Below are 46,366 nucleotides of genomic sequence, written 5' to 3' on the forward strand. Positions count from 1 at the left end.
TTAGTTTACCCGAATGTAGAAAATATAAAACCTATACCCTTGTTGCTCATTGAAACTCTATTCATATAAATGTTTCAATGGTTTAATGGTTTATAAATTTAAAAAGGCATAAATACCGCACATGAAACTTTCTATTAATACGTCATTCCAAGCGAATGCGTCCAGCCAATATTTGTTGATATTAGTAGATTCTGAGCACGTTACAAATGCAGCTACTTCATATCAAATCAATGATTTAGATAATTTAATTGAAGCAACTCAATTTAAAGCAGCACTTAATGAAAGCCTGCCTTTGGTGGCGAACATTGCCGCTTGTCGCAATAGCGCTCTTTTAGGCCTCGGCAAAGTTGCTGAATTACAAGTCAATAAATTTGCAAAAATTGCACAAACTATTATTAAAGCGTCACAAAAAAAATTCAAACAGATCAGTGTCGATATCTCTGCCCTACCACAAGAACAACATTATTTATTTGCACTTAGCCTGACCCAAGCGGCTTATGCATTTGATGAATACAAATCAAAGAAAAATGAATTTGTTTTGGAGCAGATCCATTTAATCGCTGCTGAAAGTCCATTAACCACTGCACAGCTTGACTTAATTTCTGCAGTGCAATCAGGTCAAAGTTTTACTCGTGACTTAGGTAACCGTCCGGGCAATATCTGTTTCCCTGAATATTTAGCTGAACAAGCTCAAGCACTTGCAGCTGAATTCCCAGATCAACTCAAAGTGACTGTACTCGATGAACAGCAAATGGCTGATCTCGGTATGGGTGCTTTCCTTGCTGTGAGCAAAGGTTCTGACCGTCCAGGCCGTATTATTACCATCGAATACCTTTCAAATCGTGAAGAAGCCCCTGTAGTGCTTGTTGGTAAAGGCGTGACTTTTGATACTGGTGGTATCTCACTTAAACCAGGTGCGGGCATGGACGAAATGAAATTCGACATGTGCGGTTCTGCATCAGTTTTGGGTACCATCCGTGCGCTGTGTGAAGCGAAATTACCAATTCATGTTGTCGGCGCAATTGCTGCTGCAGAAAACATGCCGTCTGGTCATGCCACTCGCCCGGGTGACATCGTGACAACCATGAGCGGTCAAACCGTTGAAATTTTAAATACCGATGCCGAAGGTCGTTTGGTTCTGTGCGATACCTTGACCTATGTAAAACGCTTTAATCCTGCACTGGTGATTGATATTGCAACCCTCACTGGTGCATGTGTCGTAGCACTGGGTTCAGTCCTTACTGGTATGTTCACTCCGGATGATGAACTTGCGGCTGAATTGACTGCTGCGGGTCAACACAGCTTTGACCGCGTATGGCGTATGCCCGTGATTGAAGATTATCAAGAACAACTTGATTCTCCATTTGCAGATATTGCCAACATTGGTGGTCCAAAAGCAGGCTCTGTGACCGCTGCATGTTTCCTTCAACGCTTTACGCGTGAATACCGTTGGGCGCATTTAGACATTGCGGGTACTGCATGGAACTCAGGTGCCAATAAAGGCGCAACAGGTCGTCCTGTACCATTATTAATGCAATTTTTAGCGAATCGTGTTCAAGCGAATGGCTAAAGTTAGCTTTTATTTATTTGAAAAAAGTCCTGAACGGCAAGTCGAAAGCACTTGTCGTTTATGCCGTAAGATCCTGCGTCAGCCTGTACGTATTTGGCTACATTGTGCTGACCCAGACTTACAGCAACAACTTGATGAACGCCTGTGGAGTTTCGATCACACAGGTTTCATTCCCCATGGTATCGATCAACCCGAGGCAACGGTCTGTATTTCTGCCCAATTGCCTGAGCAAGCCGACTGGATTGTGTTTAATTTTAACGATCAAGCACTTGAACAGTTCGCAAGTTTTAGTCACATTATCGAAATTATTGAAAATAACGAACCCGCTAAAATTATCGGGCGTGAAAAATATAAACAATATCGACGTTTGGGCGTTCAACCGCAGACCCATAAACTTTAACGTGATATTGGTTTTACCCTATTTGCAAGGAGGTGTACCATGGCATTGAATGTCGGTCCAGACTTTAAACAGCGCTGGTTAAAAGTACCTGAAGCTATTCGTCAGACCTTTATTGATGACCTTGGTCGCGTTTGCGATGTCCTCAATCCAAGCACAGACATTCAACAATGGCTAGTCAATGACCAACAGCAACAGCAAGTGTCTTTTGACAAAATTGAGTCTGCCTATGCAGATTTAAAAGCACAGTTGATAGAAGATGCTCGTATTCGCAAACAGTTGGCTTTAGAAAAAGCCTTAGAAGAAAAACGTGAAGCTGAACAGGCCTATGCAGAACAACTGAAACGTGACGAAGAGTTACGCTTTGCTGCACAAACGCAAGCGCTCACCATGATGCAGCATAATCTAGATCGCGAAGTACAACACTATGCCGCTCGCTATCATAAAAACCCTGAAACAGGTTTAGCGGGATTAAGCCAAAGCTTATCGGTCAGCGAAGGACAGATGTTGTCAGAACTTGAAAGTGTACGCGTGCGTTTGGAACTTGAGGCAGAAACGCAAATCGAGATGGCCGTCAGTGATTTCCGTGCAAAATTGAAAGCTGCTGCACAAGAAGAAATTGACTATATCTTAGAAAACTCCAATTTTTCGACAGAATCTACATCGTCCCAAGCATCTTAAGCTGTCGATCGAAATCTGGTCACTGTCATTAAACTGACATGTATTTGCAACATGATGTTCATATGGCTGAAGCATTGTCCCTCAAAACACAATGCTTCAGGCATCCTAAAAATATAATCATGCATCCAGATGGGAATTCAATATGGACATCATTCACCAGATTACCCAGAAAATATCCTCTCTATCTGCTGGAGAACAATGGGACATTCGTACCAAAGATCTTTGGCTGAGTCATTCAGACTTTCACAGTATTTCGGTGTATCTCAGCCGAGAATCAGAAAAAGGTGGTTTTAGCATTCAGCAACCGCCCCACAGCTCGATTTTTCAAACCCTTGATGTGGTGACCGTTACAAAACACTAAGTTGTCATCGACTCCATAAAAAAAGCCCACAACTGTGGGCTTTTTTTATGTCTAAGTTTAGCTTAGACCAAATCTGCAACTGCAGAAACAGTATGTCCTAGGAAATAACCAATACCAAGTAATAATCCAATCCAGATGAAACCACCTAGCACATTATAAAACATAAATGTACCGAGGCTCATGCGCGCAGACCCAGCGGCAAAAGGCGCAAAAGAACGTACAAAAGGTACAAAGCGTGCGACTAAAATCGTTTTACCGCCATGCTTCATAAAATATTTATTGGTTTTGACCATATATTCGGGCTTAAAGTAACGTGTGTGCTTATTAAAGTACTTAATGCCTAGCACGCTGCCCGTATAGTAATTGACGCAGTAGCCCAAGACCGATGCGACAAATAACATCAGCCCCATGGTGTGTAAATGCACCACTTCCGTCGTTGAACATAATGCGCCGATGGCAAGCAACAGGCTGTCTCCCGGCAGGAAGAACATAAATACTGAACCCGTTTCTGAAAATATCACCAGAAATAAAATGGCATAAATCCACACACCATAATTTTCCAATAACATGGGTAACCACTGTTCCAGATTCAGTAAGAAATCAATCATTATCACCTGTCTGATTATTCATCATATATGTCATTCCGCGACGCATTATCACCAAAAATAAAAAAACAGTCTAATTTTTCAATCAGACTGTTTGGTTTTCTTCGGTATCAACTTATTTCAAGAAGCCATTTTCAGCGAGAAAATCTAAGCTAATTTTAGATTGCGCTGTGGTCTCAGCGGCTTTATCTCCGAGCAATAAACGCTCAATATAACGTGCTAAAACATCCACTTCCAAGTTCACTTTAGCCCCAGCTTTCCACGTACCGATATTGGTTCGTTCAGCCGTGTGCGGAATTAAATTTAAGCTCAGCACATTGCCACGTAAATGGTTAATCGTCAGGCTAATACCATCCACGGTCACAGAGCCTTTTTCTGCTAAATAGCGTGCAATTTCTTTCGGTGCAGTCACTTCAAAATAAATTGAACGTGCATCTGAACGAACTTGAGTGATTTCACCCACTGCATCGACATGACCACTGACAATATGTCCACCAAAACGCGTGGTCGGCAACATAGCTTTTTCCACATTTACTGCCTGCCCTGCTTTCCAGTGTTCCAAAGTGGTCCGATTTAAACTTTCACGTGATACATCAGCTGCATACCAATTGCTACCAAAGTCAATCACGGTTAAGCAAATGCCATTGGTGGCAATAGAATCTCCCAAATGCACATCCGACATGTCTAAATCTGTCTGGATACGCAAGCGGACATCGCCACCCACGTTTTGAATGCTTTCAACTTTACCTAGACTTTCAATAATGCCTGTAAACATGTTCAATCCCTGAAAAATATGGGGCGATGATTTTTACCACAAATCAAGTTGCGTACTCACACCAGAGGTATCGACACCACCTAATTCTGCAAAATGGTGCAATTGACTCAACAACTGACGGATCGGTGGACCTGATTTGGCATGCGTATCCGTGATGACAATAAACTCTAGTACGCGCGCACGTTCAGACTGACGCTGCTTGCTCACACGGTAACGTGGCACATCTTGCGTCAATAAGCTTACTCGACCACGTTTTAAATTGGCTTGTAACAAATCTGTGGCGCTGATATTACCATCGGTTGAATAGCTCGTCAGGATGTAACGTGCATTGATGGTTTCTAATAATTTTTCATAAGCTTCTTTCGCATGCTTCGAAGAATTATATGGACTTGGACGCTCTTTTCGCCATGCACGATCGATTCCGCTCTTAAAACCCTTGGTGTCTGGTGTTGGTAAATCCACCTGATCCCATAACGTTAAGGCATTCAACACATGGTAGTTACTGCTATAAGCATGTTGGTTATATGGTGGATCGAGATAAGCCACATCTACTTCAAAGCCGCTCATTTGATTGGCCAAATGCTGTGCGTCGACACACCACATTTCAGCAGCGGTTTTTTTCGGATCACCAATTTCACAAAAACGACTTGGGGTCAGCCATAACAATGAACCGATACGATCTAAGGCTGCTTGGGTTTTACCACCCCAACCATGATGAAAGCTTTTAAATACACCGCTGGTATTGCTGACAAAACTTGCTGAATACAATAACGGTGCCAACAAAGCACTCATTTCCACATCATCAATCGCGCCTTGAGCCTGCCAAGTTGCAATTTGCTGACGAATCGCATCGATACGCATACCATTACGACGTTTAAAGAATAAACGGTCACGTGCCGGATCGTAGATTTCATCATTACGTGGACACAAGTTATGGGTCACCCAACCTTTAACTTCTGGCAAACGGTTCAGATAATCAATCGCTTTCTGATAGCCACCCAACTCTTTAAAAGCAGGTGCTTCAACGCAAGAGAGAATCGCGCTGTTCAAGGCATGGCTGTAGGGTTCCCAGTCATTGGCAATAACACGATAGCCGTTTTGACGAGCCAACCGTGATACCACACCCGAACCTGCAAAAAAGTCTGCAAATATCGGCGCACGACCATCTTCGCGTTTTAAGGTTCCCGTTTGCTCAAGTGCTTCTAAAATCAGATGTAATAGGCGGCGTTTGTTTCCCAAATAAGGAACCAACTGATGGAAAAGATATTCGTCTGTGGTACGAGCCGCATGACGACGTTTGTGATAAACCGTAGACTCTGAATTCATAGCGTCTCTTGAGAAGGGATTAACCTTAAGCGGATGTCATCACCCAATTGAGTGACATCTTTCAGCTTAAATCGAAGCTGCTCTGCCATGCGGTCAAATTCCGCATTAAACATCGCACGTGCTGACTGACCCAACAAGGTCGGTGCAACATAACTGATCATTTCATCGATCAAATGTTCTTGTAAGAAAGCGGTCGAAAGTGTCGCACCAGCTTCCACAAGTACATCATAAATTTGAAACTGTTGAACGCATGCTGCTAACAGATCGGCCAAAGGCTGAATTTCAAATTGTACCACGCCCAAGTCAGCAAGTTCCTGACGATATGGCCCCATGACCATCACGGTTTCAGGTTGCTGCAATATTTTTGCGCTTAATGGCAAGCGGCCTTGACGATCTAGCACGATACGTTTCGGCTGAACCACGTTACGCATGTCAACAGCGTCATCGAGCTGACGTACGTTGAGTAAGCAATCATCGGCTAATACTGTTTCAATCCCAGTAATCACAGCACCTGATATCGCACGCCAATGCTGTACATCTTGTCGCGCCATTGCACCCGTAATCCACTTAGACTCACCTGAAGCCATGGCTGTTCGCCCATCAAGGCTCGATGCGACTTTGAGGCGGACATAAGGCATGCCCCTCGCCATGGCTTTTAAAAAACCCAAGTTCAATTGATGCGCTTCTGCTTCACAAATACCCGTAATCACTTCAATGCCAGCATCACGTAGGATTTGTACACCTTTACCCGCAACCAATGGATTCGGATCGGGACAGGCCACAACGACTTGAGCAACACCTGCTTCTACCAAGCCTTTGGCACAAGGTGGCGTACGTCCATAGTGTGCGCATGGCTCTAAAGTCACATAAGCGGTTGCGCCACGTGCGGCCTCACCTGCATCACGCATTGCAAAGACTTCTGCATGCGGCTGACCCGCTTTTGGATGAAAGCCTTCACCAACCAATTGACCGTCTTTGACAATCACACAGCCTACATTGGGGTTAGGACGCGTGCTGTATTGCCCCTGCTGTGCCAATGCAATTGCACGCCGCATCCACTGTTGATGCTGCTGCAACGTCACTTGATCTAACTCAGACATGTAATCACTCATGATAAAAATGGAAGCAGATGTGCATTAGTGCTCACGCTGCTGCATTTGTTCAATTTGACGACGAAAAGCTTCTACATCTTGGAAGTCTTGATACACAGAAGCAAAACGTACATAAGCCACATGATCTAAAGCGAACAATGACTGCATGACAATTTCACCAATGGTGCGTGATTTCACATCACGTTCACCCAAACGGCGAATTTGCAATTGAATATCACTGAGTACCGTTTCAATTTGCTCTTGCGTTACTGGACGCTTTTGCAAGGCATGCATGAGCGAGCGGCGGAGCTTGGCTTCATCAAAAGGTTCGCTCTTTGAGTCAGACTTGATGACACGCGGCATCACCACTTCATAGCTTTCAAAAGTTGTAAAACGTTCACCGCAACTAATACATTCACGGCGGCGGCGTATCTGACAGCCTTCAGCAGCAAGACGTGAGTCAATCACTTTACTGTCTTCAGCGTTGCAAAATGGACAATGCATAGCGGTTAAATTGAACAAATCCGAATGGATTTAGAGTGTAGCAAAAATTTTGAAATTTGTAGAGCTTTACGCTAGATATGGAAAAAAAACAGCCCTTTCGGGCTGTTTTACACAATATATTGATTTACTGTGATCTTATTATTCTACACGTTCGCCATGTTGACTTAAGTCTAGACCCATACGTTCGTCATCAGCTTCAACACGGATGCCAATCACTAGATCAATCACTTTCAAGATAATGAATGTCATCACAGCTGAGTAAGCAATTGTCGCTAGTACACCTTCGACTTGAACCCATAATTGATGCATTAAGTTGCTCGGTGCTTTATCACCCATGATGAATTCGCTGGCAAAGAATGCTGTAAGGATCGCACCCACGATACCACCTACACCATGTAGACCAAACGCATCCAAAGAGTCATCCGCTTTCAACGCACGTTTCAGCGCAGTAATCCCCCAGAAGCAAACCACACCACCGATCAGACCCATCGCTAAAGCGCCGCCAACGGTTACGAAACCTGCCGCAGGTGTAATCACCACAAGACCTGCTACCGCACCAGAAGCACCGCCCAAGACAGACGCTTTACCACGAACCACTTTTTCAGTAATTAACCATGCCACTGCTGCTGCCGCTGCTGCAACTTGTGTTACCACCAATGCATAACCAGCGGAACCATTTGCACCCAGTGCAGAACCACCGTTGAAACCGAACCAACCTACCCATACAAGGCTTGCACCGATGACAGTTAGCGTTAGGTTATGTGGTGCCATAGATTCACGGCCAAGCCCCATACGTTTACCAAGCATGTACGCTGCAACGAGACCCGCAACACCTGAGTTGATGTGAACAACCGTACCACCCGCAAAATCAAGCGCACCGTCGTTACCTAACCAACCACCGCCCCATACCCAGTGGGTAATTGGTGCATAAACCACGACACTCCAAATTGCGATGAACGCAACGAAAGCACCGAATTTCATACGTTCTGCAATCGAACCGCTAATAATGGCAACGGTAATGATGGCAAATGTCATTTGGAAAATAACAAAAAGAATCTCTGGAATCGTACCGGACAAGGCTTCTGTGGTGATGCCCGACAACATAAATTTGTCTAAGCTACCGATAAAGGCATTGCCTTCACCAAATGCTAAGGTATAACCCACAATCACCCACGTTAAACTCACGACACCCGCAGCAACAAAACTGTGTGCCATGGTGCTGAGTACATTTTTCTTACGGACCATACCGCCGTAAAACAATGCTAAACCGGGAATTGTCATGAGTAAAACAAGTGCAGTGGATACTAAAATCCATGCTGTATCACCTGTATCGAGCTTAGGTTCTTCTTCTGTAGGTGCTGGTTCTGCAGGTGCTGGCGCTGCTTCAACTGGAACTGCAGCTTCTGTTGTATTTAGCGTTGTTGTATTTGCAGTATCAACTACTGTGACTTCTTCTGTAGGTGCTGTTGCGCTTTCTTCAGCCCACGCAACAGAACCACCTAAAAGTGCACTGGACAAGCCGAGTGCAATTAGCATCTTTTTCATTCGTATCCCCCGACCTGATTTTCTGAGTTATTAGCTACTCAGCAAACTTCATGCCAATTTTTTAAACGGCATCTGCACCTGTTTCACCAGTACGGATACGGATGACTTGTTCCAGATTGCTTACAAAAATTTTACCGTCGCCAATTTTTCCTGTGCTTGCAACACGAGTAATTGATTCAATTACGGTATCGACCATTTCATCACTGATTGCGATTTCGATTTTTACTTTTGGTAAGAAATCAACCACATATTCAGCACCACGATAAAGTTCAGTGTGACCTTTCTGGCGACCGAAGCCTTTAACTTCAGTGACAGTGATCCCTTGAACACCATTTTCAGAGAGTGCTTCACGCACGTCATCTAATTTAAAAGGTTTTACAATTGCAGTTACGAGCTTCATGTTTTGTTTTCCTTCGGCTTATTTCACCTGTAAGGTTTTATGTTCAATTTTCATGCCAATATGACTACAGTCGGGGGAAAATAGTCAGCCCAGCATGAGATTTCTTTATAACCTATTTTATACGGATAATCTTGCGTATGCTTATAAAAATAGACGTTTTTACTAGAAGAATTACGATTTTACTGATCGATTAAACGCATATTTGAATGAAAGCACTATGGTCATGAATGTGGCGATGTTAAACTGCTGCCACCAAATCACTGAGGATGGTCTAAACAATGATTGAAACCTTATTACAAGCGATATTAGAACAAATCGATCAGCCGAAAAAAGACGTCGAACATAATCTTCGCAGCTTACTCAATGAAGCTGTGAGCAAAATGGATCTCGTGTCGAAAGAAGAAATCGAACGCCAACGTACTGCACTGAATAATGCCAATTTACGTTTAAATGAATTATTGAAACACGTCGAAGAACTCGAACAAAAAATTCAGAACAAAAAATAAGCACCTTTTTAGTGCAACAAAAGACGCATAACGATTAAAAATAATGCACCATAACGGAACAATAATATGTCTTTTGCCAAAATCTATACTCGGGGTTTGCTCGGCTTAAATGCACCCCAAATTGAAGTTGAAGTCCATGTCAGCCAAGGTCTGCCTTCATTGACCATTGTTGGCCTACCTGAGGCCGCCGTCCGTGAAAGTAAAGACCGTGTCCGCTCTGCGATTATTAATAGCGGCTTTCAGTTTCCGACCAAACGTCTGACCATTAATCTAGCACCCGCAGATTTACCCAAAGATGGTTCACGTTTAGATCTCGCCATTGCTTTAGGGATTCTGATCGCGTCGGGACAACTTCCTGAAAATGCAGCAGATGGTTTTGAATTTATTGGAGAATTGGCACTTGATGGTTATTTACGACCTGTCAGTGGCATCTTAAGTATAGCCATTGCCTGTCAGCATATCGGGCATCATCTGATTCTACCGGCACTCAATGCCGATGAAGCGGCGCAACTGCCGGAGTTCCAAGTCTTTCCTGCGCAGCATTTTAAGGATGTATGTGAACATTTGAGTCGTTCAGCCTTAATCAGCAGCCACCCCTCGACATCGTCAGCCAATCAACACAGTTACCCTTTTGATTTATCTGATGTGAAAGGTCAACTGAGACCACGTCGTGCTTTAGAAATTGCGGCGGCTGGCGGTCATTCCCTGCTATTTCGTGGCCCTCCAGGCACAGGTAAAACTCTACTCGCCTCGCGTTTAGCCAGCATTCTTCCGCCCTTAGATATGCAAGAAAATTTGCAAGTCGCGAGTATTTATTCCATTGCAGGTGCAAATCATCATTTTGGGCAGCGTCCATTTCGTGCGCCGCACCATACCGCATCTGCGATTGCCCTCGTCGGAGGCGGATCAAATCCTAAACCGGGTGAAATCACCTTGGCACATTTAGGAGTTTTATTTTTAGATGAGCTGCCTGAATTTGATCGAAAGGTGTTGGAGGTGTTACGGCAACCACTCGAATCCAAGGAAATTGTGATTTCACGGGCTTCTCGTCAAATCACCTTCCCTGCAAATTTTCAATTGATCGCAGCAATGAATCCTTGCCCATGTGGCTATGCCTTCAACCAAGACAGCCGCTGTCAATGTAGTGCTGAAAGTATTAAACGCTATCAAAACCGTATTTCAGGTCCATTATTAGATCGTATTGATTTACATATAGATGTCCCGCCACTAGCAGCACATGAATTACAAAGTTCGCAAGAGGTTGAAAGCTCAAGTACAGTTAGGCATCGTGTCATTCAAGCTTATGAGTTACAAATAGAGCGTCAGCAAAAATCCAATATGGCACTGACGCCGACGCAATTGGAGCAACAAGCAGTTTTGGATGCTACTGCACAGAATATTTTACACTTAGCCCAGCAGAGAATGAATTTATCTGCGCGTGCTTATCATCGCGTATTACGTGTTGCCAGAACCATTGCTGACTTGGCTCAAAGTGAACACATTCAAGCTCAACACGTTTCTGAAGCACTGTCCTATCGAAGCCAGCTCAATACTTAAAAAAATGGCGACCTAAGGTCGCCATTTTTAATGCTTTTTAAAATTAGAATTCGTATTTCAAACCAAATACGACTTTATTCTTTTGTTTTTCATCCGCACGGTCATAACCACCAACTGTGTAATTCATGCTTGCGGTAACACCTGTATCTGCTAAAGGCTTGCTTAGACCAATATCAAAGTGACGGAAACCAAAGCTTTCTGTTGTTCCTAAATCTTCTTCAAAATCACCTGAATCTTGATATGCATATAAACCAAGCGCGGTATCTAGACTGAAGTCTTTAGGAAGTGCATAGCTATATGATGCTTTGATATAAGTATCACCTGCATTACCCCATGAAACATCTTCAAGCAAAGTTTGCGCTGTTAAGCCAAAATCTTTATAGCTTAGCCCAAGCATTGTTTCTAAACCGTTTGCATCACTTGTATCAATATCATAGTAATAGTAGTAAGTTAGGCCTGCTGTGTAACCAAGATCATCATTAATTGAACCGTTATAGCCCGCATAAAAATCATTTTCAAAACCATTCGGTAGGTCATCACCATAGTTTAATGTTGAACCCCACCAACCTGCATAGAAGCCTGATGCATGGCTATAATCCAAACCACCTTGGATTGTCGCATCTTTATTTTCAGGCACATTGGTAATACCACGTAAATTATAGCTAGACAGTATGCCGATATTTCCAGATACAGAATGCTCTGAAGCAGGTACTTCAGCAAATGTAAACGTCGATGCTGCTCCTAGTACAGCGATTGATAAAGCTTTAAGTGCAAATTTCATGGTTTGTTCCCCCACATCGTGCGACGACGTATTTTTTGGTTATTTCGTTGAACTCAATGAGGTATTAGCAAGCGCTGTGCCATGTTTAAAAATAAGCGCATATTTTTTTTATAATAGCCACCATTTTGGTTTATCAAAAACCAATATATTACTGTTTTTATTTATTATTTTTTAATTATCCTATTTGACCTTTTTTCTCTTTAATTTATTTTAGAATGCAGATTTTCATCTATTTAGATTATTTAAATCTTCGGGTTGATAGTTGTAATAGGATTTTAAAAATGCGCTTTTTTGAGTATATTTTTTCAACACCGATCTCAAAAATGCATAAAAAAAGTGCACAATCACCATTGTGCACTTTCAAAAATATGACCGAATACGATCAACTCGTTAATGTTAGAAAGAATAGGTCAATCCAACCACAACGTTATCGTCTAATTCCTCGCCTTCACGATCTTTACCGCCCCATACATAGTCAGCAGCAATTTCAAATCCAGTATCTGCAATCGGTTTACTTAAGCCCAAACGTGCTTCAGTGAATACTACATCTTCTGTGGTTGTTAATAGGCTGTCATCGTGACTGTCATTAAAAACAGAAACGCCGAGCGATGAATTTAATGAAACATCATACGGTAATGCATAGCTATAAGCAGCATTCAGATATACATCACCTGCGTTGCCATAATTAACATCAGACAACAATACAGCCATGCTTGCAGTTAAATCTTTATAACTAATGTCCTGAATAAATTCGACGCCTGTCGTGCGACGCTTTTCAGATCGGTCGTCATTATAAACTGAACCGCCACCTTGATAGACATAGGCCATCACTTGTGACTTATAGCTCCAATCTTCATTGAGTTCACGTCCATATCCGACATAGAAATCATGTTCAAAACCATGCGACTGACTGTCGTCCGTAGGATCATAGTTGAGTGTAGAACCCCAATAGCCCGCGAACAGCCCACTGTTGTGTGCATATTCAAGTCCGGCTTGTAATGCCGCTTGATCATTTTCTTCACTCGCACGGTACACATATTTGTTTACCACGCCCAGACTTCCAGACCAATTCCCTTGTGCTGTTGTGGCTTGTTCAGTTTGTTCTGCAAATGCAGGGACTGTACCTAGGGTCACTAAAATACTTAAAATTGCTTTTTTATAAAATTGAATCATGTTTAGTCCCCACATCGGATCGATCGTGGATTGGGTTGAGTAAAATTTAGCGCCGATTTTAATCGATTTTACCGCACTGTATAGCCCCTTTTTTCTTATTTTGATAAATTAAATCATTTAAAAACAAAGCTAAGATTATATAAAACAGTAAAAACTAAGCTTTTGATTCATAAAATATCTTTTATCGTGTTCCAGTCTTTAACAATGATTTAATGCATTCATTTATATGTATTTATCACGATTATTATCATCTTTTATTGAACTGTTTTTTTAAGGAAAAATTTCTTACGACTTCGCTAAAAGTCATTCTCTATTTACAAAAAACACGCCAACAGTGCTTACTTTGCCTGAACATAGATGCCATGCACCTCAACCATTGATATACTTTTTGATCAAAATACGAATTTAGATTCAGCACAATTTGTCGCGAAGAGTGATGATAAATCAGCAAGTTAAATGAAAGTTTTTACCATTTTTTATATTTTTTTATGATAAGCAATGAATAAACTTCTCTTTAGCTTAATATATATTCAATTTAAATAAACTATTTGTTAAACAACAATAACATACGAAAAATTTGCTTATTACAGATTGACCAATGATCTGGCCATTTTCTAACTTTAGTGTAATAAGCGCATTAAAAATAGTGATTTTTTTAAGAAAAAATATACAATCGCACTACATATTAACTAAATTTGCATGAGGCTCTCTCCCAATGCTTAAAGCTCAACAACTGACACTTGCAGTATTAGTAAACACTGCTCTTATTTCTACTGCTTTTGCTAGCGAACAAAGTGAATCTAAAGGCTTTGTGGAAGATGCCGAAGGCTCTGTATTGTTTCGTACAGGTTACATCAAACGCGATAAACAAGATGTAAATCGCGGTGACGATACAAGTTCTTTTGCACAATCAGCAATTGTGAAATTAGAGTCAGGCTTCACTCAAGGTGTTGTTGGCTTTGGTGCCAATGTTGTCGGCGATGGTTCTTTTAAAATCGGTGAAAATAAACATGCTGATAATGGCATGATTCCACAACATAACGACGGCTCAGCGTATGATCACTGGGCACGTGGTGGCGCAAGTGTTAAAGCTCGAGTATCAAATACTACTGTTGAATACGGTACCCAAGTTCTTGATATTCCAGTGCTTGCATCTAATACAGCACGTATGGTACCTGAATACTTCACAGGCGTTTTAGCGACAAGCCATGAAGTTGAAAATCTAGAAGTTATTGCTGGTAAATTCACTAAAAACCAATATTCAGACCAAATTAATTCTGACGGTAACGATCTAGATCGTGCTGTGGTTTGGGGTGCAAAATATAAGTTTAACGACCAACTTAATGCATCTTACTATGGCTTAGATAGCAAAAATGCGTTGGATCGTCATTACATTAATGCTAATTACACTATTCCGTTAGCTGAAAAACGCTCTTTAAATTTAGACTTTAGTGGTTATCACACAGAATGGGACAAAGCCGCTTCAACCTCTTCTTCATCACTTGGTGCTACAAATGTAGATGGCCGAAGCAATAATCTATGGTCATTGGCAGGTACATTAAATCAAGGCGCTCACTCAGTCATGCTGGCTTACCAACAAAACACTGGTAACACAGGTTATGACTATGGTAGCAATGCTGACGGTGCGCAATCTATTTATGTAGCCAACTCTTACCTTTCTGACTTTATTGGTAACCATGAGAAATCGGCACAAGTTCAATACAACTTAAACTTTGCTGATTACGGCGTGCCAGGTTTAAATTGGACGACTGCTTATGTATACGGTTGGGATATCAAAACTATTAAAGATGGTGTAGAGACATCAGACGATGCTAAAGAAAGCGAATTCTTTAACCAAGTGAAATATACTGTTCAATCAGGTTTTGCTAAAGATGCTAGCCTTCGTTTACGTTATTCACACTACCGTGCAGACCAAGCATACAATGACGTATATATGGCTGACACCAATGAATTACGTGTATTCTTAGACATCCCTGTGAAATTATTTTAATTTCGCAGCTAGTCTAAGATAGCGAAAAAAAACCTGCACACTGTGCAGGTTTTTTTATGAGCATCGTTTTCATATAAAAGCGATGCTCAGCTTAAAACAATATTATTTGTTCGCAGCTTGGTAAGCTTCAATTGAGCTCAGTACTTCTTGTTTCGCAACATCAGCACCTTCCCAACCACTTAACTTAACCCATTTACCAGGCTCTAAGTCTTTGTAGTGTTGGAAGAAATGCTCAATTTGATTGATCAACAATGCAGGAAGATCGGTATATTCTTGAACATCTTTATAAAGCGGAGTCAATTTGTCGTGTGGAACAGCAACAAGTTTTGCGTCAACACCACCGTCATCTTCCATGTTCAATTTACCAACAGGACGGCAACGAATTACAGAACCTGGCTCTACTGGATGTGGAGTTACCACAAGTACGTCTAATGGGTCACCATCCAAAGATAATGTATTTGGAACATAACCATAGTTCGCTGGGTAGAACATTGCAGTACCCATGAAACGGTCTACAAATAACGCATCAGAATCTTTATCGATTTCGTATTTGATTGGTGCTGCATTTGCAGGAATTTCAATAATGACATAGATGTCGTTTGGTGCATCTTTACCCGCTGGGATATTGCTGTAGCTCATAGCATCACTCTTTAAACAAAGTTAAATCTTTTAATCCGGCACAATTATAACGGTTTTATCGCTTTTTTTGTGATTTTAGCGATCATGCTGATAATTTAATCATCAAGCAGAACATTTAGCTTAATTTAATGACCAATAACATCAGGCAAATCGGGCATAACATCGACAAGGTCCAAATGATTGAACGTAAAGTTGCCCAATTGGCTAAATAACATAGCCCATAAATAACGCGTAAAACGAGATAGGCTATCCCAAAGGTCATGATGTATTGTTGATGAATCACCATGTATTCGGCCATTAGAATAGCCGCAATAAATAAAGGTAAACTTTCAAAACTATTTTGCTGCACTGCATGTGCGCGGCTCGCCAACCCTGTAGAGCGCGCTAAAACTTCACGTGGATTTTGATTATCACTCGACTTAAAACCTGCAGCTCGCTTCGCAATAAATGTAAATACATATGGCAGTAAACAAGCGGCCAAAATGAGATAGATGATCCCACTGATGCTGTGCATGTGTTTTTTCTCAGGAAGATTTTATGGCTGCTATAATACCATGGCATTTCGTGAATAATTTTTGTTAAATATAGTGTTTTTATAATCGGCAGATGAAAGGATCCTCTATGAGCACTTCTGATCAAGATCAATTATTTGAAGTTCTTGAAGAGCAAAAACGCCATCAGCTTCGCGTCGATCGTGCCTTAAAAATCGTCATCCCTGTGACTGCATTTTTACTTGCTGTGATCTGCGCCAACTTAAATGTCTGGTCGACTGTTTTCAGCTTTGTCATCATGTGGGTTGCATTCTATGCAGTTTCCATCAAGCAACTTCCCCTTTGGCATTGGGTCATTGTCATTGCACTGTATTGTTTAGTCGACAATATTTTAACCTATGGCAGCTATAACCAATCCGGCTTTAGTCGTCAGTTCGGTGCGATGTTTATTTTCTTAGGTGTTTTTGGAGTAGGACGTCGCTACTTTGATCGCTGGTCGATGAATAAAGGCAAGCTTTAATGAGCTAAATTTAAAGCGATAAAAAAAGCGCCCGAAGGCGCTTTTTTTATGCATCGTATTATGCGGTTTTACGCAAATCTTTACGTAGAATTTTACCAACGTTTGATTTTGGTAATTCATCCATAAATTCAACATAACGTGGGCGTTTATAGCCAGTTAAGTTTTCTTTTGCGAATGCCAAAACTTCTTCAGTCGTTAAAGATGGATCTTTTTTCACAACGAATAATTTAGGTACTTCACCTGATTTTTCATCAGGAACACCAATCGCAGCAACTTCTAGCACTTTTGGATGTTTTGCAACAACTTCTTCAATTTCAGAAGGATAAACGTTGAAGCCAGACACCAAAATCATGTCTTTTTTACGGTCTACAATCTTCACATAACCGCGTGGATCCATGACACCAATGTCACCTGTACGGAAGAAACCGTCCGCCGTCATTACTTTGGCAGTTTCATCTGGACGGTTCCAATAGCCTTTCATGACTTGAGGACCACGAATCGAAATTTCACCTTGCTCACCTTGAGCAACTTCATTGCCATCATCATCTAAAATAGCAACTTCAGTCAGTGGCAATGGAATACCAATCGTACCGCTGAATTCCATTGATGCTGGAGGGTTTGCGGTTGCAACAGGTGAAGTTTCTGATAAACCATAACCTTCGATAATATTGGTACCTGTAACTTTCTTCCACGCTTCTGCAGTCGAAGGAAGCACTGCCATACCACCACCCATCGCCATTTTTAGCTTACTGTGGTCAAGTTGCTTGAACTCTTCATTGTTCACCAAAGCATTGAACAATGTGTTCACTGCTGGGAAGAATGAAGGTTGGTATTTACGTAATTCTTTCATTACCGCAGGTAGGTCACGCGGGTTAGGAATCAATACGTTTGCCTGACCTTTGTACATACCGTAAAGTGCACACACCATAAATGCAAAGATGTGATACAGCGGTAATGCACAGAAGATACGATCATCTGGCTGACCATCTTTCTGACCAAATTTACTTTGGAAAATACCATCACACTGCAACATATTTGACACAAGGTTACGATGGGTCAATTCTGCGCCTTTAGATACGCCAGTTGTACCACCGGTATACTGAAGTACAGCAGTATCACTTAAAGTTAAGTTTGGACGTTTGTAATTGTTTGCACTCACTTTAGACATTGCTGCATTAAAGCGAATATGACCTGGAATGTTCCAAGCTGGAATTTGTTTACGTACTGAACGTAATACAAAGTTAACCAATGTGCCTTTCAGCGTACCAAGCATGTCACCCACAGATGCCACGATCACGTGTTTTACTGGGGTTTTACCAATAATAGCTTGGTAAACAGATGCAAAGTTTTCAATAATAACAAGAGCTTCTGTACCAGAGTCATTCAATTGATGTTCAAGTTCACGAGAGGTATACAGTGGATTCACGTTGACCAATACCAGGCCAGCACGGAATACACCCAATGCGACAACAGGATATTGAAGAACGTTCGGCATCATGACTGCAACGCGTGAACCTTTAGCTAAACCTAAACTTTGCAAATAAGTTGCAAATTTACGGCTAGCGTCATCAAGTTCTTTAAAAGTTAAGACTTTATCCATAAAGATAAAGGCATCTCTTGAGCCAAACTTCTGGAAATTACGCTCAAAAATATCGACCAATGAGGTATTTTCTGCGGGTAATTCTACAGTTTCTGGAATCCCTGTCTTTTGGTATTCAGCGAACCAAATCTTTTCCATAACGCCCAATTCTCCTGTCGTAATCCTTAATAATCCAACTGTTTTTTTTCAATATTAAGCGGTCATTATTTAACTTGTTTGTGCTTAATATTGCATCCATTTCACGAATAACAGCATATATAACGTATTTCGTTCCATGGATGCTAGTATTATCTTTGAATGAACAGTTTATTTGCTTTTTGATATCCACGTGGTAACAACACGCCTTTCGATGCACGTTTGCCCACATATTTTTGCAGATCGTCGGCTTTAAGCTTTAATTGTTGATTACCTGCAAGCACTTGAATTATTTCATCTAAATTCAAAGTTGTCATGGATACAATTTGATCTTTTGCCTCAAGTTGTATCAATTTATTACCTTTACCCTTATTCAGGACTGGTAATTCATCAAGCTCAACCAACAGCAAACGCCCCGCAGAACTGAGGAGTGCAAGATGTGTTGCATTCTCAATTGCCGTTAAATTCATAACCGCCGCCCCTTCAGACAAGCTAAGGAAGGCTTTACCCGCTTTGGCATTGGTATCGAGATTTTTCGCTTGGGTTTTAAAGCCATAGCCTTTACTGCTCATTGCCAAGACTTCTGTTTCATCTTCAGCAATAAACACTTGTTTAAAGCCAACACCACTTGCAGGTGCAAGCTTAGAACTCAGAGGCTCACCTAAACCACGCGCAGATGGCAAGGTATTGATGCCCAAAGCATAGCTACGACCGGCATCATCTAATACATAAACACGTTGATTCGATTTACCTTGCGCATGGCTGAGATATTGGTCACCTGCACGGAAATTTAAGTTCTCAGCATCGACTTCATGACCTTTCGCCGAGCGAATCCAACCCGCTTCAGACAACACCACAGTCACAGGATCTGCAGGAAGCATATCTTGTTCATTAATCGCATGGGCTTCTGCACGTTTCACAATTGGAGAACGGCGGTCATCACCAAATTTCTTCGCATCTTCTTTAAGTTCATTAATGATCAAGGCTTTTAATGATTCAGGATTCGCCAATTGTTCACGAATAATGGCAGCTTTGGCTTCCAATTCTTCTTGTTCACGGCGCATTTCCATTTCTTCAAGTTTTGCCAAATGACGTAACTTGAGTTCTAAAATCGCTTCGGCTTGAATTTCATCGATATTAAAATGCGTCATTAACACCGGTTTAGGCTGATCTTCTTCGCGAATAATACGAATCACTTCATCAATATTCAGATAGGCAATGATCAAGCCTGCAAGTATATGTAACCGTTTTTCAATTTTATTCAGATGATAAGTCAAACGACGTGTCACGGTATTTTTACGGATTTCGATCCATTCCAACAAAATACGGCGGATCGATTTCACTTGCGGACGACCGTCAGCGCCAATCATGTTCATATTGACACGATAGCTCGACTCTAAGTCAGTGGTTGCAAATAAATGACTCATCACCGATTCAGCATCAATACGATTCGAGCGCAGGACAATCACTAAACGTGTTGGGTTTTTATGATCTGACTCATCACGTAAGTCCGTGACCAATGGCAACTTCTTCGCCTGCATTTGATCTGCAATCTGCGTGATCACTTTTGAGCCTGAAACCTGATACGGCAGCTCCGTAATCACGATTTCATTTTTCTCAATGCTGTACACTGCACGAGTTCGATAACTACCGCGACCCGTGGTTTGAATTTTGAGTAATTCTTCTGGAGAAGTAATAATTTCCGCACGTGTCGGCAAATCAGGCGCAGGAATATATTCTGCGACTTTCTCATCGGTTAAATTTGGATTGCGAATTAAGGCGATGGTACCCTTCACCACTTCACGTAAGTTATGCGGTGGGATATCGGTTGCCATACCCACAGCAATGCCCGTTGTGCCGTTGAGTAAAATATTCGGTACACGTGCAGGTAAATTCACGGGCTCTTTCATCGAACCATCAAAGTTATCCTGCCAATCACAAGTCCCTTGCCCTAACTCTGACAGTAATAAATCACTATACGCAGACAGTTTTGCTTCGGTATAACGCATCGCTGCAAAGGATTTCGGATCATCTGGTGAACCCCAGTTTCCCTGACCTTCAATAAATGGATAGCGATAACTAAACGGCTGCGCCATAAGCACCATGGCTTCATAACAAGCAGAGTCACCGTGAGGATGGTATTTACCCAGTACATCACCAACCGTACGTGCAGATTTTTTTGGCTTACCCGTTGGCTTTAGCCCGAGTTCGCTCATCGCATAGACGATACGACGCTGAACGGGTTTTAAACCATCACTGATATGTGGCAATGCACGATCCATAATCACGTACATGGCGTAGTTGAGATATGCTTGTTCGGTAAATTCTGCTACGGAACAGTTTTCTGTCGCATGATGCGCAAGGCTTGTCATAACAACCTGTAATCCTAAATTGTTCGTTCTTTATTGGGTTCTTATGCTATGTCGCAGGTGTCCCCTATACAAGGGGATGATCTAACACTCTGCGACAAATTGTGTCTTATGGCGTAAAAATATCCATTTTATTCACCATGATCAACTAAAAATTCAACAGTCTTTATAGACCGATGGATTCTAAAGTTTTGCCCTTGGTTTCTTCACCTAAAACCAGAATCACCACGGCAACGGCAATTAAGACTGCAGTAAACATCATAAAGACATAGCTAAAACCATGATCCATATCCATCATATGTGTCACAGCAAAAGGCGCGGCAATGCCCCCGATCCGACCAATGGCACCCGCCCAGCCCGAACCAAAGGCACGAATATTGGCCGGATATTGTTCTGGTGTATAGGTATAAAGTACGCCCCATGCACCGAGATTAAAGAAGGACATTAAACAGCCCCAGATCACGATCTCTGTCACACTGCCAGACTGTCCGAAGAAATATGCCGAAATGGCACACATCCCAATGAAGCCCGCCAAAGTAGCTTTACGACCCAATTTTTCGACCAACCATGCCGCTGCAATATAACCTGGCAATTGTGCCAAAATCATGACCAAAACATATTCAAAGGATTGAACAATGGTGTAGCCTTCTTTGACCAATAAGCTTGGTAACCATGTAAAAATACCATAATAAGAAAAGACGATACCGAACCAAATGAGCCACAGCATTAAAGTACGACGTGCAAAAATGCCTGACCAAAGCTGTGAAAAACTGATGTTGTGCTTTTCTGCAACTGGTTTGACTTCAAAGATTTCAACAACTTCTACACCACATTTGGCTTCAATCTTTTTCACCAATGCATGTGCTTCATCAAAACGTCCACGGTTAATTAAATAAGGCACCGATTCGGGCACCATTTTCCAAATCACGATCGCATATAACGCAGGAATACCGCCAATCAGGAACGCTGCATGCCAGCCAAAATCAGGAATAATAAAGCGTGAGACCAATGCAGCAACCAACCAGCCCAGTCCCCAAAAACTTTCCAGTAAGACAATAAAACGTCCACGTACATGCGCTGGAATATATTCACTGACTAAAGTCACCGCGACAGGGAGTTGCCCCCCTAAACCTAAGCCGACAATAAAACGAAATACCAACAACCAAGTTAGATTAGGTGCAAACGCACATGCAGCGGTGGCTAAGCTATAAATCACCAATGTCCATGCAAACACTGTTTTTCGGCCGAAGCGGTCTGCTAGTCCACCAGAAAACACCGCACCAATCGCCATCCCAACAAAACCAATCGAGACCACCCAACTTTTATCATTTGGCGTCATAGCCCAATCTTCAGCCATTTTCGCTAAGATAAAGGAAATGAGTCCCGTATCCATGGCATCAAACATCCAGCCAAGGCCAATAACCCAAAGTAAAGTGTAGTGAAACTTACCGATGGGTAAGCGTTGTATACGTGAGACTAAGTCCATAACAAGATCTCTGAACTGGTGGAAGGATGAACACTGCTTTCCCAACAGGATGTATGATTTTGCGTTTTTTAGTATAGATCCATGCAAAAGACCGACCATTGATCCGTCTTTTCAGCATTTTAATGTGATGTTATAGCAACGCGGCTATGACAAATCTTTTGAAGATACCGACTGATCATCATCATCTTTATAAATAAATTTAGGCATTTCTAAGCCAAAGTAAATGGCGATCAGACGTAAGGTGAAACCGAAAATGAGCGTCGCAATGACGGTCAATTCTAGCGATAAGCCAATCTCAATGCAGAGCCAATAACAAATCACGGACACAAAAGAAATACTGGCATAAAGTTCACGACGGAACACCAGCGGGACATCGTTACAAAGGATGTCTCGTAAAATACCGCCAGAGACGCCCGTTAGTACCCCTGCTACCGCAGAAACCACAAAACCATGTCCCATTTCTAAAGCGATTTGACAGCCAATAATGGTAAAGCCAATGAGACCAAGGGCATCGAGAACTAAGAAGATATTACGAAGATGACGCATCCACTTTGCAATCAGGATGGTGACAAATGCAGCAAAGCAGGTCAGCATGAGGTATTCGGGATGCTTAACCCATGTCAGTGGATAGTGCCCAAGTAGCACATCACGAACCGAACCGCCCCCCAGTGCCGTGACACAGGCAATCAATGTTACCCCAAACCAGTCCATACTCCGCCGACCCGCAGACAATGCACCTGTCATTGCTTCTGCCGTGATTGCGATAATATAAATAACGGTAAGTAACATCGCCCTTCTTCCACTGAGGGTTGAGATGCGCGCTATTCTAAGCTAAATCTGCTCAAATGTTATAAAAATTGCGCACAACATTGTTTAAATTTTCGTCCAGAACCACAAATACAGGGCTGCTTCATGGTGATTTGCATCTCTGTGGTCGGATCAAGGAAATACCAGCGCTGCTCGAACTTCACAAAGTGTGAAATTTCATGATGTACCTGCGCTTGCTGCCCATCGTGATAATGGGCTTTAAATTCAACTTGAGCATGGTTTTTATCGAGTTTTTCTTGAGCCTGTACCACCTCAAGTTTTAACCACTGATTGGCCTGACTCCACGCTGCAATGGCACTGACATCCAAGGCTTGCTGCTGTCCAAACGCAGTTGTTTGTACAATATAATCAATCTTATGCAGTGCAAAAGCACTATAACGTGAACGCATCAACTGCTCTGCAGTCTGTGCATTTTCACGCCCCGTATGTAAGGGCTGACAACAGCTACCATATTCACCTTTGCCACACGGACACTGGACTTGTGACATGTTTGTTTCCATAAAAAAATAGCCTGACAATGCAGGCTATTTTAACGGATCTTTCCACACAATTTTCATCAGTAGATCCGTATCGATTCAAATAAAAGAATGATACACGGTAAGGTCATCCGCAAGTGTTTGAGACAGGACTACTTCTAATCAAAAATGTTTTTGCAATGCTTTGAATAATTTGACGGTAGTGAACGAGTTTTGCGGATGACAATGGTTTTGGGTACTTTTGCCGAAACAAAAGTACCTCCAGCCGAAGGCTAATCCCTTTATTTAAACCCTAGATGTAAGACTCCGTCGAATAGACTTAAAAATCATTTTAAAAATGCGTAATTACTTTTACGTGCGTAACATCAGTGATCTATATAGATTACCCCCCGATACGCAACTTAATCTTCAGTTGGCATGGGAATGACATGCACTTTTTCGATCTTATGACCATCCATTGTGACCACTTCAAAGATGTGTTCATCCGCTTTGAATTTTTCACCATTGGCTGGTAAACGGCCCAAATGAAATAAGATATATCCGGACAATGTCGAATACTGTTCAGCATCATCCACCAAGTCACGACCCAACAATAAAGACACATGACGAATGTCAGTTGAGCCATCGAGTAACAATGAACCATCATCGAGACTTTCTGCTGCTGTCTCCGGTTCATCTTCATCGGGAAACTCACCAGCAATCGCTTCTAAGACATCAATTGGTGTTGCAATCCCTTCAATTGAACCGTATTCGTTCAACACCAAGGCCATTTGCAACGGCGCTTGACGCAGTTGTTCCATCACCATCAAGACTTGTGCATTTTCATGCACCACTACAGGCTCACGGAGATGCTTTTCAAAATCAAGTACGCCTGTTTCAATATAGTCATTCATGACTTTATGAGTCAGTACCGCACCCGCGATATTGTCTAACTCGCCGTGTGCCACAATCAAACGTGAATGCGTGGTACTGAGTAATTGAGCACGAATCGCCTCAGGCGCTTCATCCAAGTCAATCCATTCTAGTTCAGGACGAGGTGTCATCACTGACTTCACTGGACGTTCAGATAAACCCAGTACCCCTTGTACCATGACACTGTGGTAAACCCCGTTGTCTTCATCAAAGACTTCATCGGCAAAGGCACGTGTTGCAAGCACATCTTCATTTTCATTTTGATTGTCTGCAACATTTCTCCCACCAAGCATACGCATCACCGCTGAGGCTGTGCGATAACGTAAGTCTGTGGTTGTCACCATTTTTTCCTGATTATGACGCATGGTTTGGTTCAAAAACTCAATCAGTACGGAGAAACCAATGGCTGCATATAAGTAGCCTTTTGGAATATGGAAACCAAAGCCTTCGACTAAGAGCGAGAAACCGATCATCATCAAGAAACACAGGCACAGAATCACTACCGTTGGATGACGGTTCACGAAGTTCATCAGAGGCTTAGATGCCCACAGCATGATGCCGACAGCAATAATGACCGCAATCATCATGACTGACAGGTGTTTCACCATCCCGACAGCGGTAATCACGCTGTCGAGCGAGAACACAGCATCGAGCACCACAATCTGCACAATCACCATCCAAAACGTCGCATGCACAGGATTTTCTTCCTTGAGCATCGGCTTGTTTTCAAGACGTTCACGCAGTTCCATGGTGCCTTTAAATAGCAAGAACACCCCACCAAACAGTAAGATTAGGTCTCGACCGGAGAATGGATGGTCGAAAATATGGAACAGTGGATTGGTTAGAGTCACCACCCATGCAATTGAGGCCAGTAAGACCAATCGCATACACAGTGCAAGCAATAAGCCGACAATCCGTGCGGTATTACGCTGTTCTGGCGGTAATTTTTCCGCAAGAATCGCAATAAAAACCAGGTTATCGATACCTAAAACAATCTCAAGCACCACCAGTGTTAATAAACCCACCCATGCAGAAGGATCGGACATCCATTCAAAGATCATGGTTGTATCTCCTGAATGTTATTCACACGTAGATCATGCTGATTTGAAGATGAAATGCATTGGACATGCGCAAACGCTTTTAATGGCGTTCTTTCTAATATTTTGATGTGTGCTGAGTGACAACAACCACTACCCATGACGGTTCTTTAGCTTGAAATGAAGTTTTAAGTATAGCAAGTTAAGGTAAAAATTCACCCTTTTTTACCAAAGTACAATCTCAGTATGGAAGAATTTAAACCCAGTGATGACATTAAATTGTCATATTTAGCTGCCAATGTAGTGTCATAAAAAATAACATGCTAAGGTAAAATTAAAACGTAATGAATAGCGGATTAAAAATGACAGAAAAACGTGGTAATCCTTCTCCTGCTACAACACAACCTTTAATCGCACTGTATTGCGGCTCCCGCTCTGGGAACAATCCAATTTATCAAGAAAAAGCCATCGCGTTGGCGCAAGGCTTGGCTGAACATGGTTTTGGTCTGGTCTATGGTGGCGCCAGTATTGGCCTGATGGGTCAAGTCGCTGACGCTGTGGTCGAACATGGCGGCGAAGCCGTTGGCGTGATTCCTGAGTTTATGTTGGATTATGAAATTGCACATAATCATTTGACTGAACTACACGTCGTGCGCAGTATGCATGAGCGTAAAGCCATGATGGCAGAACGTGCAAGTGCCTTTGTTGCCCTGCCCGGTGGTCTCGGTACATTCGAAGAAATTCTAGAAATCGCCACTTGGGGACAGTTGAATCAACACCAAAAGCCGATGATGCTTTATAACGTCAATGGCTTCTATGATGCACTGATTGCACAATTAGACCATGCGGTCGCTGAAGGTTTCTTGCCGCCGCAGCATCGTGCCAAACTGATCGTATGTAATTCTTCGAAGCAGATCTTTAGTGCACTGAAAAATTTAGATTGCCCGAAAAATTTCGTGGTCTAACTGTATTTTGGATGTCAAAAAGGGGAATAAATCATTCCCCTTTTTTATTACTCGATGTCCTACTTCAAATCTATATCGTGCCGACTTAACCCGACACCACACGATAGAACCATGGCAAGGTTGTCGCTAAGAAAATACTCATCAATAAACCAAGCATCAATTTCATCGCATCTTTGCTGACATTTCGTGAAGTTCGATATTTATTCACTTCATGTAAATGCATGGACATGGCAAATTCACGTCCTGCAAGTAAGCCCAAGAACACCCAAGTGGTACTCATTGGAATATTACTCCACTCTTTGAACACCAATAAAATCAAGGCATACATAAAGTCGATAATGGTTGCCGAGCGGATATCAGCCACACCCGTTTTGGTGTCGATAATGCCCTGAATCGCCCCACCACGTTGGTACAAAATGATCCCAAGCAGTACGATAAACACCACAATTGCAAAAATCAGGAACTCCAGCGGCACCTGACGAGGGACGTAGACAAAAATATTGGCCAAATCCTGAATCAGCCACTGACTCCATAAAAATGCCGTCGAAACCCACTGTAGTCCCACCCAAATATTCGAGGGTGTTTCATCACGTGTTTTACTGAAATAAACCGAGATGCCTTTAATCACAAAACGATAAACAATAATCGCGACAACAAAAGCTACCGCATAACCCATCATGGACTTGGTTAACATCGAGCCAAGACTACTCGGAGAGAAAATCGTTAACACTAAGAATGTGGTGCTGACCGGGATTCCGTAGCGAGTCAAAATGATCAGTAAGATCGGTGGCACAATATAGAGCCACGTGACCCCTTCTGCGGGAAATGGAATCGTTTCTAAACGACCATAAGATGCATCCCCCACGCCAGAACTGTACCAACCATAAACCAATACAATGGCTAGAATACTGCTGACATAGATCCACAACAGCCACCAAGGGCGATGCGCATTGGATGAAATAAAGGTTCCCAATGTCTGTGGCACATCATTACCGACAATAGAATAGGCCGCGAGACAGAAGCCTATGACCATCAGAATTTCGATTGTCATAAAAACAAAACACCTTTGCCATAAAGAAAAAGCCCTCCAATAAATGAAGGACTTGAGCGCATTATGACAGTTTATCTGGCGTTCATACAATTTCGTGCCGTGCTTTTCTCGACACTAAAATAAAAACCTCAAATAAAACAATTGCTTTAAACTTTAATTATTTCAATTTAATCTGATAAACCGCCGTGCTACCGCTCACTTCATTTCCAACCACCAACAAAGGTTGAGCATTAGGTGAATCTTTGGCCGCAATAAAAATCAGACCTTCGGGCCCTAAATCGCCCTGCTTAGTTATATCGGTTTGCGCAATATCCCGTGTATTAAAATACTGAATAAATTTCGCCTGTTGCGGCAGTGTGATGTCATACACCATGATCCCACTGGCCCGCTCTAGCCCGATAAAGGCATAGGTTTTTTGACCAATTTTACCCAGTGTGATGCCTTCAGGTTCAGGGCCTTTATTGTCACTGCGGTCATCAAATTTAAAGGCTTCATGATTACTATTAAATTGGGCTGGAAACAATTCAGCAATTTTGCGTTCAAACTCACTGCCCGAATCCCAAACAATTTTTCGACTGATGGGATCGACAATACTGAACGAGCGCCCACCATAGGTATACAATTTGTCATAAACCAACTTACCGTCTTCCAATACAGGTTTTCCGGCAGTATCACGTTTAAAACCTTGCGTCCAACTGATGGTTAAACGGCCAATCTGTGCATCTTTGATCAAGTTATCCGCACAAATTTCTGTCGGCGCTGTGGTGGTACAAGCTTTAAAGACGCTCGGATCGAGTTTTGCACCAACGACACCAGGCACCAAATGACGTAAATGGGCTGCATAATCCCCTTTTGCATCAAAACCGGCTTTTTTAAACAGATGCTTAACTCGAATTTCTTCGGTATAGCCTTGGCTTAAATCATCGCCCGTAAAATACTGCGTTTCGTCTTTTAACCACTCTCGGGCATCGCCTTCATTGGCAGTGACCAAATAACTTTTTCCATCCGCTTGATAATGTGCAATGGCATCAGGCATATACATACCATACAGCTCAGGCCATGCCTGAATATTGATCATCCCTGCATCTTTTGCACAGCTCTCGACCTGACGGCCTACGCTGTCCGTCGCACCAACCACACAATCACGATCACTGCCATCGAGTGCATTTTCAGGCAAGCTGTGATCTTTATAGCCCATCGGAAAGATATCAATAAATTCCGCTTTCACTAGATCGAGCACGGCAATCGCATTGTTCTCTTGTAAGCTCACCCATGCCGTTTGACCATCTTGGCTCACCGCAATGTACTCAGGTTCTAGGTCTTGAGCCACACTCGTGGTTTGTACACCTTGCGTCTTCACATCGGCATATTGTGCGGTGTCGGGTCCAAAAATGCGAACGCCAGCATCAATTAGCTCTTGTTTACGAGCATTCCACGCACGGAAATCCACCAATTTCGCCGTTGGCTTTTCAATCTGAGTTAGATCAATAATACTGACTGAACCTTCAGGGTCGACTGCATAACCTTCATTTGGTTCGCCTTCATTAGCGACCAATACTTTTTTGCCATCTGGGCTAAAGGTCAGCATGTCTGGCAAAGCCCCAACTTCGACCTGACTGATAAAACTTAAATCTTGTGCTTTAAAAAAGGCCACGATGCCCGGCTGCGTTTTATCGGCCGCTTGCACCGCGAGTGCCACGATGCCATTGTGTACAGCAACGCTATTCACTTCAGAATCGGCCAAATATTTTTTAGCATCTAAAGATTGTAAATATGTAGGCTGTGCTGGTTGTTTTAAATCCAGTACATCAACCACACCAGCTTTGGCATTGACCACAAATACGCGCTGACTTTGAGCATCATAAGCAGGAATTTCTGCTGCACTCGCGCCAAAAATACCCGATTCATAACGCCCAATCTGTTCCAACACGATAGTGTTTGGCGTGACTTCTTCGACCACTGGAGGAGGTGTTTGCACTTGCGCATCATCATTGCTGTCATTACACGCCACTAGCCCCACAGACAACATGGCACACATCAGCGCCGAAATTTGTAGTTTCATGTTTTCATTCGTCTTTTATTAAAATATGACCAATTTATAAACATTAGGTTGCATAGAGATGAAACTTTCATTGCATTTTTCTTGCAATTTTTTGGCTCAATTATGCAAAGCTTTTACTACATCCGAATGGCAATATTCATTTAAACTGTTTAAAAATCTCAGCTTTATTGACTTATGAATAGCACGCCAACGCATCAGGCTTTACAACCCGAATTTAGACTTCTTGTGCTATTGGTCTCTATTGGCTTTTTTATGCAAGGGCTGGATACGACCATCGTCAATACAGCAATCCCAGCGATGGCAAGAAGTTTGGGCGAAGACCCGCTACAAATGCATAGTGTGGTCGTGGCCTATGTCTTGTCCGTTGCGGCGTGTATTCCTTTAAGTGGTTGGTTGGCCGATCGTTTTGGTGTACGAAATACGTATTTCACAGCCATTATTATTTTTACGTTAGCATCGCTAGGCTGCGGCATGGCCAATAGCCTGAATGAGCTGCTGGTTTATCGGGTAATTCAAGGTATAGGTGGCGCATTACTGCTGCCTGTTGGGCGTTTGGCGATGCTCAAAGTGATTCCTCGGACACAGTTTTTATCGGCTATGAGTCTGATGAGCCTTGCTGGTTTAATGGGCCCCTTAATTGGTCCTACCCTTGGCGGTTGGATGGTGGAAGTCGCAACATGGCATTGGATCTTTTTAATAAACATTCCAATGGGACTGTTAGGAGTACTTATTACCTTTAAAGCCATGCCCAATGTGACCGAACCGAGCGTACAACGCTTCGACTTTATGGGTTTTTTCTTATTGGTCATCGCCATGGTGGGTTTATCGTTAGGCATTGAAAACTTTGCTAGCCCGCATCTGCCGCTATGGTGGAGCCTGCTATTAGTCGCTGCGGGGATCATCGCCAGTTTGATCTATGCCTTTCATGCACATACCCACGCCAATGCGCTGTTTCGCAGTAAATTATTTCAAAATCGGATCTATGCCATCGGCATTATCGGCAACTTCTTTGCCCGCCTTGGCGGCAATGCCATGCCATTTTTGATTCCCTTAATGCTACAAGTGGCTTTTGGCTTTGAGCCATTTATCACAGGGTTATTGATGATACCGACTGTACTCGGCTCATTGGCATCTAAACCGATTATTCGTCAAATTATTCAACGCTTTGGCTATCGCAAAGTGTTATTGGTAAATACCTTCTTGGTCGGCGCTTGTATTTGCAGTTTTGCGCTCTCTACGGCTGAGACCCCCACGTGGTTACGTGCCTTACACTTTTTTATTTTTGGTATTTTAAATTCGCTGCAATTCGTTTCGATGAATACCTTAACCCTCAAAGATTTACCCCAACAAGATGCCAGCAGTGGCAACAGTTTCTTGTCGATGATTATGATGGTGTCGATGAGTATCGGTGTGGCTTTGGCTGGGACTTTAGTCAACATGTTTACGGCCTATTATGGTGCTGCACAAATCGAAACAGCATTCCATAGCACCTTGATTTTACTCGGCTGCATTAACCTGATTACCGCAGCGATTTTTTGGCAGATTCCTAAACATGTGGATGTCTAAATCCGTGTCATCGGGCAAATCTATGACAGATCAGCCATTAAAGGGTTATGATAAAAGAGATACTTGGATACATTTTCATGCCTAAAAAAGCCAAATCACGTACCACAAAAAGTTCACTCAAAAAATACAGCCCGATTATTGCACTCAGCGCTATCAGCGGCGTCTTGGTGGTGGCAGGACTGGGTTATTTAGCCGTTATGCCGCATCGCCCTGCATCTGCAGAAGAATATCCAGTCAAAGGTTTTGATGTTTCCCATCATCAAAAAGATATTCAATGGTCAAAAATTTCACCTAAAAAATACCAATTCGTTTATCTCAAAGCCACAGAAGGTGGTGATTTTAAAGATCGGAAATTTCAAGATAACTGGCTGCAAGCGCGGGAAAACGGCTTTTTAGTTGGGGCCTATCATTTTTACCGTCTGTGCCGTGATGGCAGGATTCAGGCAGAAAATTTTATTGCTTCCGTGCCGAAAAAAGCCGATGCCCTTCCCCCAGTGATTGATTTGGAATATGACACCAACTGCATTAACACCTACAGCAAAGAGCAGTTACTCAAAGAAATCACTTATATGCATGATCGCTTGCACCACCATTATGGCAAACAACCGATTTTTTATACCTCGAAGTCTTTTTATAATATTGTCTTAGCTGGCGAGTTTAAACAGACGCCGCTGTGGGTCCGTGAATATAAAGGCCCACCCGATCTAAAAAACAATCCGAAATGGCTGATTTGGCAACATACCAATCAAGGACAAATTCAAGGTATCTCGACCACTGTCGATTTAAATGTATTTTCAGGTGATGCCAAGGCATGGACTGATTTTTTAGACAAAAATGGCGTTTCCCCGATCAAACCCCGTTGATTTATTCTCCGACTCAGGACAACATCGAAGCAAATAATCCATGAAAACTGAGTCGCAGGATGCGTATTTTAAAAACTTTTCTTATTATATTTTCAGTCTTTATGATCCTCGCCATCGGGATATTGGCTTATTTGATCCAACCTTCAGGGACCTTGGCAGCGTTTAAAACGTGGCATTATCAACATCCCGCACAAAGCACTACAGATACTCACTCAGCGGCGCCCTATCACGTAAAGTTCTTTGGCGTTTCGACCTTACTGTTTGACGATGGCCAAGAGCAAGTCCTCATCGATGGCTTTTTTAGTCGGCCATCGCTCAGTCAGACCATATTCACTCAGATTCAAAGTGATCAGCCTTTATTACACAACTATATCGACCAATACGACTTAAAACGCACTCGTGCTATTTTCGTGACTCATTCACATTATGATCATGCGCTCGATATTCCAATGTTGGCCCACCAGCTCCCCAAGGCCATGATTGTCGGCTCTAAAAGCACCTTAAATATCGCACGGGCAATGCCAATCGCTGAATCACAATTGCACGAAGTTCAAGCTTGGCAGCCGATGCAAATCGGTAAATTCACCATTACTGCGATCCCCTCGCAACATACTCCGCCAACAGCCGTTAATGATGATTTGGGGGAACAAATTTCGCAGCCACTACAACTCCCTGCACATTTTAGTCAGTTTAAAGAAGGTGGATCATATGACTATCTCATCCAACATGGGCCGCATTACAGTTTAGTCAAAGCCAGTACGGGTGCTGTGCCCAAACAGTTGCAAGAACTAAAAGTCGATACCTTATTTTTAGGCATCGCCCAGCTTTCCAAGCAAACGCCAGCGTTTCAACAGCAATATTTCAAAGAAACCTTAGCGACCCTTCAACCCAGCACCGTGATTCCAATTCATTGGGATAATTTTTTCAAACCACTGAATCCAGAGCTCGAATTTTTACCTCGCTTTGCCGATGACACTCCTCAAAGCCTAAATCTATTGATACAGTCGGCAGCAGCTCAAAACACCAAGGTGGTTTTACTCAGTCAACCTGTGTCGTTCGAGTTAAAAAATTGAGGAAAGCGCTGGATTGACTGTGCGATACTGAAATTCAATTTTTAGGCACTGATTTATCTAGGCATGAGGAAAATCATACATATCGACATGGATGCATTCTTTGCATCAGTAGAGCTGCGGGAACGCCCAGAACTCAAACAGCTTCCTGTTGTTGTGTCTTCACATCACCCTCGTGCGGTCATCTGTGCCGCGTCCTATCCTGCACGTGAATTTGGTTTACGTTCTGCGATGTCGATGGCACAGGCCCGTAAACTCTGCCCACAAGTCGTGGTGATCGAACCTAATTTTGAAAAATATCGTGCCGTTTCGGCGCAAATTCATGCCATTTTTCAACGCTATACCTCGCTGATTGAACCACTATCTTTAGACGAAGCTTATTTGGATGTCACAGAAAATTTACAACACATTCCGAGTGCCACTGAAGTCGCTATGCGAATTCAGGCAGAGATTTTACAAAGCACTGGTTTAACTGCCTCTGCAGGTGTCGCGCCCAATAAATTTTTGGCTAAAGTCGCTTCTGATTGGAACAAACCCAATGGCATTTGTATTATCAAACCATCACAAGTTCTGCATTTCATCCATGACTTGGCACTGAAAAAAATTCCTGGTGTGGGAAAAGTGACTCAAGAAAAATTAAAAGCCATGCAACTCAATACATTAGGTGATTTACAACAAATTGAAGAAGCCGTTCTGATTCATCATTTCGGTAAATATGGACGACAACTCTATCTGTATGCACAAGGCATTGATGAACGACCGGTCCAATCTAGCCGTGAACGTCAACAGATTTCCAAAGAAACCACTTTTGATGATGATCTCACATTGAGCCAATGTCAGCCCTATTGGCCCAAACTGATTGACCAAGTCTGGTCTAGTTTAGAAAAAAAGCAGTTAAGCGCGCGCGGTGTATCGGCCAAATTAAAACTCAAAAATTTCCAAGTGCTACAGCACAGTAAGAGTTTTAAAACATCGCTGAATAATCGTGAAGACCTTGCGCAGGTGTTACAGCAATTACTGCATGAAATGCATATTTCTGAGGAAGATCAATTTCGCCTGATTGGCATAGGGGTCTATCAATTAAGTGCGCAAAACCAAGAAGCACAACTTTCGCTGCTCTAAAAACTTCAAGAAGATCGTATTTGCTTAAGATTTAGGCAGAAGAACAAAATTAAAGCAATTTGCTATTCACAAAGCCTAAAATTAGAGTACTCTATCAGCGCACTACATTATCCGTGTATGCGCTGAGATGCTGAAAATCACCTTTACTTTCAGCATGCTGTCCTGTGATTGGCGTGACGATCAAATCCGAATATTACAGGGCAACTCTGTTGTCAATCATGGAATACCCCCCCTGCTACATCTTCTAGATCTCCCTTGATCCTGTTCAATAAATAAAATTCAAAGTTCACCGAAATTTCACTCAATTCAGTCGCCTCTACATTTTAATTTCAGTACACTCAAGGTCAAACCCGTGCTATGAATTAGAAAAATACATGCCAATCCATTCCAAAAAAAAATTCGGGGCTGTACTAGATTAGCACTATGTTAATCGATGAAAATGAAGCTAACTAACTGTAAATTAAATAAGAAAACTCAATTAAAACTACTAGAGTTTTTCGTGCTAGGAGTGACTGCAAGAGCTGCTGCTGATTTATTAAAAATTCATCATAATTCAGCAGCACTTTTCTTTACTAAGATTCGTAAAATTATTTCTTATCATTTAGAAGTTGAAGCCTTTGAAATATTCGATGGTGAGATTGAATTAGATGAAAGCTATTTCGGCGGAACCCGTAAAGGGAAACGAGGACGTGGAGCTGCTGACAAAGTTATCGTATTTGGTCTATTGAAGCGAAATGGTAAAGTTTATACTGTTGTTGTTCCTGATACTAAGTCTGGTACTTTAATGCCTGTAATTTCTAAGAAAATCACACCAGATAGCATTATTTATACAGATCAATAGCGTAGCTACAATGCTTTGGATGTTGCAGGTTTTTGCCACCATAGAGTTAACCATTCAACTCATTTCGCAAATGGGAAAAATCATATCAATGGAATTGAGAATTTTTGGAATCAAGCGAAAAGAATATTGAGAAAATATAATGGTATTCCTAAAGAATCTTTTCCCTTGTTTCTAAAGGAATGTGAGTTTAGATTTAATTATGGCAGTCCAAGTCAACAGTTAAAAACTTTGCGAGTTTGGACTGGAATTTAAATCTTATCTAGTACAGCCCCAAAAATTCTATGCGTTGAAGATGATGCCGCCATTCTCATGCCTTTACGTTATGCACTTGAGCGTGAAGATTGGCAGGTCACATGGGCCAATACGGGACTGCAGGCCATTGAAACGATACGACAGCAAGATTTTGATTTTATTATTTTAGATGTAGGTTTACCTGACTTAAATGGATTTGATTTATGTCAAAAAATTCGCCAATTCAATCAAACTCCCTTACTGTTTTTAACCGCCCGAGCAGATGAAATCGACCGAATTGTTGGTTTGGAAATTGGTGCTGATGATTACTGCACAAAACCGTTTAGCTCTCGGGAAATTGTTTCTCGGATCAACGCCATTTGGCGCAGAATGAAAATTCAGAATCAGCTGCAGCCACCGCAAGCAGCAGAGACTAAACTAAGCCCTACTCAAACTTGGTTTTGCCACGATGAATCTTTGCAAATTCAATATTTCAATACGACCTTGCAACTTACCCGTTACGAATACCGTTTGTTGAAGCTATTCATTGATCACCCGCAACAGGTATTTAGTCGCCAACAATTGATGGATCATGTCTGGGAACATCCAGAGCATAGTTTAGAGCGCACTGTAGATACCCATATCAAAGGCATCCGCCAGAAACTGAAACAGATTGCACCGCAACACGATCCCATTGAAACCCATCGCGGTTTTGGCTACAGCATGAAAAGGCTGGACTAACGCATGTCTATTTTCATCCGCATTTGGTTTTTCTTTGGGCTGATTATTCTGCTTGGGCTCTGGTTTATGTCCTATACCTTTAATCAGCAAGTCAAACCGAATGTACACCAAGTGGTGGAAGATACATTAGCTGAAAACGCCAATATTATCGCGATGCTGGTAGCGAAGGATGTCTATGAAAATAAGGTCGGCACAGCGCAATTTGATGCCAAAATTCAGCAGGCATTAGGCCGTAAACTTAATGCCAAAATCTGGCAGCACAATAAAAGTGAAATCAATCAGCAAATATATATTACCAATGACCAAGGCATAGTGATTTATGATTCACAAGGTGTCGCCCAAGGTCTCGATTATTCCCAATGGAATGATGTTTACCTGACTTTAAGAGGCAAATACGGCGTGCGCTCAATCCGTAATTATGATGCCAAAGGCAATATGCTGGACAGTAGCAGTAGCACCATGTTTATTGCTGCGCCAATCTATTATCAAGTGAATCAGCAGCCCAAGATGATTGGCGTGGTGAGTATCGGCAAGCCAAATAGTTCGGTGCAGCCCTACATTCAGCGCTCTGAAGATCAATTAATTCGCCAAGCGATATGGATTACCTTACTCAGCTTATTTTTGGCCAGTTTGGTCGCCTATTGGCTCAAACACAGCATAGACCGTGTACGTAAATATGCGCAGGCCTTGGCACCAGTCAATCAAACGCCCTATTTCCGCTCTGCCAAAGAACTGAATTTAGTTGTGCAAGCGGTGGAAAATATGCGTGAGCAACTTGAAGACCGCGCCTATGTCGAACACTACGTTAATACCTTAACCCATGAGCTAAAAAGTCCGCTAACCGCCATTCAAGCCAGTGCAGAATTACTCAAAGAGGACCTACCTCTGCAGGATCAGCAGCAATTTGCTGCGCATATTGATGCGCAAAGCCATCGTCTACGTAATCTGATTGACCGCATGCTGTTATTAACACGTCTAGAGAAATCGAAGCATCTGTTGGACATTCAAAATGTCAATTTATCCGAACTGATTCAGCAGGTTTTGGATCAATATGCCAGTCAAATTCAAGCCAAAAAAATTCAATGTTTATTCGATATTGAAGCCAATTGTATGATCAATGTGGATCGTTTTTGGATACAACAAACCCTTGCCAATCTTTTGGATAATGCCGTTGATTTTTCACTGGAGAATGGCAAGATTTTGATCCAATTGCAGCGTTCACATCATCTGCACGGTCAACACATTGAGCTAAAAATTTTCAATGAGGGTGAATGGATTCCAGACTATGCCCTGACTCAAGTTTTTGACACTTATTTTTCACTTCCGCGACCCATGAGTCAGCAGCGTAGCTCAGGCATCGGTTTAAGTATCGTCAAACATGTAATGGAACAACATCATGGACACATCAAGATCGAAAATATTACAGCCGATACCCTTTCAATCCTTCAGCCCCATCAGTCAGGTGTCATCGTCAAAATTGAATTTCCCTAGATGAATTGAACACTTCACCCAAACTTCACCTAAAGCACAAACATAGCTCAAACAAAACACATCTGCATTTTGCACACTGATTCCTGACAACAACAACTGCTCAGGAAAACAGTGATGCGATCCAGCTTTCTCAATCTCAAAATCATGGCTATTGTCATATTAGTGGCGCTCTTTTGGGTGGGTTTATTCTTTATTAGCCACCTTGTTGCAGAGCGACAAGCTTACCAACAATCTTTTTTTAATGAAATTTCAAAGAGTAATATTAGCTCTCAAACTATTATTTCACCCTACATTCGCATTCCTTATTCAGAACAAACGACTTGCCAAGACGAACAAAAAGTTGTCACACCTTGTACGCAAGAACAATGGATGTATATCAATGCGGATAACGCGCAATGGCAAGCCAAATTCGATGTATCCGATGATACTTACAAGCGTACCATTTATCGTGCGACAAGTTATAACGCTCAACTAAATGCCAATGGCATATTCCAAAAACCAACCTTGCAAGAGAAAAACTATCAATGGAATAAAGCCGAGATTTTATTTCCAATTCATGATCCACGTGGTCTAAATGCACATCCAACAATACAAGTATTGAATAAAAAATACACTTTTGAAATGAATAACCCAAATAGTGGAAATTCAGGCTTCGAGTTCATGACGATTTCCGCAACGAAATATCCTGAATTGATTCAAGCGATACAAAATGGTTTTAGTTTTAACTTAAAGACTGATTTAATTGGTTTAAGAAAGTTTACGCTTATCCCGACCAGCCGTGTAGTGAGCTATCAGGCCAATGGTAATTGGGCGGATGCAAAATATTCAGGACAAAATCTGCCTTTTGAAAAAACTAGTTCAAAAAATCAATTTACTGCAAAATGGAAAAATATCGCTTTAGGCAATCAAAATATAAATCGCCTCATCTATTGTGGCAGTGACGGATGTATCCGCCTCTTAAGCGATAATGACCGAGCAATAGAAGTTTCCCGTAAAATAGGTGAAGCACATATAGATAGTGGTTTAACCACGGAGTTTTTAGACTCAGTCAATGCCTATACCCAAACCGACCGTGCAATCAAATACGGTATCGTGATCATCATCATTACTTTTGGCTGCTTCTTCCTGTTTGAAGTACTGAAAAGCTTACGTATTCACCCGATTCAATATTCGTTAGTGGCAATGGCACAAGGTATCTTCTTTGTTCTCCTGCTTTCAATCAGTGAATACTATGCCTTTGCTTGTGCATATCTAGTGGCATGCATTGCTTGCGTAGGATTGATGACTTGGTATCTCTTCTTTGTCATGAAAGGGCTGAAACCTGCAATATTATTCGGGCTTATTCTAAGTTCACTCTACACCATCATGTATATGTTGTTGCAATCCTCAGGTAAAACCTTCCTGATGGGTTCCGTCATCTCATTCATCGTACTTGCAGTGGTCATGTTTATCACACGAAATATTGATTGGTATCAAATCAGCAGTCGACCTGAGCGTGAACTGAAAACCTATAAACCGCCGCAATAATTCACCAACCTTTAGGCGGATGGACAACTCATCCGCCTTTTGTACGGCACTTCCCACAGCTCAACCCACCTCCATAGGCCTTCCCATGACAACTGAGCTTCAGCAAAAATGTCCGCAGACTGTGCATATCCAGCTGCTTTGCCCACTGCAATGCTCACTGGCATTTTGTCTAAATCAATTAAGAGCAGCGCACATTCAATTCTTAAATTTAGGCAATTGCATCGCCTGTCCAGAGTTGAATTGCCTTATTATTTTTAAATACAAACTACTCATTCGAATTGATAACTTCGTTTACAGCGGAGCCCAAGCCTAAAAATGAGATGTGCAGATGATGATTCATCACGTAAACTACAACGCAAGCTAATATATTGAGCATACTCATGACGGTGCAGCGCCTGCATATCACCCAACGCTTTTCCGAAATCGCTATTTCAGGTCAATTGGTCCATTTGGCAGGTCAATTGGCAACAGACCTTGATTTAGACATCAAAGGACAAACACAGCAAACATTTGAGATCATTGATCAATTCCTTGCAGATGCCGGCACAGATAAAAGCCAGATTATGTCAGTGACCATTTATCTTAAAGATATTGAACAGGATTATGCCGCATTTAATGAAGTATGGGATGCGTGGGTGTCAGACATTGAAGCATTACCCAGAACTTGTGTCGAAGCCAAATTATACGACCCGCGTGTACGGGTAGAATTAACTGTCGTAGCCGTTAAGCCTGAATAACCATTAAGCCTGAATAACAATAAAAAAAGCATGTCTAAAGACATGCTTTTTGAAAAAGACTTGGCTCTTTGAATCCTTAAGATCCAATAATTTTGATCTTTTTACGTTCCAAATCTGAATATAAATGATATTTTTTCAGATCATTAACCGGCACAAATGGCGCTTGTACACGCTGCTCATTCAAGAAATCTTCGCGTAATTGAACGTACTCAGGCACATCATCATAACGAATGACCCGATAGCCTGCCAAAGCGAGCAAAGCATCTTGATATTGCGACTGCTGCATCCGTTTGAGTACCATTGGATCATCTAAAGCGACGATCGCTAAGATTTGGTGCTGTTCATCGAGGACGACAAAGTCCGCCACCATATTTCGATACTTATTCCGCGTACGATAGTATTTCGTGGTCAACAGTGCATCAAAAGACACGTGCGCAAGGATCGTATGCTTAGGCAAAATTTCTTTTAAACGCGTGTAGGTTAATTGCTCATTAATGTTGAAAATAGCACGTTGTTTCAATGCGCTATCTTGTTGCTTAGAATCACCTTCTAAACTTTTCCAAGCCATTATGAGCACACAGAAGAGTAAAATACTCCCTATTACTATGTATATAGTCATCTCATAATCCTTTATATTTCTTATATTTTTGGTTTTTGACATACTTCTTTTGAAGACGAAGTATACAACCAGTATTATTTTTTTAATTTCCTATTAAAAAAAATAACTCTAACTTTCACACAATACGTATTTAAACTGACAAAAAGTTGCAAACTTAAAGCGTCAAACATCACATGCCACTTCGTTCAGAGTAATAGCATCCATTGCTATATACAGATACTTTAGATCATTCGCTAAAACGACAGCAAGTGCATTTCCTCTCACTGTCAGACTATTCCGATAAGCTGTCAAATTTTGCTCGTATTTCATTGAGATAACCGACACACATATGGCATTGAGCTTGTAACAGCATATAAAAATACAAACTGTCTGATGCTGCCGAGCATAACTCCCATAAAAAAGACACCAAAGTGTCTTTTTTATTTATCCATTTTAAGCGCGTGATTTAGGCTTTGATTTTCCTTTGGGTTTCGGACCACCAAAAGGTTTTTTCGCATCACCCGTTTCACGCGGCGGCAGACCAGTATGCTGCGTCAAAATTTGACCACGCTCAGGACGCTTCTTGGTATTTGAAGGACGCGATTGAGCAGCCTTCGTCCGATTACCTTGTTCACCTGTACGTTTTTGTGAATCACCCGCAATACTTGAGTTCTTTTTACGCGCAGACTGGTATTGACCCTCAGCACTACCCGCAGGCTGATACGTCGGAATCAAATGCTGTTTTGAGTTCCCTATCAGATCCTGACGCCCCATTTCTTTGAGCGCTTCACGTAGCAATGGCCAGTTGTTTGGATCATGGTAACGCAAGAAGGCTTTATGCAAACGGCGGCGTTTTTCACCTTTCACGATATCGACATTTTCGGTATAACGCGCCACTTTAGCCAGCGGGTTTTTACCGGTGTAATACATGGTCGTTGCAGTCGCCATTGGTGATGGATAGAAGGTTTGCACCTGATCGGCACGGAAACCATTCTTCTTCAGCCAAATCGCTAAGTTCATCATGTCATAGTCCGTCGTACCCGGATGCGCTGCAATAAAGTAAGGAATGAGATACTGCTCTTTCCCTGCTTCCTTACTGAAACGATCAAACATTTGTTTGAAACGGTCATAGGTCCCGATCCCCGGTTTCATCATCTTCGATAATGGACCTTTTTCGGTATGTTCAGGCGCAATCTTCAAGTAACCGCCGACGTGATGTGTCACCAATTCTTTGACATATTCTGGGTTTAACACCGCAAGGTCATAGCGTAAACCAGAACCGATCAGAATCTTTTTAATCCCCGGCAATGAACGCGCTTTACGGTATAACTGCGTTAAAGGTGCATGATCGGTATGTAAGTTTTGACATACACCCGGGAATACACACGACGGCTTACGACAGTTCTTTTCAATCTCAGGATCTTTACATGCCAAACGGTACATATTGGCCGTTGGGCCGCCTAAGTCAGAAATGATCCCGGTAAAGCCCGGTGCGGTATCACGAATTTTTTCAACTTCACGCAAAATCGATTCTTCAGAACGGTTTTGGATGATACGCCCTTCATGCTCTGTAATTGAGCAGAAGGTACAGCCGCCAAAACAGCCACGCATAATGTTCACAGAGAACTTAATCATGTCAAAGGCAGGAAAACGCGCTTCACCATACGCAGGATGTGGCAGACGTGCATACGGCAAGTCAAACACATAATCCATTTCTTCGGTTGTCAATGGAATCGGCGGCGCATTCAGCCAAACATCACGCTCACCATGCTTTTGCACCATCGCGCGCGCATTGCCCGGATTGGTTTCCAAATGCAAAATACGGTTGGCATGTGCATACAGTACAGGATCATTCGCCACATCTTCATAGGCAGGTAAACGAATCACCGCCAATTCACGCGGCGGCAATTTATGCTTAATGGCTTTTGATGCAGGCTGCAGCTGCACGATTTGTGTGTCGGCGTCTATGTTATCACCTTCACGAACAATCGGATTTGCTACCGCTTCTTTTTGGAAGCCTTGATATTGCGTAACGCTGTCTTTGCCTTTTTCGATTTCACAGCCTTCAAGGTCTTCGGTCATCACATAAGGATTAATGATCGGATCGACACGGCCAATCGCATCGACATCATTCGATGCGATTTCAACAAACTTCGCTTTTGAAGCCCGGTTATTTTTATTCACAATAAATGCGGTACCGCGGACATCCGTAATCTCTTGGATTTTTTCACCACGGGCCAAACGATGCATGATTTCCGTGATTGAACGTTCACCATTACCATACATCAATAGGTCGGCTTTCGAGTCCATCAATACTGAACGGCGGACTTTATCTGACCAATAATCATAATGCGCAATACGGCGCAGCGAGGCTTCAATACCGCCCAATAATACAGGCACATCTGGATATGCTTCACGCACACGCTGGCAATAGACTGTTGCTGCGCGGTCTGGACGTTTATTCGGTTGATTATCCGGAGAATATGCATCATCCGAACGGATTTTACGGTCAGCTGTATAACGGTTGATCATCGAATCCATGTTGCCGGCAGTCACGCCCCAAGCAATATTCGGTTTACCCAATACACGGAATGCTTCTACATTGGTCCAGTCTGGCTGAGCAATAATCCCAACACGGAAACCTTGTGCTTCAAGGGTACGGCCGATGATGCCTGAGCAGAATGATGGATGATCGATATACGCATCACCACAAACCAAAATAAAGTCGCAGCTATCCCAACCGAGTTGATCCATTTCTTCGCGTGACATCGGCAAAAATGGCGCAGGGTCAAAACAAGACGCCCAATATTTGTCGTAATCAAACAACGCTTTTGGCGCAGTCTGCATAGTATAAGCAGTAGACATGGCTAGCAATTCTCGGCTGGCAGATGGAATGATCTGAAAAAAGATCAAAGAAGATGAAAGCCGATCATTTTACCATGAATTCCATTCATCATGCTTGATTATAATTTATACAATAGCTACAGAATCATTGAATTGTTTTATATAGACATCAGATGTAATCGTGCTGTAGCACGACTATAAAACAAGATTTAAATAAATCATTTGTAACTTTGCTTTAGTTTAAATCAACCTAGAATGTGCCATGAGTTATCGCATTTTATTCAACATTAAAGCCTGCGCCTGTTGAAATTGAATGTGCATTTCAGGTAAATATTTTTCAATATAAATCTTACGCTTATCTATACTGTCTTGAGTCATTAATGGTTTTACATCAAGCATTTGACGGCGTGTCGTTTCCTGCTGATATTTTTGCCAAAAACTCAATGCTGCATTTGGATCAAAGCCCGCTTTCGACATCAGATCAAGTGCGAGAACATCTGCTTCCAGTTCAAATTTTGAAACTTTAGGCAGAAAAACAACTTGCCCTGTCACACTACTGGCCGCAGTAGCAAGCGCGCCGATACCCGCAGTTGAAGAAATCATCGCCACCTGACTTGCAAACAGCAGGGAAATCTTCTCACGATGATGATCACGCAGAGCATGTGCCATTTCATGCGCCATCACAAATGCCAATTCATCTTCATTCAGCTTTAAACTCCAATACAAACCCGTGTTAATGACAATTTTCCCACTTGGAAAACCATGTGCATTTAAATCTTTATTTAAATTCCCACTGACTTGCCAATCCCATTGACTCGAACCTTGACGGTAAAACTCCGCATTTTTTTTGAGTTTATTTAAAACCTGATCCAATTTCGGATCAATGATCAAAAGTTGTTTGTCTTTCGCTTGATGAATAAATTGTTGATACGATCTATCCGCCTGTTTAGTTAATAACTTTTGAGGAACGATAAAAAACTGTTTTCGCTCTGCGCCTGCTGTCCCTAAATTCGTGGTACTTGTACAAGCTGAGATTAAGATAAAAACCAAAGCCATCATTAAAATAGTTATATTTTTCATAATCGCCTTAATTTTAATACCAATATTGATCTATATATATAATTCTATCTAAAAACAAATGCAAAAATATTCAAAAAAACAAATAATTCATATTTATCATATATTTATTATTTTTCAAACTTTTAAAAATGATAACCAAAAATAATTTATTTATAATATTGTGATGTATTTCATTATTATGAGGCACCTTTTAAAAGGCATATTAGACCAAAGTTGTATAATCATAAAAATAGTAAACTTAGCCATTTTTATAGCGTTATTTATATTAAAAATAGATGTAAAACGAATATTTAATAATAACTTATTCACATATTTCTATCTTTATTTATTCAATTGTATTGCTAAAAATAAACCAATCATCAAGATAACAGCAATAAAGCTCGTCAACCCAATCCAACCAGAAATTTCCCAAACCAAACCACTACTACTACCCAAAATACTAGAACCTAAGTAATAGCAAAATAAATATAAAGATGAACCTACGGCACGGTATTGCAGGGATTGAACTGATACCCAACTACTTGCCGTGGAATGCGCTGCAAAAAAAGCAAAAGTGAATACAATCAGCCCCAAAATGACTGACCAAAATGCCGGAATGAGCATGATCAACAGCCCGAACAACATCATGATCAGCATCGAAGGTAAAACTTTTACCCGGCCAAAGCGTTTCCCCCAACTTGCAGCCCGAGGTGAACTATATATTCCTGCCAAATATGCTATGGAGATTAGTCCAATCCATGTTTGAGAAAGTTGATAAGGTTCTTCTAATAGGTGGTAGCTCATATAGTTAAATATAGAGACAAAACATCCCATGAGGATAAAGCCTTGAAGGAATAAAATTCTCAGCTTTGGATCTGCTAAATTTTTAACGAAAGATTCATAAAATCGGTTGAAACGAATGGGATAAGCTTGAAAATGTTGAGATGCTGGAAGTAATAAAAAGAATGCTGTGGCTATACATAGGTTAATGATGCCGATAATCATCATGGCATTTTGCCAACTAATATAATCAATCAATACCCCGGCAATGAGACGACCACCCATTCCTCCAATCGCAGTACCCGATATATACAGGCCCATTGCAAAGCCTATATCTTTTTGCTCAATTTCTTCACCTATATAAGTCATTGCAACTGCAGCAACACCGCTAACACTTAATCCGATCAGCACGCGATTCAATAAAAATATTTCCCAAAGTGGAAATATAGAACTAATGATTGAAAGTGACGCTGCCAAAAATAAAGCGGTGACCATCACAGGCTTACGACCCGATCTGAAATCAAACCAGTGAATAGCAGCCCAATCGCTAAGGCAATGGTAGAAAAAGATAAAGGAAAGCTGCTATGTGTCGGACTGACATGAAAGAAATTCGCAAAGATGGGCATCATCGGTTGTACACAATACAACGATGAAAAAATTGCGAAGCCTGCTAAAAATAAAGAAAATAAAATGGCAAGAAATGGCCGTGTGCCATATTCAATATAAGGAGAATTTGAGGCTAAATCAGACATGAGCTTTCCATCAATGACACGGATAGTATACGCCTTTCAGTCTTTAATTTATAAATCACATGAAATGAATGATGAATTCTTTCTTTTTTTCTCATTACTTCTTTTTCTTTTCCTCACACATAAAAAAACACCCCCTGAGATATCAGGGGGTGTTTCGAATAATGAGCTGGCGATGACTTACTCTCACATGGGTAACCCCACACTACCATCAGCGCTAAGAGGTTTCACTTCTGAGTTCGGGAAGGGATCAGGTGGTTCACTCTTGCTATTGTCGCCAGCACAACTGTTTT

Annotated in this window: 40 protein-coding genes, 1 rRNA gene and 2 pseudogenes; 18 read left to right on the forward strand and 25 right to left on the reverse strand. The window is 41.9% G+C overall.

Annotation, left to right across the window (positions count from 1 at the left end; genetic code table 11):
• Positions 1–121 precede the first annotated feature (121 nt).
• The 4 genes from FTV38_RS07240 to FTV38_RS07255 all read left to right on the forward strand — a co-directional run bounded on the left by FTV38_RS07240 (position 122) and on the right by FTV38_RS07255 (position 3,009).
• Positions 122–1,570, forward strand: coding sequence for a leucyl aminopeptidase (locus tag FTV38_RS07240; protein ID WP_180022074.1), 1,449 nt, complete (start codon positions 122–124; stop codon positions 1,568–1,570).
• The gene (locus FTV38_RS07245; protein ID WP_078192594.1) at positions 1,563–1,970 is read left to right on the forward strand and encodes a DNA polymerase III subunit chi; all 408 of its coding nucleotides are present in this window, start codon (positions 1,563–1,565) and stop codon (positions 1,968–1,970) included. Before FTV38_RS07240 ends, FTV38_RS07245 begins: the two co-directional genes overlap by 8 nt.
• A gap of 39 nt (positions 1,971–2,009) precedes the next feature.
• Complete coding sequence (locus tag FTV38_RS07250) at positions 2,010–2,648, forward strand: hypothetical protein (protein ID WP_078189458.1); 639 nt, start codon at positions 2,010–2,012, stop codon at positions 2,646–2,648.
• Between the two features lie 142 nt (positions 2,649–2,790).
• A complete protein-coding gene (locus FTV38_RS07255; protein WP_180022075.1) occupies positions 2,791–3,009 on the forward strand; it encodes a hypothetical protein in 219 nt (72 codons plus the stop codon).
• Positions 3,010–3,071: 62 nt separating this feature from the next.
• Here the strand turns inward: FTV38_RS07255 and FTV38_RS07260 are convergent, their stop codons facing one another.
• The 7 genes from FTV38_RS07260 to glnK form a co-directional block, all read right to left on the reverse strand.
• A complete protein-coding gene (locus FTV38_RS07260) occupies positions 3,072–3,617 on the reverse strand; it encodes a VTT domain-containing protein (RefSeq protein WP_078189460.1) in 546 nt (181 codons plus the stop codon).
• Between the two features lie 112 nt (positions 3,618–3,729).
• On the reverse strand, positions 3,730–4,389 hold the full coding sequence (locus FTV38_RS07265) for a riboflavin synthase (protein WP_078192598.1): 660 nt from the start codon (positions 4,387–4,389) through the stop codon (positions 3,730–3,732).
• 33 nt (positions 4,390–4,422) lie between these two features.
• Positions 4,423–5,715 (reverse strand): DNA adenine methylase, encoded by a 1,293-nt coding sequence (locus FTV38_RS07270; protein ID WP_180022076.1) that lies wholly within the window; start codon positions 5,713–5,715, stop codon positions 4,423–4,425.
• The gene (gene ribD, locus FTV38_RS07275; protein ID WP_180022077.1) at positions 5,712–6,815 is read right to left on the reverse strand and encodes a bifunctional diaminohydroxyphosphoribosylaminopyrimidine deaminase/5-amino-6-(5-phosphoribosylamino)uracil reductase RibD; all 1,104 of its coding nucleotides are present in this window, start codon (positions 6,813–6,815) and stop codon (positions 5,712–5,714) included. Before ribD ends, FTV38_RS07270 begins: the two co-directional genes overlap by 4 nt.
• A 36-nt stretch (positions 6,816–6,851) precedes the next feature.
• Positions 6,852–7,310 (reverse strand): transcriptional regulator NrdR, encoded by a 459-nt coding sequence (gene nrdR, locus FTV38_RS07280; RefSeq protein ID WP_067763170.1) that lies wholly within the window; start codon positions 7,308–7,310, stop codon positions 6,852–6,854.
• A gap of 138 nt (positions 7,311–7,448) precedes the next feature.
• Positions 7,449–8,855: an ammonium transporter gene (locus tag FTV38_RS07285; RefSeq protein ID WP_180022078.1), complete on the reverse strand. Its 1,407-nt coding sequence runs from the start codon at positions 8,853–8,855 to the stop codon at positions 7,449–7,451.
• Between the two features lie 61 nt (positions 8,856–8,916).
• Complete coding sequence (gene glnK / locus FTV38_RS07290) at positions 8,917–9,255, reverse strand: P-II family nitrogen regulator (protein WP_067763174.1); 339 nt, start codon at positions 9,253–9,255, stop codon at positions 8,917–8,919.
• A 278-nt stretch (positions 9,256–9,533) separates the two neighbouring features.
• On the opposite strand from glnK, the gene FTV38_RS07295 reads away from it, so the two are divergent.
• Positions 9,534–9,761 carry an accessory factor UbiK family protein gene (locus FTV38_RS07295; protein ID WP_078189551.1) on the forward strand — a complete coding sequence of 76 codons (228 nt, stop codon included), beginning with the start codon at positions 9,534–9,536 and terminating at the stop codon, positions 9,759–9,761.
• Between the two features lie 66 nt (positions 9,762–9,827).
• Positions 9,828–11,318, forward strand: a complete 1,491-nt coding sequence (locus FTV38_RS07300) for a YifB family Mg chelatase-like AAA ATPase (RefSeq protein ID WP_180022079.1) — start codon at positions 9,828–9,830, stop codon at positions 11,316–11,318.
• Positions 11,319–11,361: 43 nt separating this feature from the next.
• Here FTV38_RS07300 and FTV38_RS07305 read toward each other — a convergent pair whose 3' ends face one another.
• Both FTV38_RS07305 and FTV38_RS07310 read right to left on the reverse strand, forming a co-directional pair.
• Positions 11,362–12,099, reverse strand: coding sequence for a TorF family putative porin (locus tag FTV38_RS07305; RefSeq protein ID WP_180022080.1), 738 nt, complete (start codon positions 12,097–12,099; stop codon positions 11,362–11,364).
• A gap of 396 nt (positions 12,100–12,495) precedes the next feature.
• Positions 12,496–13,272 (reverse strand): TorF family putative porin, encoded by a 777-nt coding sequence (locus FTV38_RS07310; protein ID WP_180010702.1) that lies wholly within the window; start codon positions 13,270–13,272, stop codon positions 12,496–12,498.
• Between the two features lie 715 nt (positions 13,273–13,987).
• On the opposite strand from FTV38_RS07310, the gene FTV38_RS07315 reads away from it, so the two are divergent.
• Complete coding sequence (locus FTV38_RS07315; protein WP_180022081.1) at positions 13,988–15,283, forward strand: OprD family outer membrane porin; 1,296 nt, start codon at positions 13,988–13,990, stop codon at positions 15,281–15,283.
• Positions 15,284–15,385: 102 nt separating this feature from the next.
• On the opposite strand, the gene ppa is transcribed toward FTV38_RS07315, so the two are convergent.
• Together ppa and FTV38_RS07325 are read right to left on the reverse strand one after the other, a co-directional pair.
• Entirely contained in the window at positions 15,386–15,922 is a 537-nt protein-coding gene (gene ppa / locus FTV38_RS07320; RefSeq protein WP_168378239.1) for an inorganic diphosphatase, read from the reverse strand.
• Positions 15,923–16,037: 115 nt separating this feature from the next.
• Complete coding sequence (locus FTV38_RS07325; RefSeq protein WP_078189470.1) at positions 16,038–16,436, reverse strand: MAPEG family protein; 399 nt, start codon at positions 16,434–16,436, stop codon at positions 16,038–16,040.
• 107 nt (positions 16,437–16,543) lie between these two features.
• On the opposite strand from FTV38_RS07325, the gene FTV38_RS07330 reads away from it, so the two are divergent.
• Positions 16,544–16,933 carry a hypothetical protein gene (locus FTV38_RS07330; protein WP_168378240.1) on the forward strand — a complete coding sequence of 130 codons (390 nt, stop codon included), beginning with the start codon at positions 16,544–16,546 and terminating at the stop codon, positions 16,931–16,933.
• A gap of 58 nt (positions 16,934–16,991) precedes the next feature.
• Here the strand turns inward: FTV38_RS07330 and FTV38_RS07335 are convergent, their stop codons facing one another.
• The 6 genes from FTV38_RS07335 to FTV38_RS07360 all read right to left on the reverse strand — a co-directional run bounded on the left by FTV38_RS07335 (position 16,992) and on the right by FTV38_RS07360 (position 25,800).
• Positions 16,992–18,671: a long-chain-fatty-acid--CoA ligase gene (locus FTV38_RS07335; protein WP_180022082.1), complete on the reverse strand. Its 1,680-nt coding sequence runs from the start codon at positions 18,669–18,671 to the stop codon at positions 16,992–16,994.
• Positions 18,672–18,820: 149 nt separating this feature from the next.
• The gene (gene parC / locus FTV38_RS07340) at positions 18,821–21,040 is read right to left on the reverse strand and encodes a DNA topoisomerase IV subunit A (RefSeq protein ID WP_180022083.1); all 2,220 of its coding nucleotides are present in this window, start codon (positions 21,038–21,040) and stop codon (positions 18,821–18,823) included.
• Between the two features lie 163 nt (positions 21,041–21,203).
• The gene (locus FTV38_RS07345; protein ID WP_078189474.1) at positions 21,204–22,523 is read right to left on the reverse strand and encodes an MFS transporter; all 1,320 of its coding nucleotides are present in this window, start codon (positions 22,521–22,523) and stop codon (positions 21,204–21,206) included.
• A gap of 144 nt (positions 22,524–22,667) precedes the next feature.
• A complete protein-coding gene (locus FTV38_RS07350) occupies positions 22,668–23,312 on the reverse strand; it encodes a trimeric intracellular cation channel family protein (RefSeq protein WP_078189475.1) in 645 nt (214 codons plus the stop codon).
• A 59-nt stretch (positions 23,313–23,371) separates the two neighbouring features.
• Positions 23,372–23,839: a YchJ family protein gene (locus FTV38_RS07355; protein ID WP_180022084.1), complete on the reverse strand. Its 468-nt coding sequence runs from the start codon at positions 23,837–23,839 to the stop codon at positions 23,372–23,374.
• A 389-nt stretch (positions 23,840–24,228) separates the two neighbouring features.
• Positions 24,229–25,800: a TerC family protein gene (locus tag FTV38_RS07360; protein WP_180022085.1), complete on the reverse strand. Its 1,572-nt coding sequence runs from the start codon at positions 25,798–25,800 to the stop codon at positions 24,229–24,231.
• A gap of 320 nt (positions 25,801–26,120) precedes the next feature.
• Here FTV38_RS07360 and FTV38_RS07365 point away from each other — a divergent pair, with 320 nt between their 5' ends.
• The gene (locus tag FTV38_RS07365; protein WP_078189478.1) at positions 26,121–26,741 is read left to right on the forward strand and encodes a TIGR00730 family Rossman fold protein; all 621 of its coding nucleotides are present in this window, start codon (positions 26,121–26,123) and stop codon (positions 26,739–26,741) included.
• 85 nt (positions 26,742–26,826) lie between these two features.
• Here FTV38_RS07365 and FTV38_RS07370 read toward each other — a convergent pair whose 3' ends face one another.
• Entirely contained in the window at positions 26,827–27,792 is a 966-nt protein-coding gene (locus FTV38_RS07370) for a hypothetical protein (protein WP_078189479.1), read from the reverse strand.
• A gap of 157 nt (positions 27,793–27,949) precedes the next feature.
• Positions 27,950–29,854, reverse strand: coding sequence for a choice-of-anchor I family protein (locus FTV38_RS07375; protein ID WP_180022086.1), 1,905 nt, complete (start codon positions 29,852–29,854; stop codon positions 27,950–27,952).
• Positions 29,855–30,028: 174 nt separating this feature from the next.
• Between FTV38_RS07375 and mdtD the strand changes: the two genes are divergently transcribed.
• The 8 genes and pseudogenes from mdtD (at position 30,029) to creD (ending at position 39,306) form a co-directional block, all read left to right on the forward strand.
• Positions 30,029–31,420, forward strand: coding sequence for a multidrug transporter subunit MdtD (gene mdtD, locus FTV38_RS07380; RefSeq protein WP_180022087.1), 1,392 nt, complete (start codon positions 30,029–30,031; stop codon positions 31,418–31,420).
• A 77-nt stretch (positions 31,421–31,497) separates the two neighbouring features.
• Positions 31,498–32,283, forward strand: a complete 786-nt coding sequence (locus FTV38_RS07385) for a GH25 family lysozyme (protein WP_180005210.1) — start codon at positions 31,498–31,500, stop codon at positions 32,281–32,283.
• A 59-nt stretch (positions 32,284–32,342) separates the two neighbouring features.
• Positions 32,343–33,356, forward strand: coding sequence for an MBL fold metallo-hydrolase (locus tag FTV38_RS07390; protein WP_180022088.1), 1,014 nt, complete (start codon positions 32,343–32,345; stop codon positions 33,354–33,356).
• 63 nt (positions 33,357–33,419) lie between these two features.
• A complete protein-coding gene (dinB, locus tag FTV38_RS07395) occupies positions 33,420–34,475 on the forward strand; it encodes a DNA polymerase IV (protein ID WP_180022089.1) in 1,056 nt (351 codons plus the stop codon).
• A 439-nt stretch (positions 34,476–34,914) separates the two neighbouring features.
• Positions 34,915–35,568 (forward strand): annotated as a pseudogene (locus FTV38_RS07400) (IS1595 family transposase).
• Positions 35,569–36,288 (forward strand): two-component system response regulator CreB, encoded by a 720-nt coding sequence (creB, locus tag FTV38_RS07405; protein ID WP_373887008.1) that lies wholly within the window; start codon positions 35,569–35,571, stop codon positions 36,286–36,288.
• 3 nt (positions 36,289–36,291) lie between these two features.
• Positions 36,292–37,779, forward strand: a complete 1,488-nt coding sequence (creC, locus tag FTV38_RS07410) for a two-component system sensor histidine kinase CreC (RefSeq protein ID WP_180022091.1) — start codon at positions 36,292–36,294, stop codon at positions 37,777–37,779.
• Positions 37,780–37,893: 114 nt separating this feature from the next.
• Complete coding sequence (creD, locus tag FTV38_RS07415; RefSeq protein WP_180022092.1) at positions 37,894–39,306, forward strand: cell envelope integrity protein CreD; 1,413 nt, start codon at positions 37,894–37,896, stop codon at positions 39,304–39,306.
• Positions 39,307–39,317: 11 nt separating this feature from the next.
• On the opposite strand, the gene FTV38_RS07420 is transcribed toward creD, so the two are convergent.
• On the reverse strand, positions 39,318–39,470 hold the full coding sequence (locus tag FTV38_RS07420; RefSeq protein WP_180022093.1) for a hypothetical protein: 153 nt from the start codon (positions 39,468–39,470) through the stop codon (positions 39,318–39,320).
• Positions 39,471–39,686: 216 nt separating this feature from the next.
• Here FTV38_RS07420 and FTV38_RS07425 point away from each other — a divergent pair, with 216 nt between their 5' ends.
• Entirely contained in the window at positions 39,687–40,043 is a 357-nt protein-coding gene (locus tag FTV38_RS07425; protein WP_180022094.1) for a RidA family protein, read from the forward strand.
• A 76-nt stretch (positions 40,044–40,119) separates the two neighbouring features.
• Here FTV38_RS07425 and FTV38_RS07430 read toward each other — a convergent pair whose 3' ends face one another.
• From FTV38_RS07430 to rrf, 5 genes and pseudogenes are all read right to left on the reverse strand, one after another.
• On the reverse strand, positions 40,120–40,662 hold the full coding sequence (locus FTV38_RS07430) for a DUF2726 domain-containing protein (protein ID WP_078189487.1): 543 nt from the start codon (positions 40,660–40,662) through the stop codon (positions 40,120–40,122).
• A 432-nt stretch (positions 40,663–41,094) separates the two neighbouring features.
• Entirely contained in the window at positions 41,095–43,506 is a 2,412-nt protein-coding gene (locus tag FTV38_RS07435; protein WP_180022095.1) for a YgiQ family radical SAM protein, read from the reverse strand.
• A gap of 246 nt (positions 43,507–43,752) precedes the next feature.
• On the reverse strand, positions 43,753–44,565 hold the full coding sequence (locus FTV38_RS07440) for a M48 family metallopeptidase (protein WP_180022096.1): 813 nt from the start codon (positions 44,563–44,565) through the stop codon (positions 43,753–43,755).
• A 321-nt stretch (positions 44,566–44,886) separates the two neighbouring features.
• Positions 44,887–46,076 (reverse strand): annotated as a pseudogene (locus FTV38_RS07445) (MFS transporter).
• Between the two features lie 164 nt (positions 46,077–46,240).
• A 5S ribosomal RNA gene (gene rrf, locus FTV38_RS07450) occupies positions 46,241–46,355 on the reverse strand.
• Between the last annotated feature and the right edge of the window lie 11 nt (positions 46,356–46,366).

Source organism: Acinetobacter sp. YH16044 (assembly GCF_013417145.1).
Lineage (GTDB): Bacteria > Pseudomonadota > Gammaproteobacteria > Pseudomonadales > Moraxellaceae > Acinetobacter > Acinetobacter amyesii.

Excerpts from the sequence above, each read along its gene's own strand:
- parC (WP_180022083.1), bottom strand. The coding sequence starts at position 21,040 with ATGACAAGCCTTGCGCATCATGCGACAGAAAACTGTTCCGTAGCAGAA.
- FTV38_RS07295 (WP_078189551.1), top strand. The coding sequence starts at position 9,534 with ATGATTGAAACCTTATTACAAGCGATATTAGAACAAATCGATCAGCCG.
- FTV38_RS07350 (WP_078189475.1), bottom strand. The coding sequence starts at position 23,312 with ATGTTACTTACCGTTATTTATATTATCGCAATCACGGCAGAAGCAATG.
- FTV38_RS07315 (WP_180022081.1), top strand. The coding sequence starts at position 13,988 with ATGCTTAAAGCTCAACAACTGACACTTGCAGTATTAGTAAACACTGCT.
- FTV38_RS07435 (WP_180022095.1), bottom strand. The coding sequence starts at position 43,506 with ATGTCTACTGCTTATACTATGCAGACTGCGCCAAAAGCGTTGTTTGAT.
- FTV38_RS07345 (WP_078189474.1), bottom strand. The coding sequence starts at position 22,523 with ATGGACTTAGTCTCACGTATACAACGCTTACCCATCGGTAAGTTTCAC.
- FTV38_RS07365 (WP_078189478.1), top strand. The coding sequence starts at position 26,121 with ATGAATAGCGGATTAAAAATGACAGAAAAACGTGGTAATCCTTCTCCT.
- FTV38_RS07440 (WP_180022096.1), bottom strand. The coding sequence starts at position 44,565 with ATGAAAAATATAACTATTTTAATGATGGCTTTGGTTTTTATCTTAATC.
- FTV38_RS07385 (WP_180005210.1), top strand. The coding sequence starts at position 31,498 with ATGCCTAAAAAAGCCAAATCACGTACCACAAAAAGTTCACTCAAAAAA.
- FTV38_RS07305 (WP_180022080.1), bottom strand. The coding sequence starts at position 12,099 with ATGAAATTTGCACTTAAAGCTTTATCAATCGCTGTACTAGGAGCAGCA.
- FTV38_RS07390 (WP_180022088.1), top strand. The coding sequence starts at position 32,343 with ATGCGTATTTTAAAAACTTTTCTTATTATATTTTCAGTCTTTATGATC.
- FTV38_RS07245 (WP_078192594.1), top strand. The coding sequence starts at position 1,563 with ATGGCTAAAGTTAGCTTTTATTTATTTGAAAAAAGTCCTGAACGGCAA.
- FTV38_RS07250 (WP_078189458.1), top strand. The coding sequence starts at position 2,010 with ATGGCATTGAATGTCGGTCCAGACTTTAAACAGCGCTGGTTAAAAGTA.
- FTV38_RS07325 (WP_078189470.1), bottom strand. The coding sequence starts at position 16,436 with ATGCACAGCATCAGTGGGATCATCTATCTCATTTTGGCCGCTTGTTTA.
- FTV38_RS07335 (WP_180022082.1), bottom strand. The coding sequence starts at position 18,671 with ATGGAAAAGATTTGGTTCGCTGAATACCAAAAGACAGGGATTCCAGAA.
- FTV38_RS07420 (WP_180022093.1), bottom strand. The coding sequence starts at position 39,470 with ATGCCAGTGAGCATTGCAGTGGGCAAAGCAGCTGGATATGCACAGTCT.
- dinB (WP_180022089.1), top strand. The coding sequence starts at position 33,420 with ATGAGGAAAATCATACATATCGACATGGATGCATTCTTTGCATCAGTA.
- FTV38_RS07300 (WP_180022079.1), top strand. The coding sequence starts at position 9,828 with ATGTCTTTTGCCAAAATCTATACTCGGGGTTTGCTCGGCTTAAATGCA.
- FTV38_RS07375 (WP_180022086.1), bottom strand. The coding sequence starts at position 29,854 with ATGAAACTACAAATTTCGGCGCTGATGTGTGCCATGTTGTCTGTGGGG.
- FTV38_RS07360 (WP_180022085.1), bottom strand. The coding sequence starts at position 25,800 with ATGATCTTTGAATGGATGTCCGATCCTTCTGCATGGGTGGGTTTATTA.
- FTV38_RS07265 (WP_078192598.1), bottom strand. The coding sequence starts at position 4,389 with ATGTTTACAGGCATTATTGAAAGTCTAGGTAAAGTTGAAAGCATTCAA.
- FTV38_RS07255 (WP_180022075.1), top strand. The coding sequence starts at position 2,791 with ATGGACATCATTCACCAGATTACCCAGAAAATATCCTCTCTATCTGCT.
- ribD (WP_180022077.1), bottom strand. The coding sequence starts at position 6,815 with ATGTCTGAGTTAGATCAAGTGACGTTGCAGCAGCATCAACAGTGGATG.
- FTV38_RS07310 (WP_180010702.1), bottom strand. The coding sequence starts at position 13,272 with ATGATTCAATTTTATAAAAAAGCAATTTTAAGTATTTTAGTGACCCTA.
- creC (WP_180022091.1), top strand. The coding sequence starts at position 36,292 with ATGTCTATTTTCATCCGCATTTGGTTTTTCTTTGGGCTGATTATTCTG.
- FTV38_RS07370 (WP_078189479.1), bottom strand. The coding sequence starts at position 27,792 with ATGACAATCGAAATTCTGATGGTCATAGGCTTCTGTCTCGCGGCCTAT.
- FTV38_RS07260 (WP_078189460.1), bottom strand. The coding sequence starts at position 3,617 with ATGATTGATTTCTTACTGAATCTGGAACAGTGGTTACCCATGTTATTG.
- nrdR (WP_067763170.1), bottom strand. The coding sequence starts at position 7,310 with ATGCATTGTCCATTTTGCAACGCTGAAGACAGTAAAGTGATTGACTCA.
- FTV38_RS07330 (WP_168378240.1), top strand. The coding sequence starts at position 16,544 with ATGAGCACTTCTGATCAAGATCAATTATTTGAAGTTCTTGAAGAGCAA.
- FTV38_RS07430 (WP_078189487.1), bottom strand. The coding sequence starts at position 40,662 with ATGACTATATACATAGTAATAGGGAGTATTTTACTCTTCTGTGTGCTC.
- FTV38_RS07240 (WP_180022074.1), top strand. The coding sequence starts at position 122 with ATGAAACTTTCTATTAATACGTCATTCCAAGCGAATGCGTCCAGCCAA.
- glnK (WP_067763174.1), bottom strand. The coding sequence starts at position 9,255 with ATGAAGCTCGTAACTGCAATTGTAAAACCTTTTAAATTAGATGACGTG.
- ppa (WP_168378239.1), bottom strand. The coding sequence starts at position 15,922 with ATGAGCTACAGCAATATCCCAGCGGGTAAAGATGCACCAAACGACATC.
- FTV38_RS07355 (WP_180022084.1), bottom strand. The coding sequence starts at position 23,839 with ATGTCACAAGTCCAGTGTCCGTGTGGCAAAGGTGAATATGGTAGCTGT.
- FTV38_RS07285 (WP_180022078.1), bottom strand. The coding sequence starts at position 8,855 with ATGAAAAAGATGCTAATTGCACTCGGCTTGTCCAGTGCACTTTTAGGT.
- FTV38_RS07270 (WP_180022076.1), bottom strand. The coding sequence starts at position 5,715 with ATGAATTCAGAGTCTACGGTTTATCACAAACGTCGTCATGCGGCTCGT.
- FTV38_RS07425 (WP_180022094.1), top strand. The coding sequence starts at position 39,687 with ATGACGGTGCAGCGCCTGCATATCACCCAACGCTTTTCCGAAATCGCT.
- creD (WP_180022092.1), top strand. The coding sequence starts at position 37,894 with ATGCGATCCAGCTTTCTCAATCTCAAAATCATGGCTATTGTCATATTA.
- mdtD (WP_180022087.1), top strand. The coding sequence starts at position 30,029 with ATGAATAGCACGCCAACGCATCAGGCTTTACAACCCGAATTTAGACTT.